Here is a 57,671-nt window from a genome sequence, read left to right on the forward strand (position 1 = left end):
GGTCTACTGTGCGGATCGGGAGGTCACTCCGGAGGAGGCGCAGCGGCTGGATCCGAACAAGTATGCCGTGCCGCTTCCGGCGGACAGGGCGACTGTCGGCTCGCTTGCGGTGGATATTGCCCGGGACGGAGAATGGTTCCGCTCGACCGCGGTCGAGCGGGGGTTCCCGGTGGTATCGGCGATTTCGGGGACGGCGGGCCGGTTCGCATCGCGATTCCTGTGGTTGAAACCGCCGGAGGTTTCGGATAGTGCCTACCTGGGTGCAGTGCTGGCTTTCCTGGTGCCGGCGCATCATTCGCTGTACGAGCTGGCGCGGGCGATGCAGAAATTCGGTCTGCAGGTGGTGGACCCGGCGGTGTTCGAGGCGGCCGATCCGGTGGATGCGCTGTATCGGGCGGTATTCGACACGTTCGGCCTTCCGATGCCGGAGGGCGGCGCCCGGATCCGGCCGATCTCGGCGGATCGCCACGCGGCGGCCGGTATCGCTCCCGGCGACCTGCCTCCGTCGGCGGAAAGTTTGCGGGGCGCCTCGTATGCCGAGAAGCCGGAGGAGCCGGAGGACGGCCCAGCCGATATCGGCGACCCCTGGACGGCAGACGGCTACGAGCCGGCACCCCTGAATGCCGACGAGCTGTCGCAGGTAGCCGAAGTTCGGCGCCTGCTCGGCGGGACCGGGCCGGCGTTGCCGCTGCGGCACACCCATGTACCGGGTCTGGCGCTGGCCGCCGAGGCCGAACCGGACCTGATCGCCGGACGTACCGGTATACCCGGTGACCTCCGCGACCGGGCGAATCGGATACTGCTGCACCGGGAACTGACTGCCGACCCGGAACGGGCTGGTGGGCGGGCGCACGAGTTGCGGCGGCTGGACCGGGCCGCGGCGCGGCTGCCCGGTGATTCGGCGGTCCGGGTTTTCTCGCTGGACCTGCACGGAGACGGCACCGACCTGGTGGTGATCGGCGATATCGAACGCGCGGACAAGATCATCGTCGATGTGTCACCCGGCGCGGCGGATCCGTCCGTTTTTGCGGCGGCGTCGAGCCGTGCGCTGGAGTACTACAGCCGGATCGCCGCCGATCCCGGCGACGGGCCGTCGCCTGCCGTGGTGTTCTGGGCGGGCACCGATATCGGCGTGCTGTACGACCAGCTGTCGGAGATTCTGGAGGCGCGGGCGGTCGACGTGCTCGACGACGGCGCCGGCGGCCCGGGAGTGCCGAGTGAACTGCGGTTCCTGGTCGACAGGTCCCGGCCGCTGCCCGATGATTTTCCGAAACCCGCATTGTTCCAGCTCCTCACCGCCGGCCTGCACGAGCAGCTGGGGCTGGGTTTCCAGCTGGAGTCGTATCTGGACGCCAACCCGGAACTGGGGTCGTTGCGGCGTGCAAAATGGGACGGCCGCCACGGTGAACTGCTCCCCGAAATCGCGCGGCAGCTCCAGGTTTCCGAGGCCGACCTGCGCGATCCGGTACGGATGGACCAGTTGCGCCGCGATGCCTCGGACAACCCCGACGGCGTCTCACCCGAACAGCTGGCTTTCTTTGCGTTGGACAACCTGCGCACTGCGGTGGCGGAGCTCGAGCGGTGGCGCACCAGGGCTGAGCAGGTGATCACCCTGAGCCGGGCGCTCGACACCGCCCAGGCGCATTCCACCGCCGGGTTCGATACCCGCTCGGAACTGGAGATGCTCGAGGATCTGGCCGCGGAACTGGACAGGCAGGCCGGGGATTGGTTCACCGCGAGCGGGGAGCTCCGTCGCCCACCGGATCCCGGGACGGTGGCCGGCCGGCCCATTCACCCGGAGGTATTCGGTCTCGACCTCCATGCGCGGCGCCAGACCGGTGCCCGGCTGGCCGCCCTCGAGCAGGCGATCGAGCTGAATCGCGAAAAGATGTCGGTCTATCTCGAGCATGCGATCTCGGACGAAGAGCTGACGGCCCGGGTCGCCGCGCGGGACGTGCGCAGGGATCTCGACGCCGGACGCCCGCGCCGGTTCCGTGATCCGGCCGTGGCGTATCTCCAGGCCGTCGAGCTGCATAAACTGGCCGTCCGTGCCGAAGCCGCGGATCTGATGTTCGAACAGCGCACCGAACTGATGGATGCGAGCCTGGCCGCCGTCGAACAGATCATCGCGGCCCGGCCCGAGCCGCCGGGCCTGGGCGCGGCACTGCGGGAATTGCGGCAGCATCTCGCGACGCCGGGCGACCCGCGGCCGCACAACCTCGACGACGCGGCCTTCGAACGTGCCACCGGGGTACTGGAGACCGCCCGCCGGAGCTGGGCCGCAGCCAAACAACATTCCCAGAATGCCTGGAAGGAATTGCGCGGGTATCCCGACAACCCCGAACCCGGCCGGTTACCCGACTTCGCCGACCTTCGCGCAGAGGATGCCCTGGACGATCTCGACGAAGAGCACGAGGCCCGGCTCGACGAGGCCGCCGCGGCGGCCGATGTCTACGCGGTTGCGCAGTTGCGGCTCGATCGCTTGGACGAGAAGGCGCGGGACCTCGAGCGGCTTGCCGAGGAACGCAACGCTCTCGCCGCAACGGACCAGCAGAGCGATCGATGGGATGAGATCGCGACCCTGGATCGCGAAATTGCTGCCGGACTGGACCAACTGATCCGCATCGCCGAACACCCGGCAACCTCCGGCGTCGCGGCCACTCCGGGCACCGCGGGCATCATGGGCGAGCCGGCCGATTCGGATGGTCCCGATGGCATTGCCGAACTGGAGGGCGGCCGCGAATCCGCCTCGGCGCCCGGGTTACCCGGTCTGCGTTCCGGTCAGGGCGTGGAGCGCCCGACTCCGGATACACCGTTGCAGACGGAAGCACTCATCCCGGCCATCGGTGATGGTAGTGCGGTACCGAGCCCCCGGGCGGACGAGGTTCCGAAGATCTGCGCGGTGGACGCCACGGCGTTCGTCGCCCTGCTGCTGGGTGCCGACTCGCCGTCGATACCCTCGATATCCGGGACCACCGCCGCCGGTCGCCATATCCGCGAACACGGGACGGGCCCGGTCGAATTCGCCGCGAACCTCGGGGCGAACTGGCATCTCGGCGGTTTCGCCGGCCTCCCGGAGATGCGCGCCCGCGCCGCCGGCGGCGCCGTGGTCGCGGGGGCGGTCGATGCCGATACCGATGCCCATGTGTTCGTCCTGCACCGGGGGATCGACGGCGATGTCTGGGTGCACACCCTCGACAGGGGCATCCGGACCGATACTCCCCTGGAGAAGTGGACGCCTGCGGAGGGCCGGCTGTACGGGATCGTCTTCGCGTCCGAAGACGATGTGGACGGCACTCCCGTCTACACACCGGAGCATCCGATCATCGTGGGCGACTACCCGGTGGGGGTCGCGGGGTACGACTTCCCGCGCCATCGACTGGGCGGAGAATCCGAGGATCCCGTCGCCGGTCCGGTGGGCGGCGAAACCCTGGAACCGGTACGGGACGACGTGGCAGATCCGGCAGTGGATCCCCAGGTAGGTCTCGGGCCGGAGATAGAGCAGTTGTCCGATCACGTCCGACGCCTTTCGGTACCGGGGCAGCGACCGGTGCTGGAGGTTGTGGCGTTCCTGGGTAGCCATGTGGAGGCACTGAGCGCCCTGGCCACCGACTACCCGGACCTGTCGAATGTGCTGTGGGACGAGTCGCACGACCTCCGGTACTTCGCGGTCGATCCGGAATCCGATGACCAAGCGCCCGAGCGCATTTCCGCCGCGGAGGCGGAGGGCTCACGGCGGGCTGCGAGCAGATTCGAAGCCATGGACATCATGTTCGATCGCTATCTGCGGTACCGCGCGAATGGCTATACGGACGTAGTTTTCGGCGAATGGTTGAAACGTCTGGGGCCGAAGGCATTCCACACGAAGAGCGGTCCCGACGCCGCCGGAGTTCTGCGTCACGCGGGCCCACCGCGCGACAATTTGGTGGCAATCGGATATCACCGTGCCCGCACCGACGGAATACCGCCGGACGAGGCACATCCGGCAGCTGTCGCCCATCGGCTGTTCACGCGGCAGATCTCACTGCCGACGACCGCCGTGCCCCTGGCCGAGAATGTCAGGAGGGTGAGCCTGCCGGGCTCGGCAGGCTACCTGTCGCTCGAGGCGGAACCTGACGGCAAGGGCGGCTGGCGGATTCGGGAATGGAACAATGAGGGTGGCAGTGCGGATACCTTGGCGCTCTATTTCTACTGGATGACGGCGGCCACGCCGGAACGCCTGGCTCAGCGAATCGCTGAAATCCTCGATGACCCTGCCGTGAAGTTCGGTCCGAACGTCGAACCGCGGGGGCGGTTGGTCCGGTTTCTGGGCCGTCGGCGGGCCGAGATCGCGGTACCGGAAGTTGGGTCCGATACCGGCGACCGCGGCAACGTAGTCGGCAAGCTGACATCCGACAGCCCCGATGCTCCGTCCGACGCGCGGTTCAACGGCACCGCGGGGGACGCGGCACTGCCGGCGGACGACGGGGTCGAGCTCGTTCGTGAAGCTGGGCGGTTGTGGCCGGGTTATCCGGTGGATCCGGCGGCGGCCGAGGTGCGGGCGATATTGTCGCGCACCGAAATGGGCCGTCATGCGTTGACGGTGCTGCTGGAGGCGGGTGCGTCGGTCCGGTTCGACAGTGATCCGCAGGTGCCGGTTCCCGGAGACGGCTTCGACCCGCGGACGATGGAGGTTGTGGTCGGTACCGCCGGCCGGGATCAGGTCGCCCAGGCGGCGGCGCTCGTGCGGGCGGCGGTTTTGGCGGAGAGTGTCATCCAAGGCCGGGTGGAGGTCTTGCCGGGCCGCATCCGTGCGATGGATATGGACGACTTCGCGACGTCGCGGGTGCGGGCGGAAGCGGAGGCGTTCGCCTGTCAGGTCGAATTCTTGCGGGCGCTGGCGGAGGCCGGATACGGCACTGCGCTCGGATCCGGCGACTTGATCGAGCGTGTGCTGTCGCGGGAGTTGGCAGCGGCCTATTGGCATGCGGTGGACGAGGCCGACCTCCCGTCGTCCGATAGCGGGTCAACGGCCGATGTGGAGTCCACGCGAGAGGCCGGGGTCCGGGCGTTGCTCGGCAGTCCGCTGTTCGACAATCGGGACGAGCCGGCCACAGGGCTCGGCCGGCGCGCCGAAGCTGAGGCGGAGTGGTTTGTAGCGCAGAAAGTTCGGAGTCCGGAGGGCTGGCGCGAATACGTGCCCTCGACTCGGTACGCCGCCGCGGAGGTCGTGCGTCTGGTCGGGCGGCATCGGGCAGCCCGGCGTGATGGGGAGCGATGGGGCGAGGATAGTCTGCGAGTGGGCAGGCGTATCAAGGATTTACCGGGTTCCGATCCCGTCCTTCCGAGTCCCTACACCGAGGCCCCGGAAGGAAGGGATCGGCCCGCGGATCTCCGGGCCGAGCTCGACAGGGCTCTCGAGAGGCATGCCTTGAACCGGGCGCTTCGGGAAACCAGTAAATGCGGCATGGCGCTGGAGGACCTCACCGACGTGGTATCGGAGGACCCGGAGGGGTTTCTCCGACCGGGCGAGTCGATGTCGGGTGGTCCGGTGATGGTGGGTACCGACGGAACGGTGTATGTCTCCGAGGATTCGGTTTCCGTCCGCCCCGTCCGGCCCCCTGTCCGCGCTCGTCGCGTTCATTCACTGCCGGAAGAAACCCATCGTCCGATCAACGAATTCCTGGCAGGAACGGCCGACCGGATAGGCGCGGATGGCCGCATCAACGGTGCTCTGAGAAGTATGAGAATTCCGGGATCGATTCTTTCCCCTGAGAAGTTCGTCTCTAAAGTGAAGAGACGCACGGGCTTCCGGCACGAATTCGGCGCGGATCCGACGGTGCGCGCGAGCCGGCTGGCGGGGCGCGCCGCGGCACTCGGCGCCGCGGCAGGCTATGACCCGATCACCCGGACAGTGGTTCTCGACGCCGGCGACAGTGCGTTGCAGCAGGCTCGCGACCTGATTGTGGCCGCGCGAATGGCCGATCTGATGCGGGAGGTGGATCCGCTCCAGGAGCGTCTGACCTTGGCGCGCGGCGAGTGGATCGACTTGATGCTGGATCGGATCGCCGACGCCTACGCGTTGTCCTTCCGCAGTCTCAGCATTCCGAATCCGGACCGGCCGGAGCCGGAACTGTGGGATCCGTTGGCAGCCACCTATCTCGATGAGTTCGACCACGCCTACAAGCGGGCCGAACAGGCCGATCGGGATTGGTCGCGGGCGGGCGTCGGCGACGAGCATTTGGTGGCTGCGGCACATCGTGCGGCATACCGTGCCGTGCGGGAGCAACTGGACACCCGCGGACCGCTGTTCGACGGCCTCACGCATAGTGATCGTTTCGGTGCGGAGTGGGACCGGGCCCATGGTATCGACCCGAGTAGTCCCCGCCCGCCGACGACGGAGCATCCTGTGGCGGGCGCGATTCCGAACCACGCGAAGCACGCGCGCCGGCTCGGCGGCGAGCTCAGATGGCTGAGGACATTGCGTGAGGCGCTGGACCGATTCGTGCCGGAGACTCCGGTGGAGCGGGAATACTCCGGCGCCTATCGCCGGAAGCTTTCCAAGATGCGGCGTTCCGGACCGCCGGCCGGGAAAACCCGCGAAGACGCCGCGCACGATGCCGGGGTCGAAGCCTTGCGCCGGTATCTGGACAAGACCGGCATCGCGGACGCCGAGTTCGCCATGGACGTGGTTCGTTCGTTCGCCGAAGGCGGTGGCCCCCGCTGGGGTGACCTGATTCCGAGCGACCATCGTTCCGCTGCGGAGGCCGAGCCCCCACCGACCTATCTCACCACACTCGAGGCGATCGACCAGATGCTGGTCGCCTATCTGGGATTCCGTGCGGAGGGGCGTACCGGTCTCGGATTCGGCGACTGGCTGGCACAGCTGGGGTCGCATGCTTTCCGGACGAAGGAGAAGCCGGGAAGGATCGAGCCCGGGCGCGAACAGCGTGAGTATTGGCTGGTAGAGGATTTCGTCGGATACGCTCGATGGCTGATGGACGCGGAGGGAATCCTGCCGGATGCTCCGCATCCGGCGGCGGTGGCGCATCGGTTGCTGAAGCGGCAGATCGAGTTGTGGGGATATCAGGAGCCGCCCGTACATCATCGGATGGCGGTCTTCGAGGTCGGCCGGGTTCCATTGTCGATCATGGTGGAGCCCGACGGCCGTGGCGGTTGGCGGGTTCCCGACTTGACCAGCGGTGATACGAGCTCGCAGGTGCTGGGGAAGCACTTCCACGGAATGACTGCGCGGACCCGGGAAGCTCTGGTCGGGCGGATCGCGGGGATTCTCGACGATCCCGGCGTGGAGTTGAATTCGGAAGGTACAGCGCGGGGCCGGCTGGCTCGGGTCGTGGACGGGTGGCTGGGACGCCAGGACCCGGTGGCGATACCGGTGGATCGTTCCGATGTTGAGCTGCTCGGTGTGCCAGGGCGGGACGAGTGGTCGGAGTTGAGTCCGGTCGAGGTCGGGGAGCGGCTGCGGGAGGTTATGGGGGCGGCCACCGGTAATCCGGCTTTTCGGGTGTTCGGGTTCGATCTGGACAATGTGAATCCCGAAGTGGTGCGGGAGTTTGCCCGCGCGATCACCGATATGTACCGGGATTTCCCGCGGACGGATATTCGCTCGGTCGGGATCGGCGAGCGGAAGGCGGGAACGCTCGCCGACACCTTGTCGGAATTGGACCGTGACACGAACAGGATCTATACCGCGGACATCACCCTCAACTATCGGTACGCCCAGCGTGCGAAGGACTTCTTCGCCCAGATGGTCCTGGGAGTGGACACCGGGCGGTTCTCATCGACCGTGCTGCGGCGGCCCGTATATGCGATGGCATTGCACGAGTACGGGCACGCACTGGACGACGCGGGCGGCAGGCAGGCCAGCAAAGGCACATCCGCTCATCTGCGGGACCGCGCCATCAGCAATAACCTCGGCTGGCACCGTCAGCTCCCTGGATCCAGTTTCGACAAGATAGGACTTCTGCGTGGGGACGAGGCGGTGGCCGATGCTTTCGCTGAATTCTCCATGCGCGGTGGAAATCTGGACCGTAGCACCCCGGATATCCCTATTGTGGTACGCGAGCTCGCCGAGTTCCTGCTGCTACATGCCGGCGCTCCGCCCGACATACCGGACACCCGCGATCTGGACAAACGTCGGCAGATGGAAACCGGTCGAGATCGAAATACCACGCATGAGGCAATCCGGGAGCTGGCCGGCGATCTGGGGATTCCCGCCGAGCCCGATGCGTCGGCCGAAGAACTGCTGGGCAGGCTGGTCGCGTTCTGGGCGGGTGCCGATATCACCCTGCAGCTGGAGCTGGCGCGTGCCCGTCCCGAAGTGTTCGGGGAACTCGATATCGTGCCGCCGGCCAATCGCGATGTGCACAATCGCCGGTTGTTGCGGCAGGAAATCGCGGAGTTGCGCGAGCGTGCGAATCGGGAGGTCCGACCGGCCGCAGATCATGCCAGGTTGAGTGAATTGCAGGCGATTCAGCGACTTCTCGACACGGTGGTCGCCACCGAATCCGCGACAGGCGGGTTTCCGGCCCGGCTGCTGACCCTGCCCCGTCCGGATCACCCCGGCCTGCTCGTACTCGAATTCGGTGATACGACCTTCGCCGCCGAACAGCTCATCGCCTATGCGCCCGATACCGCGAAGGGATTTCTGACCGGCGAACTCGCCGCTGCGGTGCGCCGGGCAGCGGAGCTCACACGCGAGGGGAATGCCGGCGGCCGCCCGGTAGCCACCGTGCTGGTGCTCCGCTTCGGACCCGAAGCGGCGGGAGACGCCGCAAGGCAACGCGCCGCCGATGCGGTGGCCCGGAGGGTGACCGCCGTGCAAGCGGTGCGCGAACATGGGGTGCCGGTGCGGGAGAACCCTGGGTTGCGGATCGTGGCCGGAAGCACCGAGGGCGCGAGAATGCGGGAGGCTATCGGCTCGCGCCTGCCGGAAACCGTCGAGGTGCAGGAGCACCCGCCGGCCGGCCCGGTATCACCCTCCGCGTCGCCGCCTGCGGGTCGGGATACCGGCCTGGGCAGTCGAAAGCGACAGTGGCCCTGGCCGTTCAGGCGTACGGCAGATCCGATGCGGACCGAATCGACACCTCCGGTGCTGCCGTGGCTGAATCGGACTGTCTACCAGATCCGTTACGCGGGTCCCGATGCCGACGGTCCCCTCCTCGAGGACGACGGTACTTTCCTCGAGGACCCGGACGATGCCCGCAACCTGCACCGTCCGGTCGCCTCGGACGAGAAGTTCGACGCGATCGAAAGCTTGTACGCGTGGATCGAGGCGCAGAACAGAATCCCGCCCGTCACCGCGGACGAGACGGTCGCGTTCGCTCAATGGGAGATCAGCCCGCTCCTCGACGAACTCGCGAAGCGTGCCGAAATGCTCTATCGGGCACAGACCGAGTATCGGGTGCTGGGCAGTGCCCATCAGAAATTGCGCGCGGAACGCGCCGGGGACCTGATCCAACTCCGATCCGGATTCGCCAGGCAGTTGGAGCAGACACTCGAGTTTGCCGAGCAATACCGGATCCGCCGCGGTCAACCGGTGAAACTGGGAGCCGAACTGGAGAGGCTTGCCCGCGAATCGGCGCTGCTGCGGCTGGAATCCGATGTTCCGCTCCCGGACTACGAGATGAGCCGCGACGAACGGGTCTCCTCCACCCGGACTGAGCTGCAGGCCCACCGGGACAAGGCGGCCGCCGAACTGGCTCCGAAAGTCGGTGTTCCGGTGCGCTGGCTGACGCCGGAACGAGTCGCCGCGCTGGTTGCCCAGTTGGAACAGGTCCATGACCTCAATACCCGCGACGCGCTGATGCTGGGCGACCGGGATCCGGAACTGGTGGTGCTGGCGCGCTTCGCCACGGCCACGGATCGGATGATCGGTATCGGCCGCCTGCGATCCGCCATCGCCTGGGCTCGCGCACAGGTACACCTCGTGGAACAGCGATTCATCGAATACCGTGACACCGGCGTTGAATCCGGATATCCCGAGCTGGCCGGCGTGGAGATCACCGATGTGCCGGCGCTCCGGAAGGGCGCGGGCGCGCGTCCGCGCCGCGGCTCGGCCGATCAGCCCACCCTGCCGGAGAGGCTGCTCGAATTCGCCGAGTACCGGATTTTGTGGTCGTCCCGCGAAGCCCGGCTGCGCGATCTCGCCGAGACACTCGATCTGCTGGCCATGGAACATTCCCGGCGGTCCGAGTCCTACCTCCCGCCCGCCGGGGAAGAACACTGGACGGCCGACCTCGCCAGGATCGACAAGGCCCTGGCCGCCGGGTTCGACAGCGATATCGACAGCCTGCTCGCCACCACGGAACCGGTCGGCGACCTCGCCGCATACCGGTCACCCGATACGGAACCCGACCTGAGCCGGACCGATCTCCTCTGCGTCTACCGGGCCCGGGATGTGGCGTATGCGGCGCTGGGCCTGGCGGTTCCGGAGGGATTGCCGGCTCCGGTGGCCAGGTATTCGGGGATCGACGGGGAGCAAGCACCGGAGGTCGTAGGTGCCGATTGGGAGCCCGGCGGCTGGCCCGATCCGGGTGCGCTCTTCGAACGGGTGCGGACAACCGGTGACGCCGTGGTGGCCACGATCAGCTATCGGGCTCCCTTCCGAGTCGGCCGGGTGGGATCCCATGCGGTGGCGGTGTTCCGGGATGGTTCCGAGGTGAAGGTCGTCGACAACGGCGTCGAGATGAGTTTCGGCCAGTGGGTGGCCGGCGGTAAGAACGAGTGGCGTTCCCCGCAGATCTTCGGGATGGTCATCCATCCGGACGGAACTCCGGGAACACCACTGGTGGAGGGGAAATCGCGGGCGATTGTCACCCTGGACTACTTCGACGAAGGCATCGGCATCGGCGAGTCCGTACCGGATGCCGACAGCCCGGATCAAGTCCCCGATCCCGCGGCCCGGCTGCGTGACGCTCTCACCGCGGCCGGCCTGAACGACATCGATGATCTGCGGGCCCCCGTCCGTTTCACCGAGGCGGGCGGTGGCCGGGGCGACCACCGCCCCGGCTTCCGGGTCGGTGCCGAGCCGGCGGATCGCAAGTATGTCGCCCTCGTCCGGAACGATGCGGGATTGCGGTCCACGAGGCCCCTCCGCTGGAGCGACGTGGGAGTGTGGCCCACGGAGCGTGGTGCGGCCGAGGTCCGGGAGCTGCTGACGCGCCACGAAATCGGCCGCCGGGCGGCTTTGGTGCTGGCGGATGGTGGTGTGGCCGTTCGTTTCGACGCCGACCGCGATGCGGATCTGCCAGACGTCTTCGATCCGGCAACCATGGAGGTTGTGATCGCGACCGCCGGGCGCGATCAGCTCACGCAGGCGTCAGCGCTCGTATGGGCCTCGGCGCTGGTGGAGGCCGTGCTAGAGGGGCAGGTGGAAGTCACGCCTGCCCGGATCCGCGCGATGGACCGGGACGCGTTCGTGCAGCGGTGGGTCGAAGTCTCGGCCGAGGCGTTCCTGCGCCGGGCGGAGTTCCGGCGGGCGATGGAGCAGGCCGGGTACGGTGTGCCCCCGGCGCCGGCGCAAAAGCCGATCGATCTACTCCGGTTGCGGCAGGTGGAACAGGACTGTCTGCGGGCGGTCGACACCCATCGTGCCACCGCGTCGGACGCGCAGTCGCGGACCGGGAGAGAGGAGGCGAGCCGGGCGGCGGGGGTCCGGGCACTGCTCGCCAACCGGGTGTTCGACAATCCCGACGATCCGGATATCGGTTTGAGTCGCCGGGCGGAGGCAGGCGCGGAATGGGATGCCCGGCAGGTAGACCGGCCTCGGCCGGAAAGCCGTGAATACGTACCGTCCACGTGGCTGGCGGCTCGTGCGACGGAGAAATTGCTGCGGGAATACCACGCGGCTGAGCGTGCAGCCAGACAGTTCGATGCCAGGCGCGAGCGGATCGAGCACCTGCTCCGGGACATGTCGGTGCAGTTCGGTGCGGACGCTCTCGAGAGGTCCGCGGCAGACTTCTTCTGGGTGGAAGAACGGGCAACGGCTGACCCTCGTTTCATGGACCGCGTGCGGGTGCTGTGCGACCTGATCAGGCAGCGCCGGGTAATCGAGGCCGAACAGCGGCGGTTGCTCGATGCGATCACCGATGCGGTGCGGCGCGACCCGGGCGGGTATCTGCGGCCCGGTGTGGAGTCGCCGGGTGCGGTGCGGGTGTATCCGGACACGACCGGCGCCCTGTTCGTGCACGTCGAGTCCACCGACCCGGGGCTCCGCACTGCCGAGTTTGCTGGGACGCACCCGTACGCCACCGAAAGTACCGATTCGGCAGTGGGTCTCACCGCCGCGGCGCCCGAACCCAGCGGGGCGGAAAAGCTGGTGCGGCACGTGGTGGATTGGGTGCTGGGACAGGACTACGACAGCTTCGCGAACTGGCCGTCGCAGACAGGAAGGTCGATGCAGGACCTGATGCGCCCGGAGTTCGATGAGTGGATGTCCGGTGCGCTGGATGAGAACGCTGTCCGGGGCCAGGTGAGTGCTGCCGGAATCGGACCGGACGAATCATCGGCGGGGAATCCTGCGGGGGGCGGTGCGGTGACGGCGTACGACCCGATCACCCGGACACTGATCCTGGACAGCCGCGCCTCCGAGGCCCGGAATGCGCGCGACAGGATCGTGGCGGCCCGCCTGGCCGAGCAGCTGCGCGAGGTGGACCAGGCGTGGGAGCGGGCGACCCTGCCGCGAGATGAGTACACCCGGGTGATGGTGGACCGGTACGCCGAGGCCTATGGATTGGCGTTCAGCCGGTTCGCCGAGGGGGATCTCGAAGGGCTCGACGCGGAGCTGGTCGACCCTGCTGTGCGGATGTACTTCGATGCGTTCATCGATAGCTTCGAGTACGCCGAGAAGCTGTACGGAAACACGAAAGAGCCCGGCATCGACCGCAGCCATTTCTCCGCTGCGGCCCACCGCGCCGGGGTTCGTGCTCTCCGGGAATATCTGGCGACCGACGGGCCGCGGATCGAGGGCCGGTCCCACGGTGCGTACTTCGCCGCCGCCTGGGATCGCGCCCGCGGAATCGACCCGGATTCGACGAAGCCGCCGAACCCGTACTCCTCCAGTGGCGATCCCCGTACCCACCACCTGCACGCGGAGCGCCTCGCCGACGAAATCGACGAGATGCGTAACCTCCGCAGCCTCGGCCGTGTCATACCGGTCGGTCCGGCGGAGCGTGTGTATGTCAGCGCGTTCCGACATCGGTCGGACACCGCCGCGGCCGCGGAGCAGCACGGCAGGCCGGCCGGGGTCGAGGCATTGCGGCGCGATCTGGACCGGAAAGGCCTCACCGCCGTCGAGATCGGCATGGATGTGGTGCGTGCGGTCGGTGCCCCAGACACGATTCTGTGGGGCTACTCGGAAGGTGGAACGATCGGTCCCGCCCCATCGGAAGACCGAGACCGGTCTGCTACGGCAACAGTCGACGTCATGGTCGCCTGGTCCGCCGCTCCGTATGAGAGGCGTGAACAGTTGGGGCGACTGGATCGGGCGGTCGCGTTCTGGACGAATGCCGATAGCGCCGTGCGGTCGGAGTTGGCCCGTGCCCATCCCCAATTGTTCGGGGAACTGGATATCGTGCCGCCGGCTATTCGCGATCTGCACAATCGCCGGTTGTTGCAGCAGGAAACAGCGGAGCTACGCGCTCGTATCGATCAGGCGGGCAGGCAGGCCGATGCGGCGGACCTTTCCAGGTTGAGCGAATTACAGTCGATCCAGCAATTTCTCGACACGGTGGTCGCCACCGAATCCGCAGCGGGCGGGCCCCCGGTTCGGCTGCTGAACCTGCCCGGTCCGGATAGTCGCGGAGTGATCGTGCTCGAATTCGGTGACACGACCTTCGCTGCGGAACAGATCATCGCCTACGTACCCGATCCCGCAGCGGGATTCCCCTCCGGCGAACCCGCCGCGGCGGTACGCCTGGCTGCAGAGTTCATGCGGAAGGGCAATCCCGACGGCCGCTCGGTCGCCACCATTATGGTGCTCCGCTACGGTTCGGAAGCCGCCGGGAACGCCGGAGCCCGCCGCGCTACCGATCTGCTGGCCCAGCGGGTGGTGGCCATCGGGGCGGTCCGCAGATATTTTGTGCCGTCGGCAGGTGTCACCCCGGTAGCGATCGTCGGCAAGGGCATCGTGCAGACGGCGATGTCGAGGATTATCGGCCCGCAACCGTTGTCATACTCGTATGATCTCGCGGTTCCACCGACCGGCCAGGTGTCACCGGCCGCGCAGCGGGCTCCGGCCCCGATCGATCGACATCGGCAGTTGCGCTGGCCGGTCCTGCCCACAGTGAATCCAGCGAGAACCCATACGGCCCCTTCGGCACTGCCGTGGCTGAATCAGAGTATCTACCAGGTCCGGTACGCGGGACCTGGGGTCAGCAGTACTTTCCGTGCCGACCCGGAGAACCCCGACTCCATGCAGTCTCCGGTCGCCTGGGAGGACCAGTTCGACCGAATCGAAGCCTTGCATGCGTGGATCGAAGCGGAAGATCTGATCCAGCCTCTCACCGCGGACCCGGCGGCCCTGGCCGCCCGGCAGGATATCGCCCGGCGGCTGGACGATCTCGCGGAGCATGCCGAAGAGCTCTATCGGCGGTCCAGCGAATACGGTGCACCGGCCGGCGAGGAAGTCCGTTCATATGAAGCGCGGGCCACGGAACTGATCGAGTTCCGGTCCGAATTCGCCGAGCGGTTGAGGCAGATCCTCGAGCTGGCCGAGGAAAGCGGTATCTCCCTCGGTGAGCCGGTACAGCTCGAACCCGGTCTGGAGCGGCTTGCCCGGGGATCGGCCCGGCTGCGGCAGGAGTCCGAAGCTCCACTGCCTCCAGACGGGATGAGCCGCGATGAGCTGGTCGCCGGCCTGCGGAACGTGCTGCAGGCGAGCTGGGACGAGGCAGCCACCGAGTTGGCTCGGAAACTGGGCACACCGGTGGGGTGGCTGACGCCGGAACGAGTCGCCGAACTGGCCGTCCGGTTGGAACAGGTTCACGACCCCAATACCCAGGATGCGCGGTCGCTGGACGATCTAGATCCGGAACTTGCGGTGCTGGCGCGATTCGCCACGGCCACCGAACGCATCATCGGTGTCGGCCGGCTGCGATCGGCCATCGCCTGGGCGCGGGCGCAGATCGGCCTCGCCGAAAGGCGTTTCATCGAATACCGTGCCACCGCCGCCGAATCCGAGCATCCGGCGCTGGCCGGTGTGGAAATCACCGACTTGCGGGCTCTCCAACTTATCGCAGGTCTAACTTGGTTCCGCGATCGGCACGGTCAGCCGGCCCTGCCGGAGTTACTGCTCGAGTTCGCCGAGGCTCGGGCCCAGTGGTCGGCCCGTGCGGACGAGCTCGTCCGGCTCGCTCGAGAACTGAATCGGTCTGCCGAAGAGTACTTCCGGCTGTCCGGACCAGAGGTCTGGCCGACCGGAAAAGCAGACCCCGCAGCTGAACTCGCCGAGGTCGAGGCGACATTGGCTGACCGGTTGGGCCAGGCAATCGATAACCGGCTCGACAACGTGGTGTGGCCCGTTGTCTACGGCTATGAAACGCGGTCTCCCGAGGCGGACCTCGACCTGGGCCGGACCGATCTCCTCGGTGTCTACCGGGCTCGTGATGCGGCATACGCGAGCCTCGGCCTGGCAGTTCCGCAGCGATTGCCGGTTCCGCTGGCCAGGTATTCGGGCACCTTGGGGTGGCGAGCACCGGAGCTCGTGGGCGCCGATTGGGAGTCCGGCGGCTGGTCCGACCCGGCGGCGCTGTTCGAACAGGTGCGGACAACCGGTGACGCTGTGGTAGCTGCGGTGGGTTATCGGGGTTTCTCCCGGGGCAGCCGGGTGGGATCCCATGTGGTGGCGGTGTTCCGGGATGGCACCGAGGTGAAGGTTGTCGACAACGGCGCCGAGATGGGTTTCGGGGAGTGGGTGGCCGGCGCTGAGGACATGTGGCGCTCCCCGCAGATCTTCGGGATGGTCATCCATCCGGACGGAACTCCGGGAACTCCATTGGTGGACGGGAAATCGCAGGCTATCCCCAGCCTGGACTACTTCCCCGGAAGTATCGGTGTCGGCGAACCCGTACCGCGTGTACCGGATGTCGAGGGCCTGGACCCCACGGATGCTCGAATGGGCGGAGAATCCGGGGGTCCGGCCGCGAATCCGGCGTATGACAGCTCCGATTCTCCGCCCGACACGCAGAACACTGGCACTGCTGGTGACGCGCTACCGCCTGCGCAACCCGCGCCGGAACCCTTGCCGGCCGATTCCGGTCGGGAACCCCCTGGCGACAAGGCCCATGCGGGGGCTCTGGATCACGATGGTTCGGAACAGGATCCGATGCGGGCGGTGCTGGATGCTGTCGGTTTCCCGGTACATCTCCGGACAGCTGAAGTCCTCTCTCGATTCCTGTTGCCGTGCGTACAGGAGGTGTTCAGCGACGGGGAGATAGCGATTCGCGGTGAACTGACGCGGTCCCCGGAATTGCAGGAACTGTTCGGTGTCGAAGGATTCGCGGAGGGTCGTCTCGGGCGTGTGCTGCGCGCGCTCGCCGGAGACGATCGAGGTGTCGCGGTTCGCGCACTGCCGGAAGACGACGATCGAGGTGCGGTCCTTCGTTCACTGACCCAGGTCGACCATGCGCGGCTGCGTGGACATTTGACGGAATTCGTCCGCGATGTCGCGGAATCGTTCGCCGAAGACGTAGCTGCGGGGGAGGTGGTGTTGGCGCGGGCAAGTGTCACTGTCGATTTGACCAATGGGCGACTCGATGTCGACGGCCGGAGCGTGTCCTTCTCGGCACGGCGGGCGACTGCCGGACAGCCCGGTACGGTGATCGATTTCGGGCCGGGTTTGGTTGGCCGGCATTACATCGAGCGGCAAGTCGAGAGCTTGGCTGCCGGACGAGTTCCCGAATACATGTACATCGCTATGGGCAAGGGCCCCTTCGTCAATTCCTTCCTGATGAACTACTGGAAGCAACGCTTGCAGGCGGTGGGCTATGCGACCAGCGCGGAGCATGCGGCCGAAATTCTGGCCCAGCTCGTCGGGTCGGGGACCTATATCGGGCGTGAAGACGGTATGGCTGCCGCGAGCGCTGAACTGATCCAGGGGATTCGCGAGCACGGCGAAGATCCCGAGATTGCCGATGTCATCCTGGCGTCCGGAATCCATGCCGCCGGTCCGGAAGAAGTACGGCAAGCCATCCACGCTGCCCACACGCTACTCAAGCCAGGCGGGGTGCTGGTGATCCGAGCCCCGAAACAGCCCGCACCCCCGATGCTCTCGGCTGACTCGATGCTCGAGATGGCGCGGGCGGCCGGTTTCGACCCGGCCGGGGCGCAACGTTTCGAGGTCGGACCCGGTCGCGGCGGCCCCGTCGAAGAAACCTTGTCCATTGTGCTGCGTAAGTCTGCGGATGACGACGAGGACCTCATTCCGCCGCATCCCGGCCCTCTGGAGCCGTATGGGTGGGTGCCCGAAGAGAAGTGGCCGCAGTTCTATCGGGAAAAGCTGCAGCCGGTAGAACCCTCTACGCGTGCGCCGTCGCTACCCGATCTTGCCGGGCCGGCGGAGCAAAGTTCACCGGGCGCTGCGGGTGGGTTCGGGGCTGCACTGTCGGGTGCACTTGCGGGTGGACTCGGGGGTGTGAGTGGCGGAGGCCCGGGCCTGTGGGGTGCGCGCGATGTGGAACCCGACCCGGTGGAACCGGATGCCGGACATGCCGACTCGTCGGAGGATCTGCTCGGCGATACGGATCCGCGGGATCATGGGCCTGGGTGGCGGTATGTGATGGTGCCGTTGAATACCCGAGGCAATTGGCTGCGGGAGTTACTGCCCGACGGACGCATCGTGCGGGAGACGCCCGCGGATGTGTTCGTTCGGGATCCGGATCGGGTCGGTGTTCGTCGTGATCGGGACCCTGATGAAGACCGGAATATGTCCCATAAGCCGCATCTCATCGATGCCGGACACCCGCCGCTGCATGCCGGACTGCTCGTGTCGTTGCCGCCGGAGCATGTCCATTTGTCGACGCGCTGGCTGGTCGACGAGCAGCGGTCGGAGACCGAAACCGGTGACAGTCTGATGGCCGAGGCGAGCCGAATGGGTGCGCCGGTGTATGTGAACAGCACTTTCGGTCCCGGCGTGAAAATTGTCGGGGTCGTGGTTCCCGAGGCGCGAACCGATAGTGAATCGCCGCCGGTGATCAGTGCCAACGACGAGGCATGGTTGCGGTGGTTGGCCGCGGAGCGGGGCGTGCCGGTTGTCGAGACACCGTTCGGTGAGATCGGTGTCGATGGATTCGGCGGGCCGCCGAGAGTCGAACGAGGGCCCGACGGCTGGCGCGTGGAGATCCCGATGAATCAGTTCGGTGAGGGCGGTGTCTATCCGCTGTCCGGCCAGGGCGCATTCCGGTCTATCGAAACGGACTATGCCACGGGTTTGTTGCTGCATCCGAAGCAACTCGGTGCAGCTCTCGAGCTGATGAAGACATCGGGAGTCGGCGACGACGAGCTGCGTGCGATCGCCGCCGATTATGAAACGACGGTGGACCGGGACGAAGAGGTGCGGCTGACGCTGCGTCCTTCGGAAACCGATCCGGATTCCTATGACGTGGTCGGAGTGCTGGCCGGCGGAGACCGGGTCATCGGCGAAAACCTTTACGGTCGGTACGAGGAGAAACATCGGATCACCGTCGACGGGGCTTATTCCGAGCGTGTTCATTCGGATCGGTGGGAACCCGTGGTCCAGGTCCTTGATCCGGAGGCGACTTTCGAGCTGATCGAAGCCGCTAAAGCGCGCTATCCCCACCTGACAGGGCAGCTGGACGCCCTGTACCAGCAGGTGCGGACCACGAACGCCCGGCAGTGGGCGCACGAACACCGCCGCGGCGGCCGAATCCCTGAAGGGGCCATCCGGAAAGCAGACCGGTGGGCTGGTGGCGGCATCGACTGGGCCGCCGCCCAGACCGAAGCCGCCGAAGCCACAAGAAGGGATTCGGCGCAGGCGTTGGCTCCGCTCTTCCAGGCAACCATGGCCGAGGCAGCCCGCACCGAGACGGCGGCCACCGCCGGGGAAGCCGAGGTCGCGACCGGCGCCGCTACAGCGCGGCGCGATGAGTCGGGCAGCGATTTCCCTTCTCCGGAAATCGGACCGACAGCTGGTGCGATGCTGGTGCACCCGTTCAGCTCTGGTGGCGACACATCGGATACAGCCGACTGGCCTCTTTCGGACAGTAGCGCGCTTGCGGGCGCTGTCGGGGGACTGTCCGGTTACCTTGGGACAGAGAAAGAATCACCAGGTGAATTGGCCGGCGAACCCGTGCCGGGCGGACCGGATGCCGATGGACCGGACCTGGCGGATGCCGTGGTGGTGGATGAACTGCTGCGTAGGCCGTTGGAGACCGCGGAGCAGATACGGGCCTGCCATGACCTGGTCAACCGGCTTCGGGGGGAACTCGTCCAGCGCGCGCAGAGTCGATCGCCGGCTGTCACCGAGCAACTGCTCCGGACGGTGATCGCCGCGGAGGACAGGGTTGTGGACGTCCTACGATCGAACCGGCTCCGCGACAGTTTTGCTCCAGCGGTCGGAGACACGCGGCCCGAGATTGCGGGACGGCGCACCGCGGACAACGGCGGGACACCAGCGTGGGCTCGGGGCGCGGAGCCGCGGGAACGACGCCGGATCTTGCTGGTCAACCGGTGGTGGGCCGGTACGGGGGTCGGTGGCAGTGCCACCGTCAACCGGGAACTCGCCACCGCATTGGCGCGCCTGGGGCATGAGGTCTTCGTCCGGGCCGGGCATCCGGTGGACGAATGGACGCCACCGCCTGGAGTGACGTTGATCGGCCCCCGTTCCTACGATCCGGATCTGCCGCCCGAGGATCAACTCGACGCGGATCTCGACCTCTTGCCGGAGGGTGTGGATACGATTATCTCGCACAAGAACAGGGGCGGGTGGGCCGCGCGATTCATTCGTCACGTGCAGTACCCAGACGCTCGGCTCATTCATTTCCTGCACGTCGACGACGCTACCGGCGAGGCTATTCGCGGTGAGCCACGGAAAGGGGAGGCGATAAAATTCCTCGAGAGCGAGCTGTCCGCGGAAGCGGATATCGTGGCGGGGGTGGGGCCGATTCTGGCCGGCCTCGCCGGGGAACTCGCGGCGAAGTCCGGGCGGGCGCCGGTGGTCCATGAACTCATACCCGGAATCACCGTGACGGAGCAATTCGAGCAGCCCCCGCTGGAGGGCCGCCCCAAAGTAGTGCTGATAGGCCGGTTGCATTCGGACCGTAAAGGTGTCCATGAGGCCGCGCAGATCGCCCGGTTGGCCAGAGAGCGTGGCGGAGGTATCGATCTGACCCTGGTGGGAGCCCAGCCGGAAACGCTCGAGCGCACCCAGCGGATGCTGTCCCATATCGCGGGCCAGGAGGTCGAAGTGGTGCCGTTTACCACGGACCCGGAGCGACAGCGTGAAGTGCTCCGTCGTGCACACTTGTTGATCATGCCTTCCCGTGCGGAGGGTTTCGGGCTGGTTTCCACCGAGGCGCTGGCCGCCGGGCTGCCGGTGCTGGCCCCGGACAGCAGCGGTTTCGGACGCTTTCTCCGCGAACGCTTTCCGGCTGAGATTTCCCGGCGAATGGTGGTTCCGCAGGATTACGCGGGGCCGATACCCGTCGAGATCTGGGCCGATCGGATCATCGAGGAAACAGCGGATGTGCCGCGGCTGTGGCGATCCGCCGCGCTGGCGCGAGCAGCGTTTCGAAATGGCAATTTCACCTGGGATGCGGCAGCCGAGAAAATGATGAATGCGTTACCTTCGAACAGGAAAAGCGCCGCTGCCCGGGGTCGTGACGATACGGACACGGGAGACGATGCGGCAGGGAAAGGGCGAGTGGTGTGACCGACGATTTCGAACTGAGATACCGGCGAATGCGGGACGCGGCCGCCGCTGCGCTGGCCGCGGTGGCCGACACCGGCGATTGTCCACAACCGGTCGAGCGCGCGCTGTCTCAGCTCCGGCAGGTGGTCGAACACGATATCGACCCGGCGGCCGAGGGTGATCTCCCCGTAGTGGATCCTGCCCGGAATCTGCTGAGCAGATTCAACTACCAAGGGACACGGAGGGTTCCGGTCGCTCTGGATGACGAAGCCGACGAGCTGCGCCGGCAGATGGCGGCAGACCGCACTGTCGGGGGCGCCGACGCGGACTCCGGTAATGTCGTGCTCACCGAGTTGCGCGGGATGATCGTCGGCGGCCTGCTGCAGGAACTCGCGGCTCGGCTCTCCCCGGGGCCGGCTTTCGGGCCCGGTGCCCACGGCGAAGCGCTGGCCGCGCTGGTGACCGAATTATCGTGGGAACTACTGGACCAGACCTTCGTCGGCAGGCAGTGAGCCCCCTGGCTTGATCACTGACGTTCGTCACGGATCGCGGCCACCACCTCGGCCACCGCCTCGGAGATCGCGCCGGCCAGCCGGGTGCGATCGGCCGGTGTGGCGACCAGCGGATCGCCCAGCGGGATGAGATAGCGACCGTCCGCGCGCAGATCGCGCCAGTACAGACCCTGCCGGCAGATTCCTCGTGGCCCGAAGCGGGAGTAACCCTGGACCACCATGATCGTGCCGTGCCCGGTCACCGGGATGTTCAGGAACTGTTCGGCCAGCTCCTCTTCGGACTCCTCGAAGGTGCCGATGACCGCCGAGCGGCCGTATGCGTAGTCCATGGTGGTATCGGCGGCCGGTGAGCGCAGTACCGTCGGCTCCCGGGCGCCCGCGCCGCTCTCCGGCAGTTCGGCGGCGACCAGCTCCGACAACGCCAGCGGGTCGGCTTCACTGATCACGTAGCCACCACCGTGCCAGACGGTTTCGCCGGGCAGCTGTTTGACGAGGTACCCGGCGTCACCGCGCCGCACGCCCAGCAGCCGGATCCGGCCCGCGGCATCGCCGGGGTCACCGGTCCAGCCGTGGACAACGATCCGGATATCGGGCCGGGCAATGATCTCCAGTACCTGATCCACGGCGGGGTCCAGACCGGTCCGCAGCTGTTCCCGCACGGCTGCTTTCTCGGACCGGAAATCCTCGTAGAGCGGGGTGCGACTGGTGAAGACGAACGGGTCGGGCAGCAGGTCGGCCTGATTTCGTTCCCAGGCGACCACGAATTCGAGGTCGGAGAGTTTCCAGGTGTGCGTCATTCCACTATGGATCTGGTGAAGGTGAGGCCCTCCCCCAGTGCCTGTTCGAGGTGCTTCTTGGACCTGAGGTACTTGGCCTGCTCGTGTTCCTTGTCCTGCTGCCCCTGGTTTCCGGCGCCTGCGCCGGGAGTGCCCGGGGCGCCGTTCATCGGCATGTTCGGTCCCATCGCACCGGCCGGCCGCGCGCCGGCCAGCATGCCTTCCAGACTGGCGCGGGGGAACAGCGCGGGGCTGCTCCGCAGTGTTGGCGCGGCCGGACTGGACCCGCCGGATCCGGTGCCACCGGAAGCTGATCCGCCCGCGGACAACCCACCGGACCGAAGCCCATTCGCCTGCGGCATCCCGGGGGTGGCGGGCATCCTCGGGATACTTCCCGGCCGCGCGGCCTGCTTCAGTGCCTCGTCGGCGGCTGATCCGGCGTTCTGCAGTCCCTGTTTCGCGAGGTCGGACAACTGCCCGGCGGCATCCGTGGGACCGGTGGGGGTGCCGGGTGTGGAACCGGTGGGTGTCCGGGCGGGAGCGGATTCGACGGGAGGATACCCGCCGCGTGTACCTGGGCCAGGTGTGACTGTCCCGGCGGGTACGTCCAGCGCACCGCCCGGTACCCGACCTCCCGGCACGGGCGATGCGCCGCCGCCCGGGACTGTGGTCCCGCCGCCGGTAGGGACGGTGGTCGATCCACTCGGCACCGTCGCACCGGGCACCGTCGGGTGTGGTGTGGTGTCACCGGGACTGCGTGTGGTGGTGGGCAGTTCCCGGAATGCCGGGACGTATTCCGAGCTGTTCTGCACGCCTACCACATAGTTGTTCTCCATGTTCTGGCGGTGGATGTCGAGTTGCCGAGCGGTTTCTTCCTCGGCGGCCGTTCCACCCAGCGGGACCGTGTGATCAGGGCCCCCGGCCCCAAGAGCATTGTTGACAGTGAAGTGAGGCTCCGGTGGTTCCGGAGTGTCGGGCATTCCCTTGGCGGTGTTCTTCAGCCAGCGCGACGTGTAATCGAGATTGCCGCCGAACGATTCCATCCGGACGGTGAAATCCCGGGCTCGTGCGTGATAGTCCTGCACTGCCGCTTTGGCCGCTTCCGCGCCCGCACCGTCCCAGAGACTCTCCGGCATTCCCGTCAGCCGATCGGCCAGACCTTCGACGGCCTTGCCCATTTCACCGGCCACCCATTTCCACATCTCGGCCTGGTGGTAGACGGGTTTGACGGCCTTTTGGGTGGAGACACCCAGATCGTAGAGGTCGCGCCACATCTGAGCATACGGATTCTCCGTGCCGCCACCACTTTCCAGCGTCTCCTGCTGGAGCGACTTCGGCTGCGCCTGGTTGGAATCGTCGAAGTAGAACATACTGTTGTCCATGTCCGCGGGCCGGACCAATTCGCTTGCCTCGATCGGTGTTCCGGACTCCTGGCCGGCGTCATCTGCATCGGTGAGATCACGGGCGCCCACGGTGGTGATCTCGGTATTCGACCCTTTGCTGAAGGTGGCCGGTTCGCGGCCCTCATTCGGTGGTTGCCGGGAGAGTTTTCCGGGTGCGGCCGGTGGCCGGATACCGTCGAGCGAAGCGCGCATGGCCCGCCGGGCCGGGCCGGGGAATTCGGCTGCTGCCAGGTCGTCGGAATCGAGGTAGTTCCGGCCGGCCTGTTTGAAGGTGTCGAGCATTTCGCCCAGTACCGTCCGGAAACTGTCCATGACGCCGTCGATGGTGTTGGTCGTGCCGTTGATCTGATTTGCCAGATACCAGCCCGACGCGAGGTGGCTGAGTTCGCTCAGGCGGCCCATATTCGAGATGTGCTCCCGGAGAGCGCCCACCGTGCCCATGACCTCGGCGCATTCCCGGGCAGCGGATTGCGCCGCGGCCGGATGGAAAACCAGGCGGCCCTTCGATGCCTGCGCGCTGACCTTCTTCCAGGGATCCTGGTGAGTTGCCCGGACGAGCGGGCCGATCGACAGGTCCGGGACGCTGCTGTCGTCGGGTGTCCGCATCTTGCCTCCACTCGTCGGCGCGCGGCCGCGGTCGCGACCGGCTGAGTTCCACTACTCGTATCGCCTGTTCATCCTGGCACGTCAGGGGCATGCGACCCGGGCACCCTACTTCCCCTTGCTGGAGATAATCCGGCCGGTTGGTCTCCACCTCGAATTCGCTGTGGCCCACCCGCTACTTGTCCGCGGCTGCCGGTGGCTGCTGCGCGAGGTCGAGGGCCGACGGTGAGCGGCGCTACCCGTTGCGGTGTGTGGTTTGCGCGCCGGGCCGGTCGGTGGCGCGTGTGCCGGTCAGGGCAGGTTCTGGGTGAAGAAGTCGGGCGCTGGGCGCGGTGACCTGATCGCTGGTGTAGAAGTTGTCCGCACCGCGAGAGAGGTCGCCGGGGGACAGGTTCGCGATCGGTGACGCGGGTGCGTCCGAGGTGCCGGTATCGGCGGCGAAGCAGGCCGGGGAGGCCGGAGCTGCCAGGGTGGCGGCCGGCGCCGGTGATGCGGGCCCAGCGGCGAGGAGAGTGGATTTTGCTCTTGGGTGTGCTACGCGGTGCCGGCGACCAGGGCCGGGATCACGAAGGTGCGGATCTTCGCCCGGATCCGGTCGAGTGTGCCGGTTTCCTCGTCGGTCCGGTTCCTCGTCGGTCCGGGAAATGTACATGATCTCGATTTCGGAGATCCATTCGCAGACCAGGCGCAGATCCAGCTCAGCCCGGATCTCGCCGGCCTGTTGTGCGGCGGCGAGTACCGGTTCCCACAGTTCGTAGGTGAGCTCGACTGCGCGTCCGGAATCGGTGAGCAGCTGGGTGGACAGGATCATTTCCTGCGGAGAGACCAGGCGGTGCATCATCGGGTCGAGCATGCCCTTGCGGATGTCTTCGCAGATGCCCTCGACCAGCTTGTCCTCGATGGTCGGCCAGCGCGCGATATACGCGCGAGCCGGGCCCATGTTCGCCCGGGCCCGGCGGGTCACCGATTCGTTCACCAGTGAGTCGCGGTCGGCGAAATAGCGGTACACCGTGGCCCGGGAGACCGAGGCCGCGCGCGCCACATCTTCCATGGTGGTCTTGGTGATGCCGTAGCGGGCGAAACACGATTCCGCCGCGGCCAGGATGGCCGAGCGGGGGTCGGTTCCGTTCGCCGTCTTCGTTGCTGGGGTACGGGATGGTCGGCGGCCCATGGTGCGCTGAAATCAACTGCGTGAGAACCGAGTTGATGTTCCGAAACCGGTCGGATAGGAACATGTGCTCGGTATCCTCAGGGCATGGGTGAGGTTTTCAACCATCTGGTACGTCTACTCGAAGTTTTCGCCGAATACCTCGACAAACTGAGCCCCTGGGGTGTGCCCTGGCCGGTGACCATTGCCTGCATCTTCCCAGTCATCATGGCGATACTCGCCACCATGGTGTGGTGGTCGCGAGGTCGTGTGTGGCGGGTGAAATGCGAGTACACCGGCACTCATAACGGCTCCCCTTGTCAGCGCCCTGTGCGGGGTGAATGGCACCGCTGTTTCCAGCACAGGCCTGGGCAGGCGCGCAGTGGAGGTGACCGGGTGGACGCCAGATTCCGGTGGGAAACCAAACGTGATGGTCGGTTCGTCGAGCGAGAAGACGTTCGTGGTAAAGGCTTCGTCCGTGCGGATTCGCAGAGCCGATCTCTGCTGTACCACAGAGGATTTGCGCGCCCGCCCCGGGCTGTGAGGAGATTCTGGCGGACTTGGTGGTCCTATCGCCGGGACGATCTGAGAAAACTACGTGATCAGCTGCAAGAAGCCGGTGGAATCGACCTCCTGACCATCTTCAGGGGACCGGCCGGCGCGTCGGCGCGCGCGGCCGTCAACGATCAATTGGCTGTGGTCATTCAGGCGACCAGGATCGTGCTTCTACTGGTTTTCACGGGGCTGGTCTTGGTCGGTATCGCTCTATGGCGAAACGATTCCAGCTCTTTGCTGGTGAACTATGCGGCGACACTTGTCTTTATCGGCGCCTGGATGGTGGCGCGGTGGGGGATCTGGGGTACTACCTCCGGTGAGGTATCGGGAACCGGAGGCGCCTGGAAGAAGAAATCATGGCGTCAAACGTGGAGCTGGTTCGGTAGCTTCTTGATCATTTCGGTTCTGGCAGGTGAGTTGCTCAAACGGCTGGAAATGCTGGTGAGCGGTCCGGTATCCATTCGATTCGGTTGAGTGGATTGCGGGCCGTCCCTCCGCGGGAAATGGAAAGCCTCCGGCCTGCTCGGAACGAGCTTGATCAGCTGTGAACAGGCCCGGCCTTGAGGAAATAACCTAAAGACATTAGCTTAGTGACTGTGGCATCAGATCCTCGTACTCCGGTACTCGTCGGCGGTGGCCAGATCAGCGACCGCGCGGGTGGTCGCGAACCGGTCGACCTCATCGCCGACGCCGCCCTCCGCGCCGCCGACGAAGCGGGGAGCGCGAAGCTGCTCGAGCTGGTCGACTCGGTGCGCATCGTCGGCCTGCTCTCGTGGCGCTACCGGGATCCCGGTGCGCTGGTCGCCACCCGGATCGGCGCCGAACACCGGCACACCGGATACACCGGCAGCGGCGGCAGTGTCCCGCAGGTGCTGGTGAACGCGGCGGCCGAAGACATCGCGGCGGGCCGGGCGGATGTAGTCCTGATCGGCGGCGCCGAATCGTGGCGGACCCGGATGAAGCTTCGCGGCGAAGGGATCCGCCCGCAGTGGACGGTGCAGGACGAGTCGGTGCCGGCCGCGCCGATCCTCGTCCCCGAAGTGCCGATGCGCTCGGCTACCGAGATGCGCGCCGGATTCGACCGGCCCGCCTATATCTACCCGCTCTTCGAACAGGCTCTGCGGCTCGGCGCCGGCCGGTCCATCGCCGAGCACCGCGACACGATCGGCGCGCTGTGGGCCCGGTTCAGCGAGGTCGCCGCGAGCAACCCGTATGCCTGGACACCGCGTGTGCACACCGCCGCCGAGATCACGACACCCGGTGCCGCGAACCGCTGGATCGCCGCGCCCTATACGAAGCTGATGAACTCGAACAATATGGTCGAGCAGGGTGCCGCGCTGCTGGTGTGTTCGGTGGAGACGGCCACGAGACTCGGTATCGACCGGGAGAACTGGGTGTTCCCGCAGTCAGGTGCCGAGGCCCACGACACCGGCGATATCGCCGCCCGCGGCGCACTGGACCGATCACCGGCCATCCGCCTCGCCGGTGCCCGCGCGCTCGAATTGGCGGGGGTCGGGCTCGACGACCTCACCCACATCGACGTGTACTCGTGTTTCCCTTCGGCGGTTCAGGTGGCGGCCCGGGAACTGGGGCTGGCGATCGATGACCCGAGCCGGCCGCTGACGGTCACCGGTGGGCTGACGTTCGCGGGTGGCCCATGGAACAACTACAGCACCCACGCGATCGCGGCCCTGGCGACCCGGCTGCGCGAATCCCCGGGAACCTACGGTCTGATCACTGCGAACAGCGGCTACCTGACCAAACACGCAATCGGTGTGTACCGCACCGAACCGCCCAGGGCCGGCTTCCGCCGCGACGATGTTCAAGCCGCGGTGGACCGTGAGCCGACCGTCCGTGCCGAACCCGAATATGCGGGACCTGCCACCACCGAATCGTGGACCGTGGTCTACGACCGCTCGGGGGAGCCGGAACGCGGCCTGCTCGCCGCACGCACACCGGGTGGCGGCCGGACTCTCGCGAGCACGATCGAGCCCGATGCCGTGGCTCGGTTGGTGACCGCCGAGACGGCGGGAGAAGCCGTCCGGATATCCGGCGACGGAAGCTTTCACTTCATTACCGGCTGAGCATATCGGCGGGGGCCTGAACTCGGCCGTTGACCAAAAATACCTAACGACATAAGGTAAAAGCGAAGGGTGCCCGAGCCGACGGCCGGGTCACCTGGGGGAGCAAGGAGAAAAGCATGTCCGCAGAAGATTTCCGCGCGCTGTACGAACGGCACGTCGCATATGTGGTGACCGGAAATATGAAGGCCGCGCTGGCCGATATGGTCCAGGAGAATCTGCCGGCCGTCTTCGACGGCGTCACCGTACCCCGGGGCGCGGTGAACGGCCACGAGATCAAGGCGGTCCGGGCCGAGGACGGGAAGCAGATCGGGGAGACGGTCTACGACACCCCCGACGGCATGATCGGCCTGCGTTCGATCTGGGAACTGCACGACGGCGTCTGGAAGGCCGCCGCGCTGGAGAACTTCCCGGTCCCCGGGGACCCGGCATGAGCGGGTCAGGTCTGGATGCGGGAGCGCAGAGTAACCCCGTAAGGCCCCCGCTCGTGCCCGATGGGCACGGTGTGGGCGGGTCCGGTCTGGAGTCGGGAGCGGAGCGTAATTCCGCAAGCCCCCCGGTCGTGCCCGATGGACAGAGCACGAGCGAGTCGGGACCGGAGACGGTGCCGCCCCGTGGCCTGCCCTGGGGTCCCGCCGAGGACGGGCTGGACCGGCCGTACTGGGACGGTCTGGTCGCGGGCGAGCTGCGCTTGCAACGTTGCGGGCAGTGCGGGGTGTGGATCTGGGGCCCGCAGTGGATCTGCGGTGCCTGCCATACCTTCGAGCCCGGCTGGCAGGCAGTCGAACCCGTGGGCACCGTATACACCTGGTCACGCAGCCACTACCCGTTCATCACCGAACTCGCCGACCGGATTCCGTATGTGACAGTCCTGGTGGAGCTGCCCGCCGCCGGTCATCGCCGGGTTCTCGGAATCCTCACCGGCGACGATGCCGAGGCCGTCCGGATCGGTGAGCGGGTCGTCGGGCATATCGAGCTCGGCGAGGGCGCGACCTGGCCGCTGCTGCGGTGGCGGCGGGAAACCACAGAAGGAGCACGGTCGTGACCGGTTCGTTGCTGCGCGGAGCGGCCGCGGTGGTCGGCGTCGCGGATCTCCACTACAAACGCGGCGCGGCGCCGCACGGTGAACTGCGGATGACCCTCGAGGCGATCGTCGCGGCCTGCGCCGACGCCGGGATCTCGCCGCGTGAACTCGACGGTTTCGTGTCCTACGCCGGTGGCGGCCACGACGGCGCGATACTCGGCGGGGCACTGGGAGTCGACGAGGTGCGCTGGTCGAACATGATGTGGGGCGGTGGTGGCGGTACCGTCGCCGCCGCGATCAACAATGCGGCGGTGGCCATCGCCACCGGCCAGGCCGAATGTGTCGTTGTGTTCCGGTCGATGGCCCAGCAGGACACCGGACGCCTCGGCTACGCGAAATACTTCTACGGGCCGCACTATCTCGCGCACGGCGTCGGCTCGCCCGCCCAGGTCTGTGCCCTGCGCACCCAGCGCCTGCTCGAACACGACGGTGTCCCGCGCGAGGCGATGCGGGCCCTGGTGCTCGCCGCGTACCGCCACGCCCAGAACAACCCGGAGGCCGCCGGCTACGGCAAACCGCTCGACGAGCAGACCTACGAAGCCTCCCGGATGATCACCGAACCGTTCCACCTCTTCGACTGCTCCCGCGAGAGCGACGGCGCGGTCGCGCTGGTGCTGGTATCGGCCGAGCGAGCCAAGGCGATACGCGCCGACGCCGCATATGTCCTGGCGGGCGCCCAGGGTGCGCCCGGCGGCTATTCCTCGATCATCGACAACGACGACCTCTACACGAGCGCGGGATTCGCGGGCCGGCCGGGCCGCCATGGAGTCGCCGACCGCCTCTGGGCCGCAGCGGGTCTGGGTCCCGAGGATGTCGACGTCGTGCAGGTCTACGAGAACTTCAGCGGCCCCGCGGTGTCCGCCCTGATCGACCACGGGTTGGCCCCGGCGGGCCCGGCCGCGCGCGAGGTCCTCACGGTCGACAACCTCACCGCGGGAATCGGGAAACTGCCCGTCAACACCAGCGGCGGGAACATAGCGGATTCGTTCGTCAACGGTATGGGACTGGCTGTCGAAGCCGTCCGCCAGATCCGCGGCACGTCGACCAATCCCGTTGCCGACGCGCGTATCTCGCTGTTCGTCGGCGGGCCGATGGCGCCGCTGGTCAGCTCCACGCTGTTCGGTCGCGAAGACACCCTCTGAACCACCTCCGCACCAACCGAGGACGGATATGGACACCACCACTCTGGACCGCCGCGCCCTGTTCATCGGCGGCGAATGGGAGAAGCCGCAGACCGAGGCAACCGTCGAGGTGATCGAGGCGGCCACGGAAACGGTACTCGGCACTTCGGCATCGGCCACGGCAGCCGATATCGATGCCGCCGTAGCCGCGGCACGCCGCGCGCTGCCGGCCTGGCGGGCGTTGAGCTCGACCGACCGCGCGGAGCACCTCGACCGGTTCGCCGCCGCGCTGCGCAGCCGGGCGAAGGACACCGCCGCCCTGGCCACCCGGGAAAACGGCATGCCCATCGCATTGTCGATCAATGTCAACGGGTACGCCCCGAGCCTCATGGTGAGCTACTACGCGAACGCGGTCCGCGGCACCGAACGGGACGAGGTGCGGCCGAGCGCTTTCGGCGGTCGCACGGTGGTGCGCCGGGACTCGGTCGGCGTCGTCGCCGCGATCACGCCGTGGAACTACCCGCAGTCGCTGGCGGCGATGAAACTCGCCCCCGCACTGGCCGCGGGTTGCACAGTGGTGTTGAAGCCGGCGCCCGAAACTGCCTTGGACGCCTATGTTTTTGCCGACGCCGCGGTGGAGGCCGGGCTCCCGCCCGGGGTTTTGAACATTGTCGTGGGCGGGCGGGAGGCCGGAGCCCATCTGGTCGAGCATCCGGGTGTCGACAAGGTGGCCTTCACCGGCTCCACGGCGGCCGGTCGCGCTATCGGCGAAGTGTGCGGGCGGCTGCTGCGGCCGGTCACCCTCGAACTCGGCGGCAAATCCGCGTCGATTGTCGCCGCCGATGCCGACCTCGAGGTGTTCGCGGCGAACCTGCTCGAGGTGTCGCTGGTGAACAACGGGCAGACCTGCCACGCCGGCACCCGTATTCTCGCACCGCGCAGCCGCTACGCGGAGGTGGTGGAGGCGGTCACCGAAACCGTACGCGGCCTGCGGATCGGCGACCCACTGGACCGCGCGACCCAGATCGGGCCGCTGGTGAGCGCCGCCCAGCGCGACCGGGTCCTCGGTTTCATCGAATCGGGACGATGGGACGGCTATCGGATCACCACCGGTGGTGGTATCCCCGCCGACCTGCCCACCGGCTGGTACGTCGAGCCGACGGTGTTCGAGGGTGTGCACAATTCCGCGCGGATCGCGCAGGAGGAAATCTTCGGTCCGGTACTGACCATCACTCCCTACGACGGTGAAGCGGACGCCATCGAAATCGCCAACGACTCCCGCTACGGACTCGGTGGCACCGTGTGGACCACAGACGAGGAACGCGGGCTGGCGATTGCCGACCGAATCGAGTCGGGCACGGTCGGCGTCAATCACTACCAGCTCGACCTCGACGCACCGTTCGGCGGCGTCAAGGATTCCGGCCTGGGCCGCGAGTTGGGTCCGGAAGGACTCGCCCCCTACTACACCGCGAAATCCGTCTACTTCGGAACGCGATGAGCGCCATGGCAGAACGAACGGAGCCGACGATGACCCTGCCGCTGCACGGCGTCCGTGTCCTCGACCTCACCGACGGACTGGGCGAATCCTGCGGACGCTACCTCGCCGACCTCGGGGCGGATGTTGTCCGTATCGAACAACCCGGCGGGTCGTATTCACGGTCCGCCGAACCCGTCGTGGATGGGGTGAGTATCCCCTTCGCGTTGCGCAATGCGAACAAGCACGCGATCACCGCCGACCTCACCACCGAGGCCGGCCGAGAACGGTTGCGCGAACTGGCCGGTACCGCGGATATCCTCATCGAATCCCAGCCACCCGGCCGGTTGACCGGCCTCGGCGTCAGCCCCGACGAGATGCGTTCCGGCGCACCGAGTTTGGTGTGGGTGTCGATCAGCGGTTTCGGCCAGGACGGACCCTATCGCCACTGGCAGACCACCGAACCCGTCCTGTACGCCATGTCCGGTGTGCTGTCCCGGTCCGGTGCGCCGGGCGCGGAACCACTGCTGCCGCCCGCCGGACTGATCGAGGAAACGGTGGGCGTCCACGCCGCCTGGGCCGCATTGCTGGCCTACCACCGGCGCCTCGACACGGGTGCGGGTGACATGGTCGATCTCTCCGCATTCGAAGCGATCGTGCACGGTTTCGATCCCGGATTCGGTACGCAGGGGTCCGCGGCGGCCGGACGGTCGGAAGACTTCCCGCGCGGCCGTCCCGACGCGGCGAACTTCTATCCGGTGTTCCCGTGCCGCGACGGTCAGGTCCGGATCTGCATGCTGGCGAAACGGCAATGGCGCGGAATGTTCGAATGGCTCGGTTCGCCCGCCGAATTCGCCGACCCGAAATACGACACCATCCCCGCTCGTTTCGCCGCGGCGGACACCCTGCACCCGCTGATCGAGAAACTCTTCGCCGAGCACACCCAGGCCGAACTCGTGGCCGAGGGAGCCCGGCGCGGTGTTCCGGTCGGGGGAGTGCACACGCTGACCGAGGTACTCGAAACGGAACACTTCGCCGCATCCGGCGCTCTCATGGACGCCGAAATCGGCTCGGGCCTGCGCGCGCGGGTCCCGTCGGGCTATGTCTCGTTCGACGGTCGCCGGGCCGGGTTTCGCACGCCGGCACCTGAACTCGGCGAATATGACGATGCTGCACCCCTGCGGGGTGCCTCCGGATACCCCACCGGCGGCGCCACGGATGAGCACGGATCGTCCGGTACCGGCGCCGGCGTGCCGGAGTCCATGATCGCGGGCGGCGAATCGACCCGTAGCGGCGGTGTCCGGTCCGGCTCCCGTACACCGGCTCCTGCAGGAACCGGCCACGAACCAGCCCGCACTGGCGAAGCGAGGCTCGGTGTGGGCTCGGCGGATTCCGCAGTCGACCGGCGCGATCCGGCGCCCACCGGGGCCGCCGACTCGGCCCCGCTCGCGGGCCTGCGTGTGTTGGACCTGGGGGTCATCGTCTTCGGGGCCGAACTCAGCCGGCAGTTCGCCGACTACGGTGCCGACGTCATCAAGATCGAGAACGCGAACTTCCCGGACGGCCTGCGCCAATCCCGGCGCGGTTCCGCACTCGCCGCCTCCGTCGCCTGGGGACACCGCAACAAACGCAGCCTCGGCCTGGATCTGCGCAGCGCCGACGGTATCGCGGTGTTCCGGCGGCTGGCCGCGGACGCCGACGTGGTGCTCGCCAATTTCAAACCCGGCACGCTCGCCTCGATGGGCCTGTCCTACGACGTGCTCGCCGAACTCAACCCGCGCCTGGTCGTCTCCGAATCCAGCGCGTTCGGAAGCGCCGGACCCTGGCGCGCCCGCCTCGGCTACGGCCCCCTCGTCCGTGCCTCGTGCGGTGTCTCCGCCCTCTGGCGCTACCCGGCCGACGCGGAACTACTGTGCGACGGCCAGACCGTCTATCCCGACCATATCGCCGCCCAGGTCACCGCGGTCGCGGTTCTCGCCACCTTGATCGGCCGCCGCCGCACCGGCCGCGGTACGCATATCGAAGTGGCACAGGCCGATACGTCCCTCGTCCATCTCGGCACCCAGCTGGTGACCGAGGCCCTGCGCCCGGGTACGGTCACCGCGCCCGGCAACGCCGATCCGTACGCGGCCCCGAGCGGTGTCTACGCCTGCGCGGGTGACGACGAATGGTGCGTCGTCACCGTGCACGACGACCACCAGTGGGCCGCGCTGTGCGGGGTACTCGATCGGCCAGAGCTCGTGTCGGACAATCGGTTTGCGACTGCTGCGTACCGGATCGCGAACCGAGCGGAACTCGATCGGATCGTCGCCGCCTGGCTCCGCGACCGCAACCCCCAGGAGGCCGCCGCCGAACTACAAGCGGAAGGCGTTCCCGCCGGAGCGATGCTGCGACTCCCACAACTGCTCACCGACCCGCAACTGACTGCCCGCAGGTCCTACACCCGGGTCGAACACGACCAGCTACCCATGAGCCTGCCCGCCGCCGCCCGCGCGGCCGTATTCACCGGCGTAGCCGATCCCCCGACCCGTCAGGCGCCGCTTGCCGGGGAGCACACCCGGGAGATCTGCACCGAGCTGGGCATGGACAGCGCCGCGATCGAGGCGCTGATCGGGTCCGGGGTCCTCCAGCCCTCGGGTACGGATACGGCGCCTACGCGGGAGGCGAAAGCGGGCCCGCCGGTGCGATGAACCGAAGGTAGCCAGTACACCGCCGTGCGCCGGAATCGGAACGTTGGAACACTTCACCTGTGAGGTCCTCGATCTTCCTGGCTCGGCACGCCCAGTCCGTCCCACCCACTCCGAACGGGCCCACTGAGTATCAGCGGCCGCTGACCGAGGCAGGCAGAACCCAGGCCGACCAGCTCGCCGTTTCCTTCGCGTGCACTGGTCGGACTCGGATGCCAGGGCATCACCCGGTCCTTCCGAGAGGCCGTGCCGGTTCCTGCCGTATACCGGCTGGAATACGGCGACACCGGCGTCCGGGGATGCGCGCGATCACCGGCCCCAAACCCCACCGCACGAGGCTGATCACGCCATAGGGAAGGACAAAGATGAACAGGATCAACGCCGCACCGTAGGTGATTCCCGCGGCCGACTGATTGATGTCCGCAGTCCACTGGGGGACATACACGACGAAGAAGGCACCGAACACCACGCCCGGGACCGTGCCGAGGCCGCCGATGACGATCATGGTGATGAAGGCGATCGCGAGCGGTAGCCCGAACGCCTCCGGTCCCACGTACTGGACGACAAAGCTGTAGAGCACCCCGCCGGCGCCGGCGAGCGCGGCACTGAACGCGAAGACCGTCGTCTTGGTCCGGGTAGTGGGCACACCGAGCGTGGTGGCGACCGCTTCGTAATCGCGGATCGCGAGCAGTGAGCGCCCGATGCGGCCGGTGGCGAGCCTGCGCACCACCAGGTACGCGACGAGTGCCACGGCCAGACACAGGTAGTAGACCCACTGATCTCGTTCCAGTCCGGTGAACTCCGGTGCTTCGGCGGCGAAGATATTGATTCCCGCATGCCCGTCCGTGACATGTTCGAACCGTTTGATGACTGCGGGCGTCACCAGCGCGAGCCCCAGAGTGGCCAGCGCCAGTTGGAGTCCGTGCAACCGCAGGGCCGGTAACCCGAACAGATAGCCCACGAGGTAGCAGACTGCGAATGCCAGCGGGATCAGGAGTGGATACGGCACACCGTGGTTCTCCACGAGTACAGCGCTCAGGTATGCGCCGAGCGCGAAGAAGAATCCGTGGCCCAGCGAGATCTGACCGGTGTTGCCGGTCAACAGGTTCAGTCCGAGTCCGACGACGATGTAGACCAGCACCATCGACCGGTCGAAGTTCACGAACGGCGCGGATACCAGCGGTGCGACCGCGGCGACGAGAACGACCAGGATCACCGTCGCGCGGGAAAGCCACACCGGCGCATCGAGTTCGGCGCGTGGCCGGCGGAGTTTGTCCAGGATGCTCATACCCGGGCCACCTTCCGGGCGCCGAACAGACCCTCGGGTTTCAGCAGCAGCACGCCGAGGATGAGGACGAGCGCCACCGCCTGTTTGAAATCGTGGCCGATCCAGGAGATATAGGTACCGGCGAGATTTTCGGCTACTCCCACACACAGCCCGCCGACAATCGCACCGACCGGACTGTCGAGTCCGCCCAGGACCGCGGCGGCGAAGGCATAGATCAGCGACGCGACCAGCATATTCGGTTGCAGGAAAAGCTGTGGTGCCGCCAGGGACGCGGCGAGCGCGCCGATGGCGGCGGCCAGTCCCCATCCGATCATCAACATCCGGCCGACCGGCACTCCCACGAGTTGTGCGGAATCCGGGTTGCCGGCGGCCGCCCGCATCGCCAGGCCCACCCGGGTCCGCTGGAACAGCCCGAACAGCACTGTGGCGACGACCACCACGGCGGCGACGATCACCACGGACTGCCGGGACATCACCACCGGGCCCAGCGTGATCACCGGCCCCGAGAGGATCGGCGGGAACTCCCGGCTCTGCACGCCCCAGATCCACCCGGCCGCACTGTTGAGCACGAGCATCAGCCCGAGCGTGATGATGACCAGCGGCATATGGTTCGGTGATCCGGCGAGTGGCCGGATCAGCACCCGTTCGGCGACGGCGCCGCCGAGGAATGCCACTGCCATCGCTCCCATGATCGCGAGGTACAGCGGGGCACCCCACTGATGGAATTGCCACGCGAAGAACGCGGAGAACATCGCCATCTCACCCTGGGCGAAATTGACGATCCCGGACGCCCGATAGACCAGGACGATGCTGAGCGCGAACGCGGCGTAGAGCGCGCCCCAGGTCAGCCCGTCCAGCACTTGTTGCAGAAATACCTGCATGACCAACTTCTCCTGTGCTCAATATCCGAGATACGCGCGCCGCACCGACTCGTCGTGGGCGAGCTGCTCCGCGGGACGCTGGGCGACAACGCGACCGGCGTCGACGAGTACCGCCGACGTTCCGATCTCGAGCGCGAGGTGTGCGTTCTGCTCGACGACGAGAATCGTGGTGCCCGTGTCCTTGTTGATCCTGGCGAGCGTCCGGAATACCTCCTGGGTGATGCGAGGCGCCAGCCCGAGCGAAGGCTCGTCGAGCAGCAGCAATCGCGGTCCGGCCACCAGGGCGCGGGCGATAGCAAGCATTTGCTGTTCGCCGCCGCTGAGTCCGGCCGCCTGCTGCCGCCGCCGCTCCCGCAGCCGCGGGAAGAAGTCGTACCATCGGTCGATCGCCCGTTCGGCGGCCGCGGCGGAGGTCGTGTACCCGCCGATCCGCAGGTTCTCCTCGACGGTCAGGTCGCCGAATGTTCCGCGCCCCTGCGGAACGTGTGCGACGCCGAGGCGGGCGATCCGATCCGTGCGTAGACCGGCGATATCGCGACCGTCGAACACGATCCGCCCGGTGGTGTGCACCATCGCGCAGATCGACCGCAGGATGGTGGTTTTCCCTGCGCCGTTCGCGCCGAGGACCACCGTCACCTCGCCGGCCGATACGTCGAAGTCGATACCGTGCAGCACTTCCGCACTGCCGTAACGGGCGTGCAGCCCCTGGACACTGAGCAGGTTCACGCGGCACCTCCCAGGTACGCCTCGACGACTTCCGGATGTGCCGCCACCTCGGCGGGTTCGCCCTCGGTGACCTTCTGGCCGAAGTTGAGAACAACGACCCGGTCCGAGATCGACATCACCATGGCCATGTGGTGCTCGACCAGCAGCACCGAGAATCCCCGCTCGTCGCGCAGGGTGCGGACCGTCTCGGCGAGTTCGAGCACCTCCTCGTGGATGAGCCCGTTCGCCGGTTCGTCGAGCATCAGCAGTGCCGGCTGTTGCATCAGGGCGCGGGCGAGCTCGACCCGTTTGAGGGTGCCGTAGGGCAGGTTTCCGGCCGGTTCCGATCCGAGGTGGGCCAGCTTCATCGAGTCGAGCAGCGACCATGCCTGTTCGCGTTCCCGGCGCTCCTCCCGCCGCGTCGGCGGCAGTCCGAGCGCGGTGCGGACGAATCCGGCCCGGGTGCGGGAGTACGCCCCGGTGAGTATGTTGTCGACCACCGACAGCGTGGGGAACAGGCCGATGTTCTGGAAAGTACGGGCGATTCCGGCGTCGGCGATTCCGGCCGCAGGCAGGGTCAGCAGGTCGGTGTCACCGAAAGTGATACGCCCCGAATCCGGTTGGTAGAGGCGGCTGATGCAGTTGAACAGAGTCGTTTTGCCCGCGCCGTTGGGCCCGATCAGCCCCACGATACGGCCGGGTTCGATGGTGAACGAGGGCCCGTCGAGCGCGACGACGCCACCGAAGCGCAGGCGCACCTCCTCGACGCGCAGTGCGGGTACTGTCCCGGCGGCTCGAACGTCCGGCACGGTGCTCATCCCTGTGTGCTGCGGGTGACCACAGCGTCGTAGTGCCAGCTGCCGTCCCGGAACGTCATCGGCGCCATCGAGGTGATCACGTACGGGTAGTCCGGGGTGGTGTCGAAGGTGACGCCGTCGATGGACAGATCCGTGGTCACACCCCGCATGTTCCCGACGGCATCGAGCAGATCGGCGCGGGTGCAGCCCTTCATCTGTTCGAGGGCGGTGACGAGCAATTGCGCGGTGTTGTAACCGGTGGCCGCGATGGTGTCGGTGGTTTTGATCTTCCCCGCGTTGCGTTCGGCGAAGGCTCGCCAGTTCTGCACACCCGGATGGGTGTCGTGTTCGCGGCTGCTGACGTCGTAGATCCAGTAGAAGGAGTGGATTCCCTCGGCGGCTCCGAGACCGGCCGGTGCGAGTACGAAATTGGTATCGGTGGCACCCGAGTAGATGTAGGTGTCGGGCTTCCAGCTCAGTTCGTTCGCTTTCTTCAGCGACTGGGTGACGAAGCTCGCGGTGGCGAAATTGACGAAGACATCGGCACCGGAACTCGCCAGGTTGACGATCTGTGAGTCCACCGATGGCGTTGTCTGCTCGTACGATTGCTCGGCAACGATCCGGGTTCCGCTGCCCTCGAGCGCGGACTTCAGTGCGCTCAGGCTTCCGGCTCCGAGGCTGTCGTTCGGGTAGAGCACCGCGATCTTCGCCTGCGGATGGTCGCGCAGGATCTGTTCGGCCCGCTCCGATACCTCCCAGCCGGTCTGCGGATTCACCGCGCCGGCGACCACGGGTCGCTCGTCGAGCTTGGTGAGCAGTTCGTCGGTGCCGGTCATCGGAAACACCAGCGGCACGTCCTTCTGCGTCAGGTAGTCGACGACTGCGAGGGTCGAGGGCGTCCCGATCAGATTCTGGATGGCGAACACCTGCTCCTGTTCGACCAGCGACCGCACATTGCCGACGGTCCGGGCGGGGTCGTAGCCGTCGTCCAGTGCGGTGTAGCTGATCGTGCGTGATTTTCCGTCGCCCATGGCGACTCCGCCCGCGGCATTGATCTCGTCGAACAATGCCGTAGCCGCGGCGGCCTGCGCGCCGGCCACGGACTGCATGAGGCTGGTGCCGAACCTGATCTCGGTATCGGTGATACCGGGATCGCAGTCGCCCGATGTCGTCGCGGTGTCGCGACCCGAGCACGCGGTGAGGGCGGCGGCGGCGCACAGGGCGGTCAGGCCCACGGCGAGAGTACGTTTCATGGTCGCTCCCAGAGGTGAGGGGTACGGAGGCGGGGCAGGATCACCGCTTCGCGGGCTGCGTGACCGATGCGCATATCTCGGTGATGGACGCGGTCATGCTGCCTCCTCGGCACTTCCCAGCACTGACGTGACAGTCATGTCAGCTTTAGGGAGTGTGACCGGGAACACCGGCACTGTCAACTGGCTGCAACGGCGCGTATCGGCCGCGTGGCCGGGGGGGTGGGGGATGTGTGGCAGTCCACCGGTGGTTTTCGCTGCGATGGCAACCGTCCGGCGGCGGTGGGGTGGGGTACGCGTCGCAGAGCGAAGGGTGGTCCGCCGCTCGATGTCATGCCGAAGCCGTTGTCGCCGACTCTGGGGATGGCCCTCTCGGTTGGTCCCGTGGTGTGGGGCGCCCGCAATCCGTGCAGCGTCCATTCGTGGTCGGCTCTTGTTGTGTGGCGCTCGTCGCGTGCCGTCGGAGATGTCCGGAGCCCCCGGCCGACGGCGGGCTCTTGACAGGTGGGCGTGTCAGCGATCACACTTGGCACGAAAGCTGACATGACTGTCACGTCATTATCTGTTCAGGAGGCATCGGTGCCTGCAGTTCCCGATATGCGCGCGCTCGGCCGAGAAGTGAGCAACTGGGGTCGCTGGGGGAGTGACGACGAGCGGGGGACCACGAATCTCATCACGCCGGAGCGGGTTGCGGCCGCAGCCGGTCTGATCCGGACCGGACAAGTTTTTCCGCTGGGTATTCCCCTCGACGGTGACGGTCCGCAGCCCGGGGGCCTGCGTATCAATCCGATCCGGTTGATGTCCGAGAACGGCCAGGAACAGGTGCTTCCCGGCGGCTTCAAATGGGCAGACGACTACGTCTTCATGCCGTTACAGGCGGGTTCGCAATACGATTCGCTCGCCCACGTGCACTACGACGACCACCTCTACAACGGTTTTCCCGGAGACGGTGTTTCTGTCAAGGGCGCCGGCAAATGCGGTATCCACACCCAGTCGGCAGGAATTGCCGGGCGCGGTGTCCTGCTCGATATCGCGCAGGCACGCGGCGTGGACTGGCTCGAGACGGGTACCGCGATCGGACCCGCGGAACTCGACGACGTCGCCGCGGCCCAGGGCGTCACAATCGGGGCCGGCGATATCCTGCTGATCCGGACGGGCTGGCGCAAGAAATTCCTGTCCGACGGCGATGCCGCCGGGTTCATGGCCGGCGAACCGGGACTGAGCCTGAACTGTGCGACCTGGCTGAAGGAACGCGATGTGGCAGTCGTCGGCTCGGACAACTGGGCCGTCGAGGTGATGCCAGGCGAGAATCCAGGGTCCGCATTCGAACTCCATATGGTGCTCATCCGGGATATGGGCCTGACCCTCGCCGAGATGCTCGACTTCGAGGATCTGTCCGAGGCGTGTGCCGCCGACGGCCGATACGACTTCTTCTACGCCGGCCCACCTCTGCAATTCACCCGTGGTATCGGCTCACCGATCAATCCGTTGGCGATCCGATGAGGGCGGGCACTGACACGATCATGATGCTGCGGTGGGAAGGGGGCAGAGTTCGTGCTGGTCGGTGACATCGTCGAATACGGCGCTCGCAAACATCCGGACCGGATCGCATTGCGGTTCGAAGACCAACGGATCGGCTACCGGGAATTGCGTGATCGCAGCCGCCGGCTCGCCAATGCCCTACTCGGGGTGGCCGCGCCGGGGGACAGGGTCGCCGTACTCTCCCCCAACTGCACGGAGTACTTCGACTGTTACTACGGCGTACCGATGGCGGGTATGGCGCTGACCATCCTGAATTTCCGGTCCCATCCGGATCAGGTGGCGGCGCTGCTGCGGCACTCGGAATCCGGGGTCCTGATCGTCGCCGAGGAGTTCGCCGATCTGGTGGCGCGGATACGCGCGGAGATCCCTGCCGTGCACACCGTGATTTCGATCGGAGGCCCGATCGAATCCGCCACGGCGTGGGAGGAATTCGTGGGCGGAGCCCTGCCCGTGGAACCACCGGTACGACCGGCCGCCGACGATACCGCCTGGCTGGTGTACACCAGCGGGACGACCGGTATGCCGAAGGGCGTGATGCTCAGTCATCGCAACCTGCTCGCCGGGATCACCTCGTCGGCGCTGCAATGGGAACTGCCCGAGGACACGGTGTTCCTGTTCTGTTTCCCGCTGTGCCATGTGGGTGGATATGTCACGCTCGTCAACCATCTCCTGGGCGCCACGGTCGGAATCCTGCGGACCTACGACAACGCCACATTCCTCCGGTTGGTCGACGAATGGCAGGTCACCCAGACCGGTTTGGCGCCGACGATGATCAGCTTCCTGCTTCGGGATCCCGCGCTGGACACCAGCTCGCTGGACACGTTGCAGGCGGTCGGATACGGGTCGGCGGCGATTCCGGCTGCGGTGCTGCGGGAGGGGTTGCAGCGGTTCGGCTGCGACTTCTACCAGGGCATGGGTATGACCGAACTCGCCGGCAACGTCCTGCATCTGGATGCCGCGGCGCATCGCCGGGCGGCCGCCGGCGAAACCGGCCTGCTGATGTCGGCGGGCAAACCGATGCGGCTGGCCGATATCCGGATCGTCGACGACGAATTCGCCGACGTCGCGGTCGGTGAAATCGGCGAGATGGTCGTGCGCGCCGATCAGGTGACGGTCGGCTACTGGAACGATCCGCAGGCGACGGCCACCGCCTTCACCGACGGATGGTTCCGCACCGGTGATTTGGTCCGGCAGGACGACGAGGGTTTCGTCTACATCGTCGACCGGAAGAAGGATCTCATCATCAGCGGTGGCGAGAACGTCGCCTCGCTCACCGTGGAGCAGGCGCTGTACCGGCATCCCGCGGTCGCCGAGGCCGCCGCCGTCGGTGTTCCCGACGAAACGTGGGGCGAGGTGGTCTGCGCGGTTGTCGTGCCGCGGGCCGGAGTGACCGTAGCGGCCGCCGATATCATCGCCGGCTGCCGGGAGCACCTCGCCGGTTTCCAGGTACCGCGACGCGTCGAATTCGTCGATGCGCTGCCGAAGAACGTGACCGGGAAAATCCTCAAACGAGAACTACGCGAGCGGTTCTCACTCGAGGGATGAGGGAACGAGGCCGGCCGGGTGGACACCACCCGGCCGGCCTCGCTGTACGGAGATCCAGTGCACGGGCAGAGGAACGGCTCGGTGACGAACTACCCGGCGCGGTTCCACTACGGTCGTCACAACACTCTTGACGGGGCGGATGCCTTCTGTGCAGTTCCGCGCCCGACCGCGGCGTCGAGTGCGCCGCCCGGTTCGGCCAGTCAGCCTCGTATGCGGTGCCGGATTTCCGGAGGGATCAGCCGAGCCGGCGCGGGTTCGCCACCTGTAGCCTCGCCTCGACGGCGGCGGTCACCGTACTGCGGACCCGTTCGTCCGCGACCGAGAGTGCACCCGAACGGAGCCGTTCGGCCAGGGTCGCTTCGGACGGGCAGTCGAGGGCGCGCAGCATCTCGTGCAACCGTTCCGTGGGTCCGGAACCGGCTCGTAGCTCCCGGCCACCGATCTGGAGCAGCGAAGCACAGATACGCAGGAGATAGCGTTGCGCGCCGGCGTCCCCCGGTAGGGCAGGGCTGATCTCGGCGGTGAGCGTTTCCGCCACGATATCGAGGATCTCGGTGAGATCCGGGCGATCGTGGACTGTGGGCGCCGAGGTGTGTGGTGTGCTGTCGCCGGGACCGGTCTCGAGCAGGCCCAGAACATCGAGCAGGTCGTACTCGGATTCACAGACCCGGCGACCGATAGCGGCCAGCTCGAGCGAATGTTCGGTGCCGCCGAGATGGCGTTCGGCCTGGAACCGGCTCAGCACCAGCCATTTCAGTGTGCCGAATACCTCCCACCAATGCAGTTCGGCCGCCGACGGCCGGCCGCCGGTGGCACGCCGGTAGCCGTCGAGGAGCTGATCGCGGGTGCCGAGCCCGCCCACCGGTGCCGTCGCGCCGAAACGCCAGGCGCGAACGCAGAGCCAGCCCAGGTCTTCGATCGGGTTGCCGAGATGGGCCAGTTCCCAGTCCAATACGCCACGGATGCCGTCGGCGTCGATCAGCAGGTTTCCCAGCCGGAAGTCCCCGTGCACGAGGCCCGCCGGTCGATCGGGTGGCCGGTTGTCACGTAGCCACCGCAGGCCGATCTCCACGGCCGGCCGTGGTTCGGCCAGGTCACGATAGGTTTTCTCGATGGCGTCCAGCGGGTCGCGGTCGTCCAGTGCGGTGAGCGTCGTCACAGGCGTGCGATGCACCAGACCCAGCACGTAACCGAAGTCTTCGGCGAGATGGGTACGGACGGAGGCGAAGTGAGGATCGCGTAGTAGCCTGCGTGGGAGCGCCTCGCCGGGAACGGTGTTCATCACCAGGTACGGGGCATCGATTCCTGGCGCGGTGTCGCCGGAGGCGAGAACCTCGGGCACCGGTACGCCGGCCGCCGCGGCGGCGCGCAGACACGCCACTTCGGCGCGCATCCGGTCGATCTCACCCCGGCCGGGCGGATCCCGGCGCAGCACAGCGCTGATCTCGCGGCCTGCCGAATCGGTGGCACGCACGGCGTATATCTCGCGGCTGGCGCCACCGGTGAGCCGGCGCACCTCGGCACCGGTGAGTTCGGTGCCGGTGACGGCGGCCAGGACGGCACGTACTCCGTCGGCGAGGGTCTCCGGCGGCGTCGTCACAGCCATGGTGCGGCCCCGGGGTCGCGCAGCAGGCGCCGAGCGGTGGACATCCGGTGCACCTCGTCGGGGCCGTCGTAGATGCGCGCGTACCGTGCCTGCCGGTACATGCGCTCCAGCGGAGTGTCGGCGGTGAGGCCGAGTGCGCCGTGCACCTGGATCGCGCGATCGATGACATCGTGCAGCATCCGGGCGCCCCAGAACTTCACCAGGCCGACGCGTACGCGGTAGTCCTCCCCGGCGTCCATCGCCCGCGCGGCATCCAGGGTCATGAGTCGCGCCGCGTGGATCTGGGCGGCGGATTCGGCGATATAGCGATGGACCTCGCCCTTCTCCGCGAGTACCGACCCGTGCGCGAAACGACTGTTGGCGCGGTCGCACATCAGTTCGTAGGCGCGCTGGGCCTGGCCGAGCCAGCGCATACCGTGGAAGATCCGGCCGGCACCGAGCCGGTCCTGGGCCACCGCAAAGCCTTTACCGCGTTCGCCGAGCAGATAGTCCAAGGGGACGCGGACATCGGTGAGGCGGACCTCGTAATGATCACTGGGGTCGTGCCCCATCGTCGGGATCGAGCGCACGATCTCGAAACCCGGCGTATCGGACGGCACGATGATCGCGCTGATCCGGGCATGCCGGGGCGCGCTGTCGGGCTCGGTGCGGGCGAACACGGTGCAGAACGCCGCCTGTTCCGCACCGGTGGTGAACCATTTGTGCCCGTTGATCACCCAGGTGTCACCGTCGGCTACCGCGCGAGTTTCGATCAGTGTCGGGTCCGAGCCCGCGACCTCGGGTTCGGTGAGCCCGACCGACGGCAGGATATCCCCGGACACCAGTCCGGGGATCCAGCGCCGCCGCTGTTCCCCGGTGCCGTGCAGATGCAGCATCAGTGTGTCCTGCATCGATACCGAACCGACCGCCAGCTGCCCGAACTCGGAGCGGCCGATGATCTCGTTGAGGTAGACGAAGTCGAGGAACGGCAGACCACCACCGCCGACCTCGGCAGGATGGCCGAGTGCCCAGAGGTCGAGTTCCTTCGCTCGCGCGCGCAGACCCGCGAGAGTTTCCCGGGCGGAGTCGTCGTCGCGGACGAGCACCGGTTCGCTCGGGATGACCTCGTTGTCGATGAAACCGCGCATTCGCGCGGTGAGTTCGGTGATCCGGGTGTCCAACGTCGTCATCCCTTCCGGCCGGTGAATTCGCGCAGCGGCCGGGTCGCCGCCGAGTCGACGTATTCGTCGATCCGGATGATGCGCCCGTCACGGACCTCGACGAACAGGCAAGCCGCTACCTCGAGCAAACCGTGTCCGGGAAGTCCGCCACGCAGGACATGCTGCTGGGCGAAGCCGGCGGGCAGTGGATATCGGCGGATGTCCTCGTAGCGCATATCGACGAGGGTCCGCGAAAGCCAGCGCAGAACCCGCAGATTCTCGGTGACGGTTTCCTCGGTGCCTTTGTCGTTGTGCCAGATCCGGGCGTCCGGAGCGTACAGCTCGGTCAGAGTCGCTTCATCGCCCGCGCTGACAGCGGCGAAGAAACGATCGGCCAGATCGTTCATCGGAAATCCTTTTCTTTCGGCATGACCGGTGGCATGGCCTCCGGCAGTGTTCAGCGTCCCGGGGCGGACGAGGGAAGCAGGCGCCCACCGGCGCGGAGCAGGTTGCTGTCTGCGGGCCGGCCGAGCAGATCGGCGGCGAGGTTCGCCGCCGCGAGGGTCGCGGGCAGGTCGATACCGGTGGTGATACCGCTGTCCTCGAACAGGTAGGTCAGTTCCTCGGTGGCGATATTGCCGCCGGCGCCCGGCGCGAAGGGGCAGCCACCGAAACCTCCTGCGGCGGCATCGAATCGGCGGATCCCGTGCAGATAACCCGACCACGCATTGGCCAGGCCCTGGCCCCGGGTGTTGTGCAGATGCAATCCGATCTCCACAACGGGGACCGCGGCACGCACGAGGTCGACGACCTCGGCGGTCCGGTGCGGGGTTGCCGTGCCGACGGTATCGGCAACGGAAAGGCTGTCGGCACCGGCGGCTCGGGCCCGCGCCGCGATCTCGGCTACCCGGTGTGGCGGCGTCGGCCCGTCGAATGGGCAGTCGAACGCGATCGCGATGATCACTTCCAGCTCGCCGCCCACGCGGTGCACCATTTCCGCGACAGGGGCGATGAGCGCGATCGACTCTTCGCTGGTGCGCCCGACGTTGGCGCCGCTGTGCCCGTCGGAGGCCGACACCACGTACTCGAGCCGCGTCATGCCCGCGGCCAGCGCCCGCCGGACCCCGCCGAGTCCGGCGACCAGCGCGGAGAACTCCACGTCCGGCCAGCGGTGCAACTCGGCCGCCACCAGTTCGGCATCGGCGAGCGCCGGAACAGCGCGCGGAGATACGAACGAGGTGACCTCGATCCGGCCGACTCCCGTGGCGACCAGCGCCGCGATCAGCCGGAGTTTGGCATCGGTCGGAATCGGCGCCTCGATCTGGAGACCGTCGCGCGGTCCGACCTCGCGGATAGCGACCTGTGCCGGTGCGTTCATGCGATCGTTCCTTGTGCGTGCAGTTCGCTGAGCCGGTCCGTGGTGTAGCCGAGGATTTCGCCGAGGACCTCGTCGGTGTGCGCACCCGGGCGGCCGGGGCCACCCCAGCGGACCCCGCCCGGTGTTTCGCTCAATCTGGGTACCACGCCGACACCTTTCACCGGTACCGGGTCGTATCCGGGATCGGTGGGCGGGACCGAGGGGTCGTGATGATCGACGAAGAGGCCGCGCGCGAGAAACTGTGGATCGGCCATCACCTCGGCGACCGTGTTGACCGGTCCGGCTACGACACCGGCCGCGGCCAGCAGGTCGATGAGTTCGGCTGCGGTGAACTCCGCGGCCCACGCCGCGATGATCTCGTCGAGCTCGTCCTGGTTACGGCCCCGCGCAGTGTGGTCGATATAGCGCGGGTCGGTAGCGAGTTCCGGCCGGCCCATGGCTGCCGCCAGCCGCCCGAACACGGTGTCCTGGTTGGCCGCGATGATGACCCACAAGCCGTCCTTCGCGCGGTACAGATTCGAGGGTGCGATCCGGTCCAGCCGGGTGCCCGAGGGCTGCCTGATATGCCCGGTCTTGTGGTAGTCGGGCACCGTGGACTCCTGGATCGCGAGGGATGCCTCGGTGAGCGCAGCATCGACGATCTGCCCGCGCCCGGTGCGTTCTCGCACCAGCAGGGCGGCCAGAACACCTTGGAACGCGAACATCCCGGCGAGGCTGTCGCCCAGCGACAGGGCGATGCGGGGCGGCGCCTGGCCCGGAAACCCGTTCAGATAGCGGAGCCCGCTGACGCCCTCGGCGACCGAGGCGTAGCCCGGCCGGGAGGCATAGGGGCCAGTTTGGCCGTAGCCCGATACCCGGGCGAGTACGAGTCCGGGCGAGACCGCGGTCAACACGTCGTAGCCGATTCCCCAGCGCTCCAACGTCCCCGGCCGGAAGCTTTCCACCACCACATCGGCGGTGCAGACCAGCTCGAGAAAGATCTCACGGCCCGCGTCGGTCCGCAGATCGATTCCGACGCAACGCTTGTTGCGGGCATGGACCGTCCAGAAATACTGGTGGCCGCCTTCGGCCTGGCCCCATTCGCGCAGCGGGTCCGGCCGGTCCGGGGCTTCGATCTTGACGACGTCCGCGCCGAGGTCACCGAGCAGCCGGCCGCAGTAGGGGCCCGCGATGAGGGTGCCCAGTTCCAGGACGCGATAGCCCTCGAGCGGCCCGCGCGGCGGTGCGTCCGCGCCCGATCGCGAATCCGTTGTCATTATGTGCCTCCTCGAGACGGCAGAGCTGCGCCGGTCAGGGCTTTCGGTTGAGCTGGAGCGCGCCGACACACATCTGATCGAGCGTCGCCAGCAATGCTTCTTCGTCGGCGTCCTCGCCCTGGATCAGCCACAGGTACAAGGTGTGGTCGACCATGGCGGACATGGCGCGGGCAGCCAGCTCGGGGTCGAGACCGGCAGGTACCAGGCCTTCGGACTGCCAGCGGGAGATCGCCCGGGCCGTGCGGTCGATCAGCTGGCGGCGGTGCTCGTGCCGGAGCAGCCGGAACTCCTCGTTGAAGGTCGCAACCTGTTCGATGATCGCCATCATGGGTGCGTTGCGCCGGTATGCCTGGTAGTAGGACCGGTTCGAGGCGATCAGGCGTTCGGCGGGGGAGAGATCGGCCGCCGCGGGCTCGCGGCGGTGCATATCCTCGAACAGCCGGTTGCTCAGCTCTCCGAAGACATCGTCCTTCGATTCGAAATACCGATAGAAGGTGCCGTACGAGACGCCGGCTTCCTGGGCGATCAGTTCCACCCGCGCGTCGAGGAAACCGACCGATTCGAAGACGCGACGGGCCGCGTCCAATAGAGCGTCACGCGTCTTGCGTCCCCGCGGGGTCAGGGTGTCGACCGAGGCGGGGGAACTGTTGACAGATGACTTCGCCACAGGACAGACTATTCCCGAAGCTGACATGACTGTCAAGTCATGTTCTGGCTGTGTCGACTGCCGATACGGCCGGTTGCGCGCCATTCTCGTCCATTGGAAGGATTGCTGTGAACGCCACCAACCCGAGGTACGAACTACGCGGAATCAACCATCTGGCGCTGGTGTGCTCCGATATGCGCCGGACCATCGACTTCTACACGGGCGTACTCGGTATGCCGCTGGTCAAGACCATCGAACTGCCCGGAGACCTGGGACAGCACTTCTTCTTCGACTGCGGAAACGGGAATACGCTCGCCTTCTTCTGGCTCGCCGACGCCCCCGACGCGGCACCGGGCGTGGCAGCGCCCAAGGGCCTGCCCGACGCGGGCGAACTCGTGAGCGCGGTCGGTTCGATGAACCACGTCGCCTTCGCCGTCCCGCCGGAGAAGTTCGACGAGTACTACGAGCAGGTGCGGGCCGCGGGGATCCAGGTCAGCCGCGTACTCAATCACGACGACAGTCGCGCCGGAGTCTCCCGGGAGGTGCACCCGGGCACCTTCGTGCGCTCCTTCTATTTCCAGGACCCCGACGGCGTACTGCTGGAATTCGCCTGCTGGACGCGCACCTTCACCGAAGGCGATATCTCGCACGAACCGAAGACCGCCGCCGACCGCCGCGTCCCCACATCCCACTGAACCGAAAGGAGCACCACCGTGCCCAGATTGCGTGAAGTACCCCGTGCCGAAGTCACCGACGAGCGGATCCTGTTCTACTACGACCGGCTCTTCGGGCCGGACAAGGACCCGGCCGTCGATCACGGCACCGTCCATGCCACCCCCGGCGACTGGTGGACGGTATTCGCCCAGTCGCCCGACGTATTCCGCCACGCTGTCCGAGGTTTCGCCGTCTACCGCAACGCTACGCTGGACCCGACCCTGCGCGAACTCGGTCAGAGTCGCGCCGGCTTCACCCGCGGCAGTCAGTTCGTTTTCTCGCAGCATTGCAAGCAGATGCGGTCGCTCGGGGTCCCCGAGGAAAAGATCACGGCCATCCCGCATTGGCAGGTCAGCGATATCTTCACCCCGCTGGAACGAGCTGTGCTGGCCTACACCGACGCGCTCGTCTACGACGGCGGCCGGGTACCCGACGAGGTGTTCGAGGTACTGCGGGATGCGTTGAGCGATAAGGAGATTCTCGAACTCACCTACATCACCACGCTGTACGACATGCACGCGACGATCTGCCGTGCCCTACGGCTCGAATACGACGATCGGCCGGAGCAGATCGAAGAGGTGCGGTTGCCGGAAGGTGTGCAGGCCCGGGATCTCTCCGCGGATCTGTCCGGGGGCTGAGTGGGCGGCGCGGAAGAGTCCTGGTGGGAGGTGCGTCGAATGCATCGCCGCTGAACAACCCCCTCACCGAACCCGGCGACCGATTGAGCCGTATTGGAGTACTGCTCGGTATCTCAGCGGCCGGGACAATACCGTAACCAGCGGGACAATTGACAGAGTGGCGGCAAGTCTTGCACAACTGGGGAAGTAGGCAGCCGGGGTGATGAGGTCGCGGCCCGCGACCGCGACCCCCAGGAAGCCGCCGCCGAACTACAGGCGGCGGGCGTTCCCGTCGGGGCCATGCTGCGACTCCCGCAACTCCTCACCGACCCGCACCTGACCCCCCCGTGCGACCTACACCGGGGTCGAACACGACCACTTACCCATGAGCCTGCCCGCCGTCGCCCGCGCGGCTGTGTTCACCGGTATCGCCGACCCTCCGACCCGTCAGGCGCCGCTTGCCGGGGAACATATCCGGGAGATCTGCGCTGAGCTCGGCATGGACAGCGCCGACATCGACGCGCTGATCAGGGCCGGGGTCCTCCAGCTCTCGGCTTCGGATACGGCGCCGATGCAGGAGGCTGCTGCGAAGTAGTCGGCCGGCGTCTTCTGACGCTCCAGGTTCGCGGCTGACAATCCAGTACGGGTCGGCCGAACCGTTCTCGGCAGCCGCTTGCATCGCCGGGGACAGGGTCTGTTGATTGCTCGGCTCTGTCTCATTGTCGGTGGCAGTGGATTCGGGTACTCCGCCACTCCGGACGCTCCCACCTCGGCGCAGGCGTGTCGCTGCCCCGGTATGGTCAGCGGTCCGGCACGAGAATGGTCGACATGATCCGGCGTGTGCGGCCGTCTCGGGGGTGCAGGTAGGGTTCCAGGAAACGCGCGAAACCAGCGGCGAACTCGGCCATCTCGTCGTCGGCGACCCAGATCGCGCTCTGCCGCAATGCGAGGCCGTCTCGTTCGGGGTCGATATCCTCCCGTCCGAGATAGCGGTCCATATCGCCGGAGATCCCCGCGACGAACACCGTGAAGAACGCCCGCACCTGGTCGGCATCCGCACGCTCCGAATCGCTGTGCTCAGGGCCGAGTCGCAGGGTCCGCTCGGTGGTGCCGCGCACTTTCCGCTCGGCGACGACCCGCACGATCCCCGCCTCGATCAGGACGTTGACATGCCGGTAGAGGGTGGCGTGCGTGATATCGGGCAGCTGTTCGGCCAGTTGCCGGGTGGTCAGCTCCCGGCCGATCAGAGCCTGTGCGATACGCCACCGGACGGGTTGATGCATCACCGCCGCGAGTGTGGGCTTTTGCTGCTGGGCCACCCATTGCTCCTTGGTATCACTTTTGATATTAATGTAAGGACTGATACCAATCTAAGCCGGAGAATCGCCATGGCACAATTGACCCTCCACGACGCGCACGTTCACGTCGACCTCACCTGGTGGGAGCGGGTGTTCGCAGGCGGAAGGCGCCGGTTCGTCATACCGCTCACCGCTGTCGATGCGGCCGAGCGGGTCGATCGGCCCACTCGTTTCACGGCGGCACCCGGAGGTCGGTCGGGTGTTGTCGTTACCGGTGTTGTGAAGATCGGGCGGTGGGGTCTGGGCACGGGCACCTCCCGTTTCCTCAGCGTCCGCCGCTGGGTTCCCGCGGTCCGCGTCGTAGTGACCGAGGATTTCGCGGGCGAACTCGGCTACCACGAACTGCTGATCAGCACATCCGAGGCTGATAGCGTGCTGGAGGCTCTTGCTGCCGGGAACAGATCGTGAGCCGGCGGGTGCGCAGATGGCCGCGCAGGCTGGGCGTCGCCGCCCTGGTGGTCGCCGTACTCGCTGCCGGCTACCTCACCACCGTCGGCGTGCTCCGCTATCGAACCCTCGTATTGCCCGAACCCACCGGCGAGCAGGCGGTCGGACGGCTGATCACCACCGTGCCGGCCGGTTCGCCGACCGATCCCGAACCGGATCGCGCCGCATGGATCTGGTATCCGGCGAGCAGCACGGAAACCGGATCATCGGCCCGCGCCGAATATGCGCCACTCGGATGGCGCGAAGGAGCTCTACCACCGACCGCCGGCCTCGGCTGGATGCTGCAGGACATCGGTCACGTGCAGGCGTGGGCACGAAGTGATGCCGAGCTCGCCGCGGGACGGTGGCCACTCGTCGCGCTCGCCCCTGGCTTCGCCACCGCACCATGGATGTATACGAGTGTGGGCGAAGAACTGGCCAGCCACGGCTACATCGTTGCGCTCTCCGTACCCACCACAACGCCGTCCCGGGTGGTCGCCGGAAAGGAGTACACCACACCGTCCCCACCACAGCCGCAGATCGCTGCGATCGACCGCTCTGCCGATACCCAGGCCACCGACCTCGTGGCCATGGTGGACGCGCTGATCGGCGGTCGAATTCCGGCGCTCGCCGGACAGGTCGATCACCGCACCGTGGTCTACGGCGGACACTCACTCGGCGGTACCGCGGCCACCCTGGCCTGCGATCACGACGAACGATGCCCCGGCTCGATCAACATGGACGGGCCCCAACCCGATCCCGCCCGCCGCGACAATCGAAAACCGGGACTGCTCATCGCCTCCGACGCCAGTTGCGCCGCCGGAAACCCGTGTGATGCCGCAGGAATGCCCGATGCCCGAGCGGAGTGGCTGGCACTCCGGCACGAGCAAGCACCACCATCATGGGAAGTGGCGATCGCCGGGGCCGGTCACAATGCTTTCGGCGATCCACCGTTCTATTTCGTGGCACCACCCTTCGGCAACCTCGTCGGCACAGGTGATATCGCGCCACACCGCATGCAGACAGTCCTGACAACTGTTCTCATCGCCGCACTCACCGACCTGCGACACAACCGGGCCGCACCCGCACTGCCAGAACTCGCCGCCGAACTACCCGAACTGCAACCACTGACATGACGACACCGACCGCCTCAGTGGAATGATCGGCACTGTCGAGTCGAAACCGCACGACCGCCGCGCGTGGGCCCGCCGTTGTCGTGCTCACGACCGTTTCTCGCAGACCTCGGCCCAGGAGACGAGCGCGGAGAGGACATCGCCGCAATCCACGCCGACGATCATCACACGAGCGGTACGCCCGAATAGAACCGCTCAGCGTGGCTGTCCCCGGATACTCCTGAACACCCCGGTTATCGGCGATATCCCGTCGAACAGGTTCGCCGGACCCGCGCTCTGGTGACCCGTCCCGATCAGCTGGTGTCCTCGGTCCTGCGGATGACCTTCGCGTCCGCCTCCAGCTTCGCATACAGCTGCTGACCGCGGAGTTCAGGTGCGGAACATTGGATACGTCAGCCCCAGTAGGCGAAGCTGCAGGTCGCGTTGTCATCGGTCCCGATATCCACCAATCGGTGGTCATCCATGACGATGGCGCAAATCGATGTGCCCTTGACGCTGACATAGGAGGTGACCTGTTCGTAAACCGGATACTCCTTCGTCCACGGCAGGGTGTCGACTGTTTCGACCTGTTCGGCGGCGCCGTTGATCGAATAGCGGATCGTCACCGGAACGGTGCCGCCCCGCACCTCCAAGGTCGCCGTGCCGACAGGATCGCCGGACGGTTCCGGGGACTCGGTAGATGTCGTGGTCTCGAGCGACTCGGTAGTGGTTTCCGGGACAGCTGTTCCGGTGATATCGGAATCCGCGCATCCTGTCACCGCGGCGGCGGCCACGGCCAAGCCGACGAACAGTGCGGTACTTCTGGGAACAGAAAAGGTGAACATGTCTCTACGCTCGCGCACCGCCCCGCGCACCGCATGCGTAGCAATACCCGAATAGGGGAGTAGTGTCCGCGTAGCCCGGACCGTGGGAAGGCGTTTGCGAATCCTGTCGACGGCGTATCGGTTGTCGCACGCTGTTCACAGTTGAACTGCGGAAATATCACTCACGCGGCCGAGTATTGCTACGGATTCGGCGCTGCCGCCGAGGCGCCGATCTGGATCCATGCCCGCACCAGCACCTTCCGACGCCCCCGTGACTTTCGTCGGCGCCCTCGCATTGGTCCTGCTGTGGGTCACCATGCCTGCCGTCCTCTTCTATTCGCTGCTCTTTCCGCTGGGGGTTCCCAGTTGCAGCCCAGGGCCGGGCTGCGAATCCCCGCCCCTCCTGCTCGCCTGGCTGGTGACATGGGCCAGGGTTCCGATCGGCATCGGAGTGAGCTGCACCGATATCAAATGCCACGCCCAGGTACGCATTCCGGTGCAGCTGCTGAGTACCGGAATCATCCTCCTCGGTGGTTTGCTCGGCACATTGCTCATGAGCTGATCGACTGACCAGGCGTGCGGTGCGGCCGCCGACCATACCGCGCCTGCCCGGTCAGTCCGTCGCGGTCAGTATCCCCGCGACCTCGGCGCTGTGATGGATGAATCCGGCACGGCTGGTATCCAGCGTGTGCGCCGAGATTCTGTTGTGCAGTAATCGTTCGAACCGGCTCACCGTGCACACCTTGAGACACTGGGCCGTCCGGACGGTTGTGAGACCGGTGACATCAGGATTTCATGAGATCCCGGTGGATGATTTCCTTCATGATCTCGTTGGTGCCACCGTAGATCCGCTGGATGCGGTGATCCAGATAGGCCCGGGCCACCGGGTACTCCATCATGTAGCCGTAGCCGCCGTGGAACTGGACGCCGGCGTCGATGACCCGGCCCTGGAGTTCGGTGGCCCACAGCTTGGCCTTGGCCGCATCCACCGCCGTGAGCGTGCCCGCGTTGTGGGCACGGACGCAGCGGTCGATGTAGGCCCGGGAGACCTCGATCGCCGAGCGCAGCTCCGCCAGGGTGAAACCCATGCCCTGGAATTCGCCGATACGTTTGCCGAACGCGGAGCGCTCGCGGACGTAGTCCATGGTCCAGCGGAAGACTGCCTCGGCCGAAACCTGGGCGGCGATACCGATGCCGAGGCGTTCCAGGGGCAGCGACTGCATCAGGTAGGCGAAGCCGGCGCCGCGGTCGCCGAGCAGGTTGGCGGCGGGCACCCGGACATTGTCGAAGAACAGTTCGGCGGTGTCCTGGGCGTGCAACCCGACCTTGTCGAGTTTGCGGCCGCGGGAGAAGCCGGGGGTGCCGTCGTCGACGACGAGCAGGCTGAAGCCCTTGGAGCCGGCATCGGGGTCGGTTTTGGCGAACACGATCACCAGGTCGGCGAGGATTCCGCTGGTGATGAAGGTTTTGGCGCCGTTGATGATCCAGTCCTCGCCGTCGCGGACGGCGGTGGTGGTGATGGCGCGTAGATCGCTGCCGGCGCCGGGCTCGCTCATGGCGATCGCGCCGATCGTCTCCCCGGTGACGAACCCGGACAGCCAGCGGCGGCGCTGCGCGTCGTCGGCGTGCCGGAGCAGATAGTTGAGGACGATGTCGTCGTTGGTGGAGAAGCCGGATTGGAGCGCCGAGGCGCCTACCCGGGCGATCTCCTCCTGGATGACCACCCGGTATCGGTAGTCGGTTTCCGCGGGACCGCCGAACTCCTCCGGAACGGGGAGTCCGAGCATGCCCTGGCGGCCGGCGGCGAGCCAGATCTCGCGGTCGATCAGCCGCTGGGCATCCCATTTCTCGAGATTGGGGGTGACATGTTTGTCGACGAATCCGCGCACCGAGGCGCGGAAGAGTTCGTGGTCGTTGTCGAAGAGATCGCTCTCCACTGTCGGATTCTCCTTCGTATCGTGCGCCCGGCTCGGTGCCGCCGAGCGCCTCGGGCTCGGTACCGGGCGAGCCTCCGGCTCAGTGCTGAGCGAGCAGTTCCTGGACGCCGCGGCGGAACACCTGGTTGGCCACCTCGTTGCGGCCCAGAATCATTCGTCCGGCGTTGGCGCTGGCCATGCTCACCTGGGAATCACGCAGCAGCGGAAAGTCCTCGGCATGCAGGACGGCCAGCAGGATCTCCCAGTTCTTGTCCCACAGCCGGGTCCAGCGCTCCTCGGTCATCTCGGTGTCCTCCACCTTGGGCACGATCAGCCGCATCTCCATGCGGCTGCGCTGGGGATCGGTGGGATGGGGCCGGAAGGTGAGCAGCTGGAAGTGGTCCGGCTGACGCAGCAGGGTGCTGTTGGGCAGCAAGAAATGGGTCTCGGTGACGTGGTTGGCGAGACTGCGGTCGCCGGGATCTTCTTCGATCCAGCGGTCGATCGATTTACGCGGGGCGATGAAGCGGCAGTGCCGGCCGAAATCGTCGAAGGACAGCACATTGGTGTGAATGTGCTTGGCGGCGGTGTTCGGGTGCGCGTACTGGATGTGGTAGCCGTCGAGGAAGGCGTCCTGCATGATCTTCCAGTTCACCGGTTCGTCGAAACCTTCACTGCGTACTGTGACCAGCGATTCGAGGTTGTAGGACGCCAGGACCGCGTCCATCTCGGGGCCGAGCCAGCTCGCGACGTCGATCTCGGCATCGGCGTCGTCGATCACCCAGATGAAGCCGTGCCGCTCCTCGGTGGGCAATGAGATCAGGCCCATCTCCGCGCGTTCGGCCTCGCCGAAGGTGTTGTCGCGAGTGATGGTGCGCAGACTGCCGTCGGTGTCGTAGGACCAGCGATGATAGGGGCAGGAGAACAGCCGGCAGCGGCCCTTCTCCTCCTTCTCGACCATCGCGCCGCGATGGCGGCACAGGTTGACCAGGGTTTTGACACTGCCGTCACGCTGGCGGACCACGATCACGTTGTTCCGGGGCAACTGCAGGGTGAAGAAATCGCCGGCGCGGGGGATCTCGGAACCGTGCGCGACGATGCTGGGCACCCGGCCGAAGACGAGATCGCGTTCGCGCTTGGCCACCGCGGTATCGGTGAACTCCTCCGGTTCGAACCAGGTGGTGTGGGCGAACTCGTCGGTGGTGTCGTTGCGCAGGTGGTCGAGGGTGCGGCGAATACGTTCCTCGCGGGGTGCTCCGACCTCGGTCATCGGGTTACCTCCAATCTGTACTCGGCGGCGTGACTGCTGCCGATCCTTGCTTAAATCTAAACGAGTTAGTTTTAGCTGTAAAGCTCCGGGCATTGCCCCGGAAACCGACTACCGTTAGATTTAGTCCCAGATTCCGCTCGTCGAGGAGTACGGATGATCTCTTACCGATGGCGTCCCGAACTGGATGCCGAGGAACTCGCCCAGGTGACCGCCCTGATCGGCACCGCGGCCGAATACGACGCCGAAGCCGGTTTCTCCACTATCGATGCGAGCGTGCCCGCCGAACGTTCGCGGGGTGGTGTGCGTATCACTCACCTTCCCATCCGGGCCCGTCGCGATCTGAGTGTGCATGCGGACGCGCCGTGGGTGACCGTGGCCTACCTGAACCTGCGCGTGGATCCGGCGGGGGAGGGTGTCGTGCGATTCGTGGTGCATCCGGATTATCGCTCGCGCGGAGTCGCCACCCTCCTCGTCGAGGAACTGGGCCTGGACGTGACCGCGCCGGAAGGATGGTGCGGGACCGGTGCGCGGACGTTGCGGGCCTGGGCGTACGGCACCCACCCGGCGGCCGAACGGCTCGCCGCCCGATTCGGCATCGCCGCGGTCGACCGGCAGTGGACCTTGGTGCGGCATCTGTCGGGGCCTTGGTCGCTTCCGCTGAAGGAGGTCGACGCCGGAATTGTCGTACCGGCCTCGGAATCTGCCGATGACTCGGCGTCGGCCTTCGAGTTCGAGGAGGCCGTGCTCTCGCGACCGTGCGGCGCGACCTCGGCGCCCGGGTCCACTCGGGTGATCGCGGTGAGTGATCCGGAGGGTCCGGCAGGGCTGGTCCGCTTCGAGGCGCGCACGGTGCCCTACGGCGAATTCCGCGGGGCCTGGATCCGCGCCGCCGTCGTCGCTCCCCGAGTCCGCGGCCGCGGACTCGGTTCGGCATTGCTGACGCGCGCCCTGGGGGAGATGCGGGACGCCGGCGCGCAAGTGGCGCTGATCCGGGTGGACCCCGTCGACGAGCGCACCGTTCGGGTGCTGCGCCTGCTGTCCTTCGAGCAGGAGGAAATCCATACGCTGTTCGGCATCGGTGCAACATGAGAT

Annotated in this window: 36 protein-coding genes (1 of these 36 cut by a window edge); 18 read left to right on the forward strand and 18 right to left on the reverse strand. The window is 66.9% G+C overall.

The window, feature by feature from the left end; genetic code table 11:
• Together ACIA75_RS16775 and ACIA75_RS16780 are read left to right on the forward strand one after the other, a co-directional pair.
• A protein-coding gene (locus ACIA75_RS16775; protein WP_397104668.1) for a glycosyltransferase crosses the window boundary here: on the forward strand, positions 1-20,887 show its 3' portion. Its footprint begins 15,341 nt before the window's first position; 20,887 of the gene's 36,228 nt are visible here — the last part of the coding sequence; its start codon lies off the left edge, out of view; its stop codon occupies positions 20,885-20,887.
• Complete coding sequence (locus ACIA75_RS16780) at positions 20,884-21,378, forward strand: hypothetical protein (protein ID WP_397104670.1); 495 nt, start codon at positions 20,884-20,886, stop codon at positions 21,376-21,378. Before ACIA75_RS16775 ends, ACIA75_RS16780 begins: the two co-directional genes overlap by 4 nt.
• A gap of 14 nt (positions 21,379-21,392) precedes the next feature.
• Here the strand turns inward: ACIA75_RS16780 and ACIA75_RS16785 are convergent, their stop codons facing one another.
• The 3 genes from ACIA75_RS16785 to ACIA75_RS16795 form a co-directional block, all read right to left on the reverse strand.
• Complete coding sequence (locus ACIA75_RS16785) at positions 21,393-22,175, reverse strand: ESX secretion-associated protein EspG (protein WP_397104672.1); 783 nt, start codon at positions 22,173-22,175, stop codon at positions 21,393-21,395.
• Positions 22,172-24,163 (reverse strand): hypothetical protein, encoded by a 1,992-nt coding sequence (locus ACIA75_RS16790; RefSeq protein ID WP_397104674.1) that lies wholly within the window; start codon positions 24,161-24,163, stop codon positions 22,172-22,174. Before ACIA75_RS16790 ends, ACIA75_RS16785 begins: the two co-directional genes overlap by 4 nt.
• A 232-nt stretch (positions 24,164-24,395) precedes the next feature.
• The gene (locus ACIA75_RS16795; protein WP_397104676.1) at positions 24,396-25,331 is read right to left on the reverse strand and encodes a TetR/AcrR family transcriptional regulator; all 936 of its coding nucleotides are present in this window, start codon (positions 25,329-25,331) and stop codon (positions 24,396-24,398) included.
• 84 nt (positions 25,332-25,415) lie between these two features.
• Between ACIA75_RS16795 and ACIA75_RS16800 the strand changes: the two genes are divergently transcribed.
• The 7 genes from ACIA75_RS16800 to ACIA75_RS16830 all read left to right on the forward strand — a co-directional run bounded on the left by ACIA75_RS16800 (position 25,416) and on the right by ACIA75_RS16830 (position 34,312).
• A complete protein-coding gene (locus ACIA75_RS16800) occupies positions 25,416-26,336 on the forward strand; it encodes a hypothetical protein (protein ID WP_397104678.1) in 921 nt (306 codons plus the stop codon).
• A 122-nt stretch (positions 26,337-26,458) separates the two neighbouring features.
• Positions 26,459-27,946 (forward strand): acetyl-CoA acetyltransferase, encoded by a 1,488-nt coding sequence (locus ACIA75_RS16805; protein WP_397104680.1) that lies wholly within the window; start codon positions 26,459-26,461, stop codon positions 27,944-27,946.
• 116 nt (positions 27,947-28,062) lie between these two features.
• Positions 28,063-28,377, forward strand: a complete 315-nt coding sequence (locus tag ACIA75_RS16810) for a hypothetical protein (protein WP_397104682.1) — start codon at positions 28,063-28,065, stop codon at positions 28,375-28,377.
• A 128-nt stretch (positions 28,378-28,505) separates the two neighbouring features.
• Complete coding sequence (locus ACIA75_RS16815) at positions 28,506-28,988, forward strand: Zn-ribbon domain-containing OB-fold protein (protein WP_397104684.1); 483 nt, start codon at positions 28,506-28,508, stop codon at positions 28,986-28,988.
• Positions 28,985-30,169, forward strand: a complete 1,185-nt coding sequence (locus ACIA75_RS16820; protein ID WP_397104686.1) for a thiolase C-terminal domain-containing protein — start codon at positions 28,985-28,987, stop codon at positions 30,167-30,169. Before ACIA75_RS16815 ends, ACIA75_RS16820 begins: the two co-directional genes overlap by 4 nt.
• 28 nt (positions 30,170-30,197) lie before the next feature.
• Positions 30,198-31,646: an aldehyde dehydrogenase gene (locus ACIA75_RS16825; RefSeq protein ID WP_397104688.1), complete on the forward strand. Its 1,449-nt coding sequence runs from the start codon at positions 30,198-30,200 to the stop codon at positions 31,644-31,646.
• Positions 31,647-31,675: 29 nt separating this feature from the next.
• Positions 31,676-34,312 carry a CaiB/BaiF CoA transferase family protein gene (locus tag ACIA75_RS16830; RefSeq protein ID WP_397105360.1) on the forward strand — a complete coding sequence of 879 codons (2,637 nt, stop codon included), beginning with the start codon at positions 31,676-31,678 and terminating at the stop codon, positions 34,310-34,312.
• Between the two features lie 220 nt (positions 34,313-34,532).
• Here ACIA75_RS16830 and ACIA75_RS16835 read toward each other — a convergent pair whose 3' ends face one another.
• The 5 genes from ACIA75_RS16835 to ACIA75_RS16855 are packed head-to-tail and all read right to left on the reverse strand — an operon-like array spanning position 34,533 to position 39,233.
• Positions 34,533-35,597 carry a branched-chain amino acid ABC transporter permease gene (locus ACIA75_RS16835; protein ID WP_397104691.1) on the reverse strand — a complete coding sequence of 355 codons (1,065 nt, stop codon included), beginning with the start codon at positions 35,595-35,597 and terminating at the stop codon, positions 34,533-34,535.
• Positions 35,594-36,478, reverse strand: a complete 885-nt coding sequence (locus tag ACIA75_RS16840; protein WP_397104693.1) for a branched-chain amino acid ABC transporter permease — start codon at positions 36,476-36,478, stop codon at positions 35,594-35,596. The genes ACIA75_RS16835 and ACIA75_RS16840 overlap by 4 nt, the downstream gene beginning before the upstream one ends.
• Positions 36,479-36,496: 18 nt before the next feature.
• On the reverse strand, positions 36,497-37,204 hold the full coding sequence (locus ACIA75_RS16845) for an ABC transporter ATP-binding protein (RefSeq protein WP_397104695.1): 708 nt from the start codon (positions 37,202-37,204) through the stop codon (positions 36,497-36,499).
• A complete protein-coding gene (locus tag ACIA75_RS16850) occupies positions 37,201-38,001 on the reverse strand; it encodes an ABC transporter ATP-binding protein (RefSeq protein WP_397104697.1) in 801 nt (266 codons plus the stop codon). The genes ACIA75_RS16845 and ACIA75_RS16850 overlap by 4 nt, the downstream gene beginning before the upstream one ends.
• The gene (locus tag ACIA75_RS16855) at positions 37,998-39,233 is read right to left on the reverse strand and encodes an ABC transporter substrate-binding protein (protein ID WP_397104699.1); all 1,236 of its coding nucleotides are present in this window, start codon (positions 39,231-39,233) and stop codon (positions 37,998-38,000) included. The genes ACIA75_RS16850 and ACIA75_RS16855 overlap by 4 nt, the downstream gene beginning before the upstream one ends.
• A gap of 594 nt (positions 39,234-39,827) precedes the next feature.
• On the opposite strand from ACIA75_RS16855, the gene ACIA75_RS16860 reads away from it, so the two are divergent.
• Both ACIA75_RS16860 and ACIA75_RS16865 read left to right on the forward strand, forming a co-directional pair.
• Positions 39,828-40,733 carry a cyclase family protein gene (locus tag ACIA75_RS16860; protein WP_397105362.1) on the forward strand — a complete coding sequence of 302 codons (906 nt, stop codon included), beginning with the start codon at positions 39,828-39,830 and terminating at the stop codon, positions 40,731-40,733.
• A gap of 51 nt (positions 40,734-40,784) precedes the next feature.
• Positions 40,785-42,317 carry a long-chain-fatty-acid--CoA ligase gene (locus ACIA75_RS16865; RefSeq protein ID WP_397104701.1) on the forward strand — a complete coding sequence of 511 codons (1,533 nt, stop codon included), beginning with the start codon at positions 40,785-40,787 and terminating at the stop codon, positions 42,315-42,317.
• A gap of 235 nt (positions 42,318-42,552) precedes the next feature.
• On the opposite strand, the gene ACIA75_RS16870 is transcribed toward ACIA75_RS16865, so the two are convergent.
• Genes ACIA75_RS16870 through ACIA75_RS16895 form a run of 6 tightly spaced genes read right to left on the reverse strand, consistent with a single transcriptional unit; the run spans position 42,553 to position 48,363 of the window.
• The gene (locus tag ACIA75_RS16870; RefSeq protein WP_397104703.1) at positions 42,553-43,923 is read right to left on the reverse strand and encodes a phosphotransferase family protein; all 1,371 of its coding nucleotides are present in this window, start codon (positions 43,921-43,923) and stop codon (positions 42,553-42,555) included.
• The gene (locus ACIA75_RS16875) at positions 43,914-45,092 is read right to left on the reverse strand and encodes an acyl-CoA dehydrogenase family protein (RefSeq protein ID WP_397104705.1); all 1,179 of its coding nucleotides are present in this window, start codon (positions 45,090-45,092) and stop codon (positions 43,914-43,916) included. The genes ACIA75_RS16870 and ACIA75_RS16875 overlap by 10 nt, the downstream gene beginning before the upstream one ends.
• Positions 45,089-45,469: a nuclear transport factor 2 family protein gene (locus ACIA75_RS16880; RefSeq protein WP_397104707.1), complete on the reverse strand. Its 381-nt coding sequence runs from the start codon at positions 45,467-45,469 to the stop codon at positions 45,089-45,091. Before ACIA75_RS16880 ends, ACIA75_RS16875 begins: the two co-directional genes overlap by 4 nt.
• 50 nt (positions 45,470-45,519) lie before the next feature.
• The gene (locus ACIA75_RS16885; protein ID WP_397104709.1) at positions 45,520-46,440 is read right to left on the reverse strand and encodes a hydroxymethylglutaryl-CoA lyase; all 921 of its coding nucleotides are present in this window, start codon (positions 46,438-46,440) and stop codon (positions 45,520-45,522) included.
• On the reverse strand, positions 46,437-47,696 hold the full coding sequence (locus ACIA75_RS16890) for a CaiB/BaiF CoA transferase family protein (protein WP_397104711.1): 1,260 nt from the start codon (positions 47,694-47,696) through the stop codon (positions 46,437-46,439). Before ACIA75_RS16890 ends, ACIA75_RS16885 begins: the two co-directional genes overlap by 4 nt.
• Before the next feature lie 34 nt (positions 47,697-47,730).
• Positions 47,731-48,363 (reverse strand): TetR/AcrR family transcriptional regulator, encoded by a 633-nt coding sequence (locus ACIA75_RS16895; protein WP_397104713.1) that lies wholly within the window; start codon positions 48,361-48,363, stop codon positions 47,731-47,733.
• A gap of 107 nt (positions 48,364-48,470) precedes the next feature.
• Here ACIA75_RS16895 and ACIA75_RS16900 point away from each other — a divergent pair, with 107 nt between their 5' ends.
• From ACIA75_RS16900 to ACIA75_RS16910, 3 genes are all read left to right on the forward strand, one after another.
• Positions 48,471-49,037 (forward strand): VOC family protein, encoded by a 567-nt coding sequence (locus tag ACIA75_RS16900; RefSeq protein WP_397104715.1) that lies wholly within the window; start codon positions 48,471-48,473, stop codon positions 49,035-49,037.
• An 18-nt stretch (positions 49,038-49,055) separates the two neighbouring features.
• Entirely contained in the window at positions 49,056-49,694 is a 639-nt protein-coding gene (locus tag ACIA75_RS16905; protein ID WP_397104717.1) for a carboxymuconolactone decarboxylase family protein, read from the forward strand.
• Positions 49,695-50,058: 364 nt separating this feature from the next.
• Positions 50,059-50,268: a hypothetical protein gene (locus ACIA75_RS16910; protein ID WP_397104719.1), complete on the forward strand. Its 210-nt coding sequence runs from the start codon at positions 50,059-50,061 to the stop codon at positions 50,266-50,268.
• 205 nt (positions 50,269-50,473) lie between these two features.
• Here ACIA75_RS16910 and ACIA75_RS16915 read toward each other — a convergent pair whose 3' ends face one another.
• Positions 50,474-50,992, reverse strand: coding sequence for a helix-turn-helix domain-containing protein (locus ACIA75_RS16915; RefSeq protein WP_397104721.1), 519 nt, complete (start codon positions 50,990-50,992; stop codon positions 50,474-50,476).
• Positions 50,993-51,061: 69 nt separating this feature from the next.
• Here ACIA75_RS16915 and ACIA75_RS16920 point away from each other — a divergent pair, with 69 nt between their 5' ends.
• Positions 51,062-51,439 carry a hypothetical protein gene (locus ACIA75_RS16920; protein WP_397104723.1) on the forward strand — a complete coding sequence of 126 codons (378 nt, stop codon included), beginning with the start codon at positions 51,062-51,064 and terminating at the stop codon, positions 51,437-51,439.
• Positions 51,436-52,593 carry a hypothetical protein gene (locus ACIA75_RS16925; protein WP_397104725.1) on the forward strand — a complete coding sequence of 386 codons (1,158 nt, stop codon included), beginning with the start codon at positions 51,436-51,438 and terminating at the stop codon, positions 52,591-52,593. Before ACIA75_RS16920 ends, ACIA75_RS16925 begins: the two co-directional genes overlap by 4 nt.
• Positions 52,594-52,982: 389 nt before the next feature.
• On the opposite strand, the gene ACIA75_RS16930 is transcribed toward ACIA75_RS16925, so the two are convergent.
• On the reverse strand, positions 52,983-53,414 hold the full coding sequence (locus ACIA75_RS16930) for a hypothetical protein (protein ID WP_397104728.1): 432 nt from the start codon (positions 53,412-53,414) through the stop codon (positions 52,983-52,985).
• Between the two features lie 220 nt (positions 53,415-53,634).
• Here ACIA75_RS16930 and ACIA75_RS16935 point away from each other — a divergent pair, with 220 nt between their 5' ends.
• Positions 53,635-53,955 carry a hypothetical protein gene (locus tag ACIA75_RS16935; protein ID WP_397104730.1) on the forward strand — a complete coding sequence of 107 codons (321 nt, stop codon included), beginning with the start codon at positions 53,635-53,637 and terminating at the stop codon, positions 53,953-53,955.
• Between the two features lie 223 nt (positions 53,956-54,178).
• Here ACIA75_RS16935 and ACIA75_RS16940 read toward each other — a convergent pair whose 3' ends face one another.
• Both ACIA75_RS16940 and ACIA75_RS16945 read right to left on the reverse strand, forming a co-directional pair.
• Complete coding sequence (locus tag ACIA75_RS16940; protein ID WP_397104732.1) at positions 54,179-55,330, reverse strand: acyl-CoA dehydrogenase family protein; 1,152 nt, start codon at positions 55,328-55,330, stop codon at positions 54,179-54,181.
• 79 nt (positions 55,331-55,409) lie between these two features.
• Positions 55,410-56,579, reverse strand: coding sequence for an aromatic ring-hydroxylating dioxygenase subunit alpha (locus ACIA75_RS16945; RefSeq protein ID WP_396943347.1), 1,170 nt, complete (start codon positions 56,577-56,579; stop codon positions 55,410-55,412).
• 153 nt (positions 56,580-56,732) lie between these two features.
• Here ACIA75_RS16945 and ACIA75_RS16950 point away from each other — a divergent pair, with 153 nt between their 5' ends.
• On the forward strand, positions 56,733-57,668 hold the full coding sequence (locus tag ACIA75_RS16950) for a GNAT family N-acetyltransferase (RefSeq protein ID WP_397104736.1): 936 nt from the start codon (positions 56,733-56,735) through the stop codon (positions 57,666-57,668).
• The last annotated feature ends 3 nt before the right edge of the window (positions 57,669-57,671 follow it).

This window comes from Nocardia sp. NPDC051750, assembly GCF_044453135.1.
Taxonomy (GTDB): domain Bacteria; phylum Actinomycetota; class Actinomycetes; order Mycobacteriales; family Mycobacteriaceae; genus Nocardia.

Excerpts from the sequence above, each read along its gene's own strand:
- ACIA75_RS16785 (WP_397104672.1), bottom strand. The coding sequence starts at position 22,175 with ATGACGCACACCTGGAAACTCTCCGACCTCGAATTCGTGGTCGCCTGG.
- ACIA75_RS16790 (WP_397104674.1), bottom strand. The coding sequence starts at position 24,163 with ATGCGGACACCCGACGACAGCAGCGTCCCGGACCTGTCGATCGGCCCG.
- ACIA75_RS16795 (WP_397104676.1), bottom strand. The coding sequence starts at position 25,331 with ATGGGCCGCCGACCATCCCGTACCCCAGCAACGAAGACGGCGAACGGA.
- ACIA75_RS16800 (WP_397104678.1), top strand. The coding sequence starts at position 25,416 with ATGGGTGAGGTTTTCAACCATCTGGTACGTCTACTCGAAGTTTTCGCC.
- ACIA75_RS16810 (WP_397104682.1), top strand. The coding sequence starts at position 28,063 with ATGTCCGCAGAAGATTTCCGCGCGCTGTACGAACGGCACGTCGCATAT.
- ACIA75_RS16825 (WP_397104688.1), top strand. The coding sequence starts at position 30,198 with ATGGACACCACCACTCTGGACCGCCGCGCCCTGTTCATCGGCGGCGAA.
- ACIA75_RS16830 (WP_397105360.1), top strand. The coding sequence starts at position 31,676 with ATGACCCTGCCGCTGCACGGCGTCCGTGTCCTCGACCTCACCGACGGA.
- ACIA75_RS16835 (WP_397104691.1), bottom strand. The coding sequence starts at position 35,597 with ATGAGCATCCTGGACAAACTCCGCCGGCCACGCGCCGAACTCGATGCG.
- ACIA75_RS16840 (WP_397104693.1), bottom strand. The coding sequence starts at position 36,478 with ATGCAGGTATTTCTGCAACAAGTGCTGGACGGGCTGACCTGGGGCGCG.
- ACIA75_RS16850 (WP_397104697.1), bottom strand. The coding sequence starts at position 38,001 with ATGAGCACCGTGCCGGACGTTCGAGCCGCCGGGACAGTACCCGCACTG.
- ACIA75_RS16855 (WP_397104699.1), bottom strand. The coding sequence starts at position 39,233 with ATGAAACGTACTCTCGCCGTGGGCCTGACCGCCCTGTGCGCCGCCGCC.
- ACIA75_RS16860 (WP_397105362.1), top strand. The coding sequence starts at position 39,828 with ATGCGCGCGCTCGGCCGAGAAGTGAGCAACTGGGGTCGCTGGGGGAGT.
- ACIA75_RS16870 (WP_397104703.1), bottom strand. The coding sequence starts at position 43,923 with ATGGCTGTGACGACGCCGCCGGAGACCCTCGCCGACGGAGTACGTGCC.
- ACIA75_RS16875 (WP_397104705.1), bottom strand. The coding sequence starts at position 45,092 with ATGACGACGTTGGACACCCGGATCACCGAACTCACCGCGCGAATGCGC.
- ACIA75_RS16880 (WP_397104707.1), bottom strand. The coding sequence starts at position 45,469 with ATGAACGATCTGGCCGATCGTTTCTTCGCCGCTGTCAGCGCGGGCGAT.
- ACIA75_RS16885 (WP_397104709.1), bottom strand. The coding sequence starts at position 46,440 with ATGAACGCACCGGCACAGGTCGCTATCCGCGAGGTCGGACCGCGCGAC.
- ACIA75_RS16890 (WP_397104711.1), bottom strand. The coding sequence starts at position 47,696 with ATGACAACGGATTCGCGATCGGGCGCGGACGCACCGCCGCGCGGGCCG.
- ACIA75_RS16910 (WP_397104719.1), top strand. The coding sequence starts at position 50,059 with ATGAGCCTGCCCGCCGTCGCCCGCGCGGCTGTGTTCACCGGTATCGCC.
- ACIA75_RS16920 (WP_397104723.1), top strand. The coding sequence starts at position 51,062 with ATGGCACAATTGACCCTCCACGACGCGCACGTTCACGTCGACCTCACC.
- ACIA75_RS16930 (WP_397104728.1), bottom strand. The coding sequence starts at position 53,414 with ATGTTCACCTTTTCTGTTCCCAGAAGTACCGCACTGTTCGTCGGCTTG.
- ACIA75_RS16935 (WP_397104730.1), top strand. The coding sequence starts at position 53,635 with ATGCCCGCACCAGCACCTTCCGACGCCCCCGTGACTTTCGTCGGCGCC.
- ACIA75_RS16945 (WP_396943347.1), bottom strand. The coding sequence starts at position 56,579 with ATGACCGAGGTCGGAGCACCCCGCGAGGAACGTATTCGCCGCACCCTC.
- ACIA75_RS16950 (WP_397104736.1), top strand. The coding sequence starts at position 56,733 with ATGATCTCTTACCGATGGCGTCCCGAACTGGATGCCGAGGAACTCGCC.